The organism is Acinetobacter beijerinckii CIP 110307 (genome assembly GCF_000369005.1).
GTDB classification, from domain to species: domain Bacteria; phylum Pseudomonadota; class Gammaproteobacteria; order Pseudomonadales; family Moraxellaceae; genus Acinetobacter; species Acinetobacter beijerinckii.
In genome coordinates this window covers 156,150-213,820 of record NZ_KB849766.1, presented here as the reverse complement: position 1 = coordinate 213,820, position 57,671 = coordinate 156,150, and the positions used below count along the sequence as shown (strand labels likewise).

Genomic DNA, 57,671 nt, shown 5'->3' with positions numbered 1-57,671 from the left:
CAATATCTTTAAGTTGAGGTTCCATATCGATGGCTGTTGCCAAGTCGACACCGAGTGGTTTGGTTGGAACCATTTTGGAAATACGATCGGCAAGACCGTATGATTTACCTAAGACACGTGCCACATCGCGAATTGCTCCTTTGGCAGCCATCGTACCAAATGTCGCAATCTGTGAAACAGCTTCACGTCCATAATTTTGTGCGACATATTCAATTACTCGATCTCGACCAGCGATACAGAAATCGACGTCGAAGTCGGGCATTGAGACACGTTCAGGGTTTAAGAAACGCTCAAAAAGTAGATCGTAACGTAACGGATCAAGATCGGTAATTTTTAAACTATAAGCAACCAATGAACCTGCGCCTGAACCACGTCCCGGACCTACAGGTACACCATTATTTTTTGCCCATTGAATAAAGTCCATGACGATGAGGAAGTAACCGGGGAAACCCATCTTGAGAATAATATCGACTTCGTATTTGATTCGATCATCATAAGGCTTTCGGATGTCAGCCCAATCTTCATCACGTTCAGAAATTGGATAAAGATGATTGAGTCGCTCCTCTAAACCTGTACGCGATAAATGCTCGAAATAGGTATCAATGGTGTAACCATCAGGGATAGGAAAGTCAGGAAGGAAATACGTTCCTAATTGCAAAGCAACGTTACAACGTTGCGCAATAAAATACGAGTTTTCTATAGCACTTGGAATATCTGAGAAAAGCTCAGACATTTGTTCAGCCGTTTTAAAATATTGTTCAGTACTGTAGTTTTTAGGACGTTTGTCATCTCCTAAAACATAACCATCTGCAATACAGACGCGCGCTTCATGAGCATCATAATCATCTTGTTCAATAAAATGCACGTCATTATGTGCAACAACACCGATTTGATATTTGGCAGCTAATTTTACGGCTTGTTGAATAAAATCTTCTTCGCCAGCACGATCTGTACGGGTTAAAGCCAGATAAACACGATTGCCAAATTTCTCAATCCAAGCTTCTAATAATGGTTCGGCTTTTTGCGGATTTGAGGAGCACAACATTTTGCCAACATCACTGTGTTGTCCGAGCAAAATAATCAAGTCATCAGCTTGTTCAAGTATCCAATCTTTTTGAACACAAGGAATACTGAGTTGCTGACCTTCAATAAAACCGCGAGAAATGATCTCTGTCAAATTTCTCCAGCCCACACTCGTCATGGCGAGTAGCGTGGCTCTATGCTCTGCATCATTCAGGCGAATGACACTGCCTAAAATAGGTTTAATGCCTTTTTTTAAGCAAGCTTCATAAAATTTAACTGCTGCGTGCAGGTTTGATAAATCTGTAAGCGCAAGAGCAGGCATCTCTTCACTTACGGCAGCTTTGACCAAATCAGGTATGCGAACTATCGACTCTGTAATCGAAAACTCTGTGTGTATACCAAGATGAACAAACTGCATAAATCTATCCTAAACGCGACTGCGAAATATTCTAGCACGCTCTGTCTAGGACAGTTGTCTAATATTTTTGCAATAGGGCGGATATCCAGTCTGAGTAATAGAGTAGAAACAAAAAACCGATGTATAAGTGATCAGACTATATACATCGATTATAAAATGGCGCGCTAAAATCAATATTGCCAGAACATTCTTTGAATTTCTTTTGCATCATTGGTTTTGGTCAGCGCAAGTGCTGCTAAGATACGTGCTTTCTGGGGATTAAGGTCATGCGCAGCGATCCAACCATATTTGTCATCTGGCTGTTCAGCATTCCGTAAGACGAAACCTTGTGCCACGCGCGATGAGCGAATGATGTGTATTCCTTGTTCATCATGTAGTTGTTTTAATGTAGGTACAATATAATTAGGCACAGAACCATTACCTGTACCTGCATGGATAATGGCTTTAGTACCCGCTTTTGCATAAGCAAGATAAGCTTCAGGTGTCATTGAGCTAGAACCATATACGATTTGTACCAGTGGTAATTGATCTCCTTTAATATTTTCAATATTAAATTCTGAGCTATTGGTCTGACGTTTAACACTATTTCTAAACCAATATGGTTTGCCTTCAACAATAGTACCTAAAGCACCCCATTGGCTTACAAAAGCATTGGTGTGGATATTAATGCCCTTGGTTGTATCGCGTGCAGCAAAAATTGAATCGTTCATTACAATAAAGACGCCTTTATTCTTTGCTTCGTCAGATGAAGCAACAGCGACTGCACTATACAAATTGAGAGGACCATCTGCGGATAGAGCAGTTGATGGGCGCATAGAGCCAACTAAAACGATCGGTTTATCTGTATGTATAACAAGATTCAAAAAGAAAGCCGTTTCTTCAAGCGTATCTGATCCATGCGTAATCACGACACCATTTACAGATGGTTTCTTGACTAAATCATTCACCTGTCTAGCGAGTGATAAAAGTTCTCTATCGGTAATATTTTCCGATGCAATCTGTAAAGCTTGTATGCCACTGACATTTGCCAAATCTTTAAGTTGAGGCACTGCATTAATTAAACCATCGACAGGAACTTTTGCTGCCGTATAAGTAGCACTGTTGGCTGAGCTCGCGCCCGCGCCCGCAATTGTTCCACCAGTGGCAACAACGACTACATTATTTTTTGCATATAATGAAACAGAAGCAGCAAGCAATGTGAATACTAAACCAACTGTTTTAACCGTTTTATTGATCATCAATAACAATCCTGTATTTTATAATTTCCATCAGAACCATGATGTCTATACAAGACATGACAGCGCGGACATTATTTTTGTTTTTGATCTTTAAATCATTGGCAATATATGCTTTCTTAAATGAGTCGCGTTCTAAAAAAGTGAAGTTATTTTTTGATTGATTTTTAATTCAGTACGTCTGAATGTGATGATTAAAATTAATTATTTTCATTATTTTATTTTTTCCAATAAGACAAAAAATCCTTGTTTTTTAATTTTTTAAATCGCATTAACAATAAGTTTTAGCTTAAATTCAACAGAGACTCTATGGCAAAGTGTCATTGTCACAATATTTTACGCGTTATTTCTTGATGAAAATTACATCATATTTCTTGTGATTTGTTTGATAAATTAAGTCAGAGTAGCAACAATTATCCGTACTGAACATTAATAATTCATTTAGAGTTATCATTTTTTTATAGAATTGAATTTTTATTTTTTGGCTTTCAGTCAATTTAAATTTAGGTTTACATAGAACATTTTGACGCTAGAATATCTTTGATTAAAAAATTATCAAATTGGACTTAATAATGAAATTAAAAAATATCGCATTTTCAATTTTCATGGTTTTTAGCGCATTTAATCTCTCACATGCAGAAGATGTACCTTTTACTCAAGAGCTTGTACAACAAGCCAAAGCGGGTGATGCAGTTGCCCAAAACAATTTGGGTGATGCTTACTATTATGGAAATGAGGTTGAGCAAGATTTTGGTAAAGCATTAGAATGGTTTAAGAAATCAGCTGCTAAAGGTAATGCTGATGCTTTATTTTCCGTAGGTTATATGTATGACTACGGCGAGGGTACTGAAGAAGATAATCCAACAGCTTTGAAATGGTATACGCAGGCGGCACAAAAAGGGCAATTACATGCTCAATATTACTTGGGTTACTTGTATTTATATGGTGATGAAGGTGTATCTGTTAATACTAAGAAAGGTTTGGAGTGGATGACCAAATCTGCTGATGCAGGATTGGATCTTGCCCAAGCGGAGTTGGGGCATTTATATAATGATGGTGGCGATGAAGTTCCTCAAGACTTAAAAAAAGCATTACATTACTATCAGTTAGCAGTAAAGCAAGATGAATCATCTGCAATTAATAATCTTGGTATTTTCTATTTGGAAGGAAAAGCGGGTATAAAACAAGATTACAAAGAAGCTTTGCGTTTATTCACTTTAGCCTCAGAAGCTGAAAATGGTTTGGGTTCTTCAAATATCGCCTATGTATATGAAGAAGCTAAGGGTGTTGAAAAAAATTATAAAAAGGCAGCAGAGTATTATTCACTCGCAGTTGAGCAAGGTGAGAACGAAGCTTTATTAGATTTAGCTCGTTTATATGCGAAAGGTGGTTTTGGTTTAACTAAGAATTTAAAGAAAGCCAAAGAGTATGAAGCTCAATGGGATGAATTACAGTCTGAAGCTAATTAATTAGGAAACTGGTTATGAGTAAAAAAGGAAGCAAATTGCTTCCTTTTTTATTTCGTATTTTATTTAACGCATCTTCGCCAAGAAACGACTTAAACGATTGATTGCTTCACGTAATTCATTTTCAGCAGGTAAGAACACCACACGGAAATGATCAGGTGTAGGCCAATTAAAGCCTGTTCCTTGAACCAGCAAAACTTTTTCAGCTTTAAGTAAATCCAACATTAGTTTTTCATCGTCTTCAACTGGATAGATCTCAGGATCTAGTTTAGGGAAGCAATACATTGCACCTTCAGGCTTCACACAACTTACACCAGGAATCTCATTGAGCATTTCCCATGCAATATTACGCTGTTCGTATAAACGACCGCCAGGACGAATCAAATCATTAATCGATTGGTAGCCACCTAATGCAGTCTGAATGGCATATTGAGCTTGATGATTCGCACACAAACGCATTGAAGCGAGCATATCCAAACCTTCAATGTAATCGGCTGCACGTGATTTATCACCCGTTATTGCCATCCATCCAGCACGATAACCTGCAATACGATATGCTTTTGATAAACCGTTAAAAGATATACAGAGCTGATCACCAGAAAGGGCAGCAACAGCCACATGTTCAATACCGTCATAAACGATTTTGTCGTAGATTTCATCTGCAAATAAAATTAAATCGTATTTTTTAGCCAAAGCGACAATTTGTTCTAATACATGACGAGGATAAACTGAACCTGTTGGATTGTTCGGATTGATCACGACAATACCGCGTGTATTGGAAGTGATTTTGCTTTCCATATCTGCAATATCAGGATACCAATAGTTTTCTTCATCACATTTATAGTGAACAGCTTTACCACCAGATAGATTGACTGCTGCTGTCCATAACGGATAATCAGGCATTGGAACCAGCATTTCATCACCATCATCGAGTAAGCCTTGCATTGCCATGACGATTAGCTCAGAAACACCATTTCCGACATACACATCATTGACGTGCATATCAAAAACACCTTTTTGCTGATAGTACTGGCAAATGGCTTTACGTGCAGGGAAGATTCCTTTTGAATCAGTGTAGCCAATTGCATTCGGAAGATTTAATGCAACATCGTTGATGATTTCTTGTGGTGCTTCAAAACCAAAAGGTGCAGGGTTGCCAATATTGAGCTTAATGATCTTGTGTCCTTGCTCCTCCATTTCATTGGCGGCGCGTAATACTGGTCCACGAATGTCATAACAAACATGCTCAAGTTTAGATGACTTTTTAATTTCTCGACTTGATTGAGTTGACTGGGGTGTAACAGTATTTTTAGACATAGCAGGATTCACTTTTGCATATCGGTATAAATAACTTTTGAATGTTTCGACACTAACCAAATTTAGATCATGTTGATCTTTCAGCAATTCAACAATTTTTTCATGGGTGAAACCCGATTGTTGATATTCTCTGATGGTTGGTAATAGATTTTTAAAAACCACACTTTTTTTCTGTGACATTTTTTTTCCTACACAACCTTGCTGTACAAGAATAACACTATGATTGCTTACTTGAAAGATAATTTATTTAAAAATGCTTACCTTAGTTAATTTATTTTGCTTACTATTTGCTATTTTAAGTTAAGTGCTTAAATTACGATAAATTATACAGTGAAAGACTAGAGTTTTTTTTTTGAATGGCGTAAATATAAAAACATGATCATCAAGAAATTGTTTTCAACAAAATAAAAAGGTGCAGGCTATGGGAAAAGTGAATAAAACAGATCGTGAGTGGCAAAGAGAGCTTTCTCCAGAAGAATACCGAATCACACGTAAGAAAGGCACTGAACCCGCATTTACTGGACAATACTGGAATAATAAACAACACGGAACGTATATTTGTCGTTGTTGCGGAGCTGAGCTATTTTCATCAGAAACAAAGTATGACAGTGGATGTGGTTGGCCAAGTTTTTATAGACCGATTGATAGTGTTGCAATAGAAGAACATGAAGATTTATCTCATGGTATGGTCAGAACCGAAATAGTCTGCCATGATTGCGATGCACATTTGGGGCATGTGTTTGAGGATGGCCCACAGCCGACAGGATTACGTTATTGTGTGAATTCGGCATCATTACAACTTAAAACAGAAGAAAAGAATGACGAGGAAACTTATCCATGAGTAACATTTATCAGTTCGAAGCTGAATTGTTAGAGGGAGAAATAAAGGCGCTCGCTGATTATAAAGGCAAGGTCATGCTAATTGTAAATACTGCAAGTAAATGTGGTTTCACACCGCAATTTGCAGGCTTAGAAAAGTTATATGAAAAATATCAATCGCAAGGCTTAGAAATATTGGGTTTTCCATGCAATCAATTTGGTGGACAAGACCCTGGGACAAATAAGGAGATAGGAAGTTTTTGTCAACGTAACTACGGCGTTAACTTTCCTATGTTTGCTAAGGTTGATGTTAAAGGACCTGAAGCACATGTGATTTTTCGTTACTTAACCCGCGAAGCAAAAGGAATTTTAGGTAGCCGCAATATCAAATGGAACTTTACAAAGTTTTTAGTTGGTCGTAATGGTGAAGTTTTGGGGCGTTATGCGCCGACCACAAAGCCAGAAGCTTTAGAAGCTGATATTGAAAAAGCTTTAGCTAAATAGTTTTTAGAAATTGTGGTCACTCTTTAATTTTGAGGCTGAGATGTTATTAGACTCAACAGTTGAGTTCTGGAATGATCCACTCATGCCTTATGTAGAAATACGTAGGGCATGCCAAAGTCGAATTTGTTATAAATCACATAGCCATCCTACGTTTTCAATTGGTGCGGTGGATGTGGGGCAGAGTCATTTTTCAAGCTATTTTGCTCAAGAGCAAATGCTTGAGTCTGGTAGTGTTGTTGTCATTCCAGCAAATGTTGAGCATTCGTGTAATCCTTTACCTCAACATGCTTGGAGCTATCAAATGATGCACCTTGATGTCGAATGGTTAAAAACGTTGATGAATGAGTTAAGGCTTGATCAAATGCTAAACTCAGATTCAATTGCAGCAAAAATACCAAAGTTAAAACCAAATATATTAAAAAATTCAAAATCTTATTCTGCTTTTACTCATTTAAATAATAGTTTGTTTGATTCAGAAATTTCAATTTTTCAGAAAGAACAGAATTTGGTTGCCACGCTCACAGAAATTTTATTACCAGATTTTGATTTGCAAGAAATCGTACCGTCAAATTACTATCAGCAATATTTACCGCAACTGATCAAATGTTTATCTACAGGCTCAGAAAATTTATCTCTACAGCAATTGGCCGAAAAAATGGAGATTAGTCGATATGCTTTAATTCGGTTATTTAAACATTATTTTGGATTTACGCCACATGCGTATCAACTTAATACTAAAATCAATATCGCTCGTCAACGATTACAACAGCGTTGTGATATTGCGCAGTTAGCTTATGAGTTGAACTTTACAGATCAGAGTCATTTTCAAAGAGTGTTTAAGCAACATACAGGGATTACACCGAAACAATATTCTAAAAAAACTTAGCGCGCGCAATTTTATACAAGAATAAAGCTGATGGCTTTTTTAAGCTTGCTCCATTGACGTGGAGAAAGATGTATGGAGTTTTTTATAACAATTGCAATCACTCATTTTATTGGATTACTCTCACCAGGTGCAGATTTCTTTTTAATCTTAAAAACAGTAATTGAAAAAGGTAAAACATCAGCAAAATATACGTGTTCAGGTATTGCTGTTGGAAATGCAATTATCTTGATGTTGATCTATCTCAGTTTATATCTGCTAGGGCAAGTGGATACTGATCTGATTATTTTTTTGAAATGGTTGGGGGTAATATATTTTGCTTATTTGGCTTTTCAATGTTTACGCTCTGCTGTTTCGGCTCAAACAGTACAAGATATATCTGATGATAAGATTAAAAAAATGCGGAAGTCGAGTGACTTGAGGTATTTCGGGTTGGGTTTGCTTTCCAGTTTGCTTAACGTTAAAAATCTGATGTTTTATACCGTTTTAGTTATCCTGATTTACCCTAAATATAATTTTATTCAAAATATCTTGTTGTGCATTTGGATGGTTGCTTTAGTGCTGATCTGGAATGTAGCAATTGTTAGCTTTCTAAGCTCAAATGTTTACTTATCTTGGTTAAAACGCCATTTTCATCATGTTTATTTTTTAGCTGGAATCAGTTTTATATTTTTTATGATCGTACTGATTATGTCTTAGAAATAAAAAAGACGATCATATGATCGTCTTTTTTTAATTTGAGCGATGAAAATTAATTACTAGATTGAGGCTCAGTTTTTCTAAAGCGTATCTTACGATTTATATCATCAATAAAGGTATATACCACTGGAATAACCAATAATGATAAGAACGTACTGGTAATCAGTCCACCAATCACAGAAATTGCCATCGGCGCACGAAAACTTGGGTCTGTTCCAATACCGAGAGCGATTGGCAGCATACCTGCGCCCATTGCCAATGTAGTCATGATAATGGGACGCGCGCGTTTATGGCATGCATCTAATAATGCATTGAAACGAGAGTAATGCTTTTCGTTTCGGGCAATGATCGCATAGTCAACCAGTAGAATTGAGTTTTTACTGGCAATACCCATCAGCATGATTAGGCCAATTAAACTCGGCATCGAGAAGCTACTTTTAGCTAAAAGTAATAAAACGAATGCGCCACCAAGCGACAAGGGTAAAGCAACCAAAATAGTAATCGGTTGCAAAAAGTCTTTGAATAAAAGAACGAGTACAACGTAAATACAAAGCACACCCGTGAGCATAGCTAAGCCAAAACTTGAGAACAGTTCCTGCATGACTTCTGCATCACCAATATTGGTGCGTTTTACTGTTGGTGGTAAGTTTTTCATGGTAGGTAATTGATCGACTTTGGCTGCCACGTCACCTAAAGGCTGATTATTTAATTCAATATTAAAATTAATATTACGTAAGCGATTGAAGCGATCGATTTGCGATGGACCACTTTCAATATTCACTTCAGCAATCGTGCCTAACATCACGGGGCCACGGCTACCTTTAATCATTAATCTTTTCATTAAATCTTGATCTTGACGCGCTGCAAGCGGAAGTTTAATCACCACAGGTACTTGTCGTTGCGATAAGTTCAATTTGGCAAGGTTTTGATCAAAATCACCCGCAGTTGCGATACGTAAAGTCTCTGCAATATCGTAAGTTGTGACACCAAGATCAGCGGCCTTTGCAAAATCAGGACGAATCACCAATTCAGGACGAATTAATGCCGCACTTGAGGTAATGCTTCCAATGTTAGGAATAGTACGTAGCTCGCGTTCAAGTTTTCGTGCCGTGTCCATAAGGGCTTCGGGATCATCACCAGAGAGTGCTAATTGATACTGGCTATTATTTCCAGCTAATCCAACTTGAATACGTGCACCAGGAAGAGGTGCTAATTTTTGACGAATTTCTTCTTCAATCGTTTGCAAGCTTGCACTACGATCTGAACGTTCAGAGGTTTGGATGGTTAAAGTTGCTTTGCGTGGTTCACTAGATGCCCCACCAGAAAATGGGTCTGTACCCGCAGCACCACCACCGATCGTTGTATAGATACTCTTAATTTCAGGATGATCCTTAATTAAGCTACGTGCGTATTCGGCAGTTTTTAACGTATCAGAAAATTGTGAGCCAGGCGTAAGCTCTAATCGAACTTGAGTTTGCCCTGTATCTGGTGGAGGGACAAAACCAGTGGGTAGTAATGGAATCAGCATTACTGAACCGATAAAAAATGCAATTGCGCCGAATAATGTAATCCAACGATGATTGAGACACCATGTCACCAAACGCATGTAACTGCGCATCACTTTGCCATCGCTCGAACGATCTTTGGCTAAGGAAGAAGTCCCTTGATCATGAATAGCTTGATTTTGAGAGGTTTCATTTTGTGCCTCAACTTTACCCACCCAAGGTTTAAGTATGTAGGCTGACATCATTGGAGTAAGCAAACGTGCAACTAAGAGCGATGCAAAGATTGCCAGTGCAGCTGTCCAACCAAATTGAACAAAGAACTTACCTGCAATCCCACTCATAAAAGCAGTTGGTAAAAATACAGCAATCAGTGTAAAGGTCGTTGCGATAACTGCTAAACCAATTTCATCTGCTGCTTCCATCGCGGCTTCATAGGGCGATTTCCCCATTCTTAAATGCCGAATAATATTTTCAATCTCAACAATAGCATCATCGACTAGAATACCGACCACAAGTGACATTGCTAAAAGTGTGACTGTATTGAGGGTAAAGCCAAAGTAATACATACCAATTAAAGCTGGTAAAATAGATAATGGCAGAGCAGTAGCTGCGATAATCGTTGCTCGCCAATCACGTAAAAATAACCAAACCACTAAGATTGCTAAAATCGCCCCTTCGTAAAGAAGAGACATTGATCCTTTATAATTATCAACGACAGGTTTTACAAAGTTAAATGCTTCTGTGATTTTTATATCAGGATGGGCTGCTTTAAGCTTATCTAAGGCTTCAACCACACCTTTTTCAACATCAACCTCACTTTCACCTTTACTTCTGGTAATTTCAAAGCCAATCACAGGCTGACCATTGAGTAATGCGGCAGAACGTCTTTCAGCAATACCATCACGAATATTCGCGACTTGGTCTAGGCGAATATGGCGACCATCACTTAGAGCGATTTCCATCGCACCAATTTCATTAGCTGTTTTTACAGTTGCGATTGTACGAATTGATTGTTCACTACCGCCAATTTTAGTTTGACCACCTGAAGCATCTTGTTGAACTAAACGAAGTTGACGGGTAATGTCGGTTGCTGTTGCATTAAGTGCTAATAATTTTTCAGGATCGAGTTCGACTTCGACTTGTCGTGTTACACCACCAACACGTGCCACAGCGCCAACGCCCTTTACTTGTAACATGGCGCGAGCAATATCGTAGTCTACAAACCATGACAATGCTTCTTCATCCATTTTTGGTGATTGAATGGTATAGGTCAGAATAGGAGAGCCTGAAAGGTTTATTTTACTTACAATTGGATCTCGTAAATCAGCGGGTAAGTCTGAGCGAACCTGTGATACCGCATTTCGGACATCATCTACGGCTTCTTGCAAAGGTTTTTCAAGCTGAAACTCGGCTGTAACGGTGACTACACCATCTTGAATATTGGTATATTGATTTCTTAATCCTTGTAATGTCGCAATTGAATTCTCAATTTTACGGGCAACCTCAGTTTCCAATTGGGGAGGTGCAGCACCCGGTAAAGCCGCAGTTACAGTGACCATCGGTAATTCAATATCAGGAAACTGTTGTATTTTCATCCAGTGAAAACAGAGTAATCCTGCTAATCCGAGCATAATAAATAATAAAATACCGGGAATAGGATTACGAATAGACCAAGCGGAGAAATTCATTTTATTTCTCCTGTGAGTTTACGAGTTGCTTGCTAAGAGGTGTTTCTGGAATCGCTTTAGCAACAGTCACAAGGTCGCCATCTGTAAGAAAACCCGTACCTGATGAAACGACGTTTACATTAGGATTCAAATCTAAAATTTCAACACGATCGCCCGAACGTCGTCCAACCTGCACTTTTTGCTGACTCACACGATTTTTATTGTCCACAATAAAGACATATGAAAAACCATCGCGTAATAACAAAGCTGTTTGTGGAATAGTGAGCGCAAGTTTTTGACCTAAATCAAATTCACCTTTGACAAACATTCCCATACGTAACGCTTGTGTTGTCGGAATATCAACATACACAAGCCCATAACGTGTTTGTGGATCAATCACAGGTGCAATCATTCGTACTTTACCAGTCACAGCGGGTTGAGTTGGATCAGGTGAAATGATATGCGCTGTCATGCCTTGTTGAAGTTTATACAAATCAGTCGTGGTAACTTCAGCTCGCCATTCCAAACGCTGATCTCTTATAAGGCGAAATAATTCTTGACCTGTTTGCGCCAAAGAACCTACGGTAGCTATACGAGCTGAAATAACACCGTGGTCAGGTGATACGACTTGTGTTTGAGATAAACGTAATTGATTGCTTTCTATTTGTGCTTTAGCTGCATCAAGGCGTGCTTGTGCGGTTGCTTGAGAAGTCTGATATTGAGTCGCTTCTTGTGCAGAAATCGCACCTGTATTTTTTAGCTGTTGAATACGTTTATTATTAGTGATCGCATCAGTAAGTACAGCTTGTGCTTCTGCATAGCTTGCTTTTGCTGCTGCTAGATCTGCACGAATTGTTTCGCTATTAATTTCTGCTAAAACTTGACCGCGTTTAACTTGATCACCGACATTGACATTTACTTTGGTTAAGCGCTGACCTGATAATTCGCTACCAATAACTACTTCTTGCCATGCTGCGATATTACCATTGGCAGTAAAGGTCTGCTGCCAATTTTGCTGTTGAGGTTGAATGACTGTTACCGTTAAAGCGGCTTTCTGCACGGTCTGATCTGTTTTTCGCTGTTTTTCACCCTGATTGGTTTTTTTATCCGATCCAGATTTCCAAATTAAAAGTGCAACAATAAAAACCATAATTACGATTGCTGAAATTAACCAAACCTTGTTCTTTGAATTTTGGGAAGTTTGAGAATTCATCTTTCCATAGTCACTAAATTTTGATGCCTAAGTATAGACGAAGATTTCAACAGATGGTCAATAGTAAACAGACAGATGAATTCATTCAAAAATACATACATAAACAAGTTGATTAACGTTAGGTTGATACAACAATTAAGTATGTAATTTTATAGGGGAAGTAAACGATTGATTACCACATTTTTCATCACAATCGTTGATGTAAGACGCTGAACGTTGGGTAAAGCAGAGAGGCTATCATCATAAAGCTTCTGAAAACTTGCAAGGTCCTTAGCGACTACATGAAGAAGGTAATCAGGATTTCCAAATAAGCGCTGTGCTTGGATCACATTTGGAATCTCAGTAACTTTCTCTTCGAAACTAGATAGGGCGCTCTTATCACCATCTTTTAAAGTAACGAAAATAATTGCTGAAAAATTTAAGCCAATTTTAGAAGCTTCTAAATCTGCATGATAGCCTTTGATCACACCTGATTCTTCCAACGCTTTTACCCGTCGATGACATGGAGATAAACTTAGCCCTACTTTTTCAGCCAGTTCAGTGATAGATAGTCGCCCATTTGCTTGTAGTTCAGCAATTATTTTCTTATCAATCCGATCCATTTAGAAGAATCTCCCTCATGCTTTTAAATTTATAGAAGTATTTGGAATAACATTTTCAGCATTTAAGCATATTCTTTGCAAATAATCTTCACCATTTGGTTGAAAAACTTGAGTTGAAGAAACCGATTAAATGTTGAGAAGGCTTTGATAATGGAACTGAGTGTGATTTTTGCATTTTGGTGTGTGTCGATCTTATTCGTACTGACGCCTGGTGCAGATTGGGCTTATGCTATTCTTGCAGGGATAAAAGGACAGTTTGTATTTACTGCTGTTGGTGGATTAGTGATAGGGCATTTAATTGCTATTCTGTGTGTTGCGGCAGGTGTTGGTGTACTTGTACAACACTATCCGATTTTATTAACTGTGATGACCATTTTGGGAGCCTGTTATTTATTATGGATGGGCATTAATCTTTTTCTACGCCCTGCAACAATTTCAAATGAGACTGATGTTATGCAATCAGTTGATTCTGCTCGCTCTTGGCTCATTAAAGGGGTGGGGATTAGCGGATTAAATCCTAAAGTGTTGCTGTTGTTTTTTGCTCTATTACCATCTTTCATTCATCCAGACATGACATTTTCACCGACTACTCAGATCATTTTATTGGGGATGATTCATTTACTGAGTTGTGCAGTGGTATATGTGTTGGTTGGAATTGCTGCTAAAAAATTGTTAGCGACTCGACCAAGCGCAGTGAAAGTTGTGAGTCGAATTTCTGCTACTTTGATGATGGGAATAGGATTTATTCTATTGATAGGTCAAATGTAGATGCTAATCTTGGAATCTATACAAAATATAGACTCCAAGATGAGATAACATTAAAGAATCGATTTAAGTCGTTTAACGACTTCCTCACATTGCGCTAAGTCAGCAACCAATGCCATTCTGACATGACCTTCGCCCGGATTACCTTGCGCGGTATCACGGGACAAATAACGACCAGGTAAGACTTTGATATTGGCTTTTTCCATCAACATTTTGGCAAAGGTCTCATCATTATCTACTTTTAGCCAATAATAGAAACCTGCATCTGGTTTTTGTAATGGCAATAAATGACCGAGTTCTGATTGAAACAAGTCAAATTTAGCACGGTATTGCTGACGGTTTTCTTCAACATGTGCTTCATCATTCCATGCTGCAATTGAAGCCAATTGATTTTGAACAGGCATTGCAGCGCCGTGGTAAGTACGGTATTGCAGATATGGTTTTAGTAAAGCCGCATCGCCTGCAACAAAACCAGAACGTAAACCCGGTAAGTTTGAGCGTTTAGAGAGTGAATGAAATACGATGCAATTTTTATAATCATCACGTCCTATTTCAGCACAGACTTCTAAAAGACCAATTGGTGCTTGGTCAAACCAAAGTTCTGAATAACATTCATCAGATGCAATCACAAAACCATATTGATCGGAGAGGGCAATCAGTTTTTTAAATTGTTCTTTCGATAGCACGGTTCCAGTTGGATTGCCGGGTGTGCAAACGAATAATAATGCTGTTTTTTCCCATACTTCCGCTGGCACAGCATCGAAATCACCTAAGTAACCATTTTCGGCGGTACAGTTAATGAAATAGGGTTTTGCACCTGCAAGTAGAGTTGCACCTTCATAAATCTGATAAAACGGATTTGGCATAACCACATATGGTGCTTCTTCACGTTTAATCAAAGCTTGTACAAAAGAGAAGATGCCTTCACGTGTACCAGAAACAGGCAGAATATGATCTTCCGCACTAATTTGATTCAGCTTGAAGCGACTGGTGAGCCATTGTGCAATACTTTGGCGCAGCTCAAGTAAGCCTTTACTATTTGGATAGGTAGAAAGGTGAGCGAAATTATCAAAAAGTGCTTGTTTTACAAACTCTGGTGCAGGGTGTTTAGGTTCACCTATTGATAAGGGAATTAACGGTAAATTGGCTGGTTGCACATCTTTAAAAAGTTGATTTAACTTTTCAAAAGGATAGGGATGCAATAAAGACAAGCTAGAGTTCATTTAAACAAGTACCGAAATAAGATTAACAAGTTCCCTGAGATATAAACATAATCATATATTAGGGAACTCAAAAGGTTAGGATGGATTACAAATTTGGTTTGAGGCTTCATCTAAGGCAGATTTTAGCGTTTCAGCGAAAATTTTCACTTCTTCATCTGTCAATAAAATGCCATTTTTCTTGGTAACAAAGAAAATATCTTCTGCGCGCTCACCGAGCGTTGCAATTCTTGCAGAATGAATGTCTAGACCTTGTAGCATAAATAAACCACCGATTCGAGCCAGTAGCCCAGGTTGGTCGAGGGTTGAAATCTCAACCATATGCTGTTGTAAGGTCGGATTCAGTACGATATCAACGGTATTTTGCACATCAAAGTGGCGCAAATGACGTGGAATACGACGCTGCATAATACCTGGATATTGATCTGAATGGCTGAGTGCATCGACTAACGCTGCTTTTACTTTGCGCTCTCGATCTGGGTCGGTAAGTAAAGTTCCAAAACGATCAAGAACTAAATAAGTATCTAAGCTAAAAGCAGTAGATGCGGTAATAATTCTTGCATCTTGCACATCAAGATTCATGCGGTCTAACACAGCAACTGTAGTTGCAAACAAGTTCGGTTGATCGCGTGTATAAATAAAGATCTGAACAGCATCTTCGGCTGCATTTCGGTGCGCACGTAGTAAAACCAAGGGCTCAGGATTATCGCCGTGTTTCAAAATTGCTTGAGTATGCCATGCAATTTCATTCGCAGATTCTTTAACAAAATACTCATCGCCTAGTTCTTGCCAAACTTTTTCAACATCAGCTAACGAGAAATCATTGACCAATAACTCACTCGCTGCAAACTTGGTATCTTCGATTAGCATTTGGTAATCCACAGGACGCCCCAATCCTGAACGAATCACATCACGCGAATATGTATAAAGCTGGCGCATAAGTGAAGCGCGCCAAGTATTCCAAAGCTTTGGATTGGTCGCATTAATATCTGCTACTGTTAGCGTATAGAGATAATCTAAGTGCTCCATATCACCGACTTTTTCAGCAAATTCTTTCACCTCATCAGGATCGGAAATATCTTTTTTCTGTGCTGTGAGAGACATGAGTAGATGATTGTTAATTAACCATGCGACTAATTTGCATTCACGTTCGGTAAATCCATGAGTTCGGCAGAATTCAATCGCATCAAGTGCACCAAGCTCACTATGATCACCACCACGACCTTTGGCAATGTCATGGAAAATTGCTGCAAGAAATACGATGTCATGTCGAGTTATTCGCTGAAACACGGAACTCACAACAGGAAATTCTTTTGCAAACTCAGGTTCTTTAAAACGACTTAAATTACGTAGTAGTAATAGGGTATGTGCATCTACAGTATAAATATGGAATAGATCGTACTGCATCAAGCCTGTGATTTGTCCAAAAGCAGGAATGTAATTACCCAATACACCATAACGTTTCATCGAAACCATTGTGTCATACAAGCGATGCGGCGAACGTATAATCGACATGAACAAAGCTTGATGTTCTGGATTATCTCTAAAACGTTGATCAATACGTTTAGCAGCAAGAACAAGTAAGCGTAAAGTACGTGCGCGAATCCCTGTAATTTCGGCGCGATTTGCCAGTAAATAAAATAACTCTAAAATTGCACTTGGTTCTTCCGCGAACACTTTATGGTGTTGTACGGCTAATTTGCCATCTACAATTTTGAAACGTTCATTAATATCGATAATTTCACGTTCATAATCTGTTAAACGAGGGGTAATTACGGATTCATTGAAATAGGCAAGTAGCATTTCATTCAGCGTTGAAACTTGTTGTGCCGTTCTATAGTAGCGCTTCATGAACTGTTCAACGGCAAAATTAACAGGTTGACCTTCTTCACGGACATAACCAAATTTTGCAGCGATATCTCTTTGATATTCGAAGAGTAGGCGATTCTCATCGCGCTTCGCCAGTCGATGTAAATGGGTTCTGATTTCCCATAGAAAGCTTTCTGCTTCTTCAAGAACACCCAGTTCAAATTCAGTAATAAAGCCTAAATGAACCAAATCATAAATACGATTTACGCGGAAATGACGTTTGGCGATCCAGCCAATTTGATTGATATCACGGATACCACCAGGCGCATTTTTGATATCAGGTTCTAAGTTACTTTCAGTATTGTTGTGTTGAAAATAGCGTTTAGCTTGTTCAGCCATTTTCGCATCGTAGAAGGTTTTATCTGTCCACGTTTGTGCAACAATTCTACGAGGCCATTTTGCAAGCTGCTCATTACCGGTAATTAAACGCGCTTCGATGAGCGTCGTTGCAACGGTAAGATCATTACTTGCCTGTTCGACGCAGTTCTGAATGGTACGAACACTAATTCCGGGTTTGAAATTACCAACATCCCATAATGAAGATATAAAGATTGAAATCTGTTTTTCTTGTTCTTCGCTTATTTCATCTTCAGACAAAATCATAATATCTGTATCGGAATACGGTAGCATTTCACGGCGACCATATCCTCCTACAGCAAATAAACCCAATTGTGTTTTATTTAACTCAGCATGATTCCATAAAAAAATCAGTGCTTCATCAATTGAGTTAGATCGTGCTTTAATGACTTCACGAATAGTTTGCCCATTTTCATAACTCTCTTGCAATTGTTTTTCTACATCAGTACGCCATTGATTAATAGCTTGAATATCATGATGGCTGGTAACGTAGTTCAACAATGGAGATGTATTGATCATGAAAATGGGTCTACTCAATTTAGGTTAAGAGTTAGTTTGTACGCTCACTTGGTCAGCAGCTTGTTGTGCCAACTCACGAGCGAGTTCTGTTGTTTCGGCACGAGCAGTTGCAACACCCATACGACGGCGTTTAAATCCTTCTGGTTTACCAAATAAACGTAAATCTGTATTTGGGTTTGCTAAAGCAAGATTTAAGCCAGTAAAGCTTAAATTATTCGCATCAACACCCGCATAAATCACCGCACTGGCAGCCACACTATGGCGTTGTGTATTGACAGGTAAGCCTAAAATTGCACGAGCGTGTAATTCAAATTCACTTTGGAATTGAGACGCTAAAGTGACTAAGCCAGTATCATGTGGGCGAGGTGATACTTCGCTGAACCACACTTTATCGCCTTTAATAAATAACTCTACACCAAAGATACCACAGCCGCCTAATGCAGTTGTTGCTTTATTTGCAATACGTTTTGCTTCTTGTAACGCCGTTGCTGTCATTGGTTGCGGCTGCCAACTTTCAACATAGTCACCTGCATCTTGACGATGTCCAATCGGGTCACAGAAATGTGTTTCGATTTCACCTGTTTCAGGATTTTTTGCACGCACTGTTAATAACGTAATTTCAAAATCAAAATCAATTTGAGATTCAACAATCACAGTACCTTGATTGACACGACCGCCTTGCATCGCGTATTCCCAAGCGGCATCAACTTCACTAAAGCTTTTTACACGTGATTGACCTTTACCCGAAGATGACATCACAGGTTTTACAAAGTTTGGATAACCAATGTCATCACACGCTGCGCGGAAACTTTCTAAAGTATTTGCAAAGCGATATGCAGAAGTAGGTAGACCAAGTTCTTCGGCAGCTAAACGACGAATTCCTTCGCGGTTCATTGTTAAGTTCACTGCTTTTGCAGATGGGATAACTGTAGCTGTTTGAGCTTGTTCGATTTCAACTAAAACTTCTGTCGCAATTGCTTCAATTTCAGGAACGATAAGATTCGGTTTAATTTTTTCAATGAGTTGTTTTAATTCAACAGGATCAGCCATATTTAATGTATATGAATAATGCGCTACTTGCATTGCAGGCGCATGATCATAACGATCAGCAGCATGAACTTCTACTCCTAAGCGCTGTAAAGAAATCACGACTTCTTTACCAAGTTCTCCAGAACCTAACAGTAAAACCTTAAATGCAGAAGATTGAAGTGGAGTTCCTAGAGTGACGCTCATGCGAATAATCCTATCCTGAGTAATTTGCATTTAAGCATAGCAGAACTTTTTAAGGAATTAAGTCAAAATGAGACAAAAAACATGGTTTTTGTTAGACAAAAAACAGCACTATGCAGCAAGACTTTCTGTTTAGACATTCACCTGATAATTTAATTGTAATTCGTCGGCATTTTTTCCACGGATACCCCAATTGCTTTTAGGTGTCTCAAAAATAGTGATTTCAATGTCTTGTAGTGAAATTCCACATTGCTGTTGAATATTAGAAAATATAGTTTGAATTAGGCGTTTTTTTGCTTCATTTGTTCTTCCTTCAAACATTGAAATTTCAATGATTATGTAATTTTCACTTCTATCCTCAGGATAAATAAAATCATCATGAGCCAAACCAATGAAACGCTGAAATTTCTTTTCTACAGGGTAATTTAAACTTTCAACTAAGGCTTGGTGAATGGCATTTGAAAGGAGATTTCTAAATTCCACAATTGTTTTTTCTAATGCATAAATCTTAATTTGTGACATAAATAAGTTATTCCAAAATTAATATTAAAAATATTTGATATTTAATGATATTTTTATTTCACCACTTTAAATGATATTGATATTAGATCAACTCTTTAGAACGTAGATTACTCTATAAGATAAATAAGTAACAACGATTGAGTATTGTTGCTGAATTGACTAGCATAATCCACAAATGTTCCATTGGCGATTTGATATGTTAAATGTAAGAGTTAATCTTTTAGCAGCACTGATGATTTGTCCTTTTTTAGCTGCATGTGGTAACTCAAACAGTGAAAGCGAGAAAAAGGTTGAAATCAAACCAGCTCCAAAATTAACGAATGACGCAACAACATATGCAAATACAGCATGGAAGTTAATTAATGAGATAGATGTGATTGTATACAACAAGCAAATTACTGATATCGAAGAGAATGTGAGAAAGCCTATTCGTCAGTTGAGTACAGATTGGCGTATTAATGTCAAAATGACTGATTCTGTGACGGAAGGGAAATATGCTTTATGTCGGAAAGCGCTCACAAGTCTAGATAGTTGGGCTAGAGATGTAAAAGACAATACAAATAACTCAGGTCAGAAGCAATCAGATTATGAGCGTGATAAAGCTCAATGTAAGGATGCAATTGATAATCCTGCATTAGGCAATACGTCGCCAAAATGAATCTGATTGGTTAAAATTATAAATTGTAATGAAATAAAGAGGATAATCTGGATAATTGGTTGACACCAATTATCCAGAAAACGTAGGATAAATTTCCTCAATTATGTAAGGTTCTATGGTTAAAAGCCAAGTTCTCATATGGATATTCCCAGTTTAATTTCAGAAACTTTTGGTCAATTTTCTCTAGATTCAGCCCTCACTGGTGACGCTTTACTTTTATTTTTGTATGTTATTTTAGCTTTATTTTTTTCGTTCCTCTGTTCGATTGCCGAGGCCACTTTACTAAGTATTACTCCAAGTTATATTGCGGGTTTAAAAGAAACCAACCCTAAAAAAGCTGAACGATTAAGACGTTTAAAAGAAGATAATATTGATCAGTCTTTAGCAGCAATTCTTACTGTAAATACCATTGCACATACCGTCGGTGCGATTGGAGCTGGTGCCAAAGCAACTTCAGTATTTGGTCATGCATGGTTCGGTGTTTTCTCCGCAGTCATGACACTATTAATCCTATTCCTTTCAGAGATTATTCCCAAAACACTTGGCGCAGTATACTGGCGTCAGTTGGCTTCTTTCACAGGTGTTTACGTAAACTTATTGATTAAGTCGATGTACCCCTTAATTATTGTCTCTGAGAAATTAACTAAACTCATTTCTGGCAATAAAAAAGCACAGCAATTTAGTCGCGATGAGTTTGTAGCGATGGCTGGGATAGGAAAAGAAGAAGGTATGCTAAATGATCGAGAATCTAAAATTATTAGAAATCTGTTTTTGTTCAAGTCTTTTGATGCCAGTACGGTGATGACCCCGAGAATTGTCTTATCTGCCTTGCAAAAAGATATCACAATTGATGAAGCATTATCGACGTCAACGATCTCTAATTTCTCTCGTTTACCTATTTATGCCGATGATCTAGATCATATAGTTGGCTTCGTTTTACGTGAAGATTTACTTGTTGCGAAAAACCAAGGTAAAGGGAGAAATTCGATTAATGATTTCCGAAGAGAGCTCATTACTGTTATGGCTAAAACACCACTTTCTAAATTAATGGAAATATTATTGGAGCAGCGACAGCATATTGCATTGGTGGTTGGCGAATATGGCGATACCAAAGGTGTCGTGACTCTTGAAGATGTTGTTGAAACACTTTTAGGAATTGAAATCCTTGATGAAGGTGACAAAGTTGAAGACATGCAGAAGTTAGCAAGACAACTTTGGGAAAAGCGAGTTGAAAAAATGGGTATTCATTTAGAATCGCCATTCAAATAGTTTTTTTAATCAGTGCTAATACATAGTTGGCATTGTGTTATATCACTTTCGCCTGTGTAATCATCTTTTGAACAATATTTTGATTACACAGGTTTCAATCCATTAAAGTACCTTTTTAGATAATAATTTTAATTTGTTAAAATCAATAACCTGTATTTTTTTAAAACCTAATTGAATGATCCCTTGTTTTTCGAAAGCATTTAATTCTTGATTCACAGTTTGTCTAGAAATTGTCAGCATATTGGCCAATTGATCCTGTGAAATTTGAATATTTAGATCTTGAATAGACGAGCGGTTGCCGTAACCTTCCAATATAAATAACAAGCGTTGAGCAAGACGCTGACTAATACTTTGAGTTTGAATTGCAATTTGCTCTAAAAAGACATAACGAAGTTTTTGACTGGTTAGTAGGGCAAAGTAGTACCAATAGTACGGATTTTTTAATAAGAACTCTTTTAGTGGCTCTGCTGGGATTTGCAAAACAACGCTTTTTTTAAGTGCTATCGCATCATGAGAGCGTGGTTGTTTGTCTATGAGAGAAATCTCGCCAAACCACATGATTGGTTCAGCGATAGCAGCAATTGCTTCATTACCGTTAACGTCTATATAACCCAAACTAATTGATCCATCGAGAACACCATACACACCATCAAATTGATCTTGAGCATTAAACACAGCGGCATTTTTTTCAATGATGAGTTTCTTACCATGATCCAAAATGAACTGCTTGAAAGGCTCAGCAAGATGACTAAACCAAGCATTTTGCTGCAAATGGTGGATATAAATAGAGTCTAACACAGCATTTCCTTTCTCAAATATAAATCCATTTGTCAGCTACATGACAATTTTATTTGCTGATTTGTAATAGATTAATAACATATAGAAATAATATGAGGAATTAAAAATGACAAATTTGGAGCGTCTACTCAGTCAGTATGCTGCATATCATTTGGATCAGAAAAATATTGTGACCCATTTTGTGGGTATTCCACTGATTGTTTTTTCAATTTTATGCTTAACTGCGCGTGGGGGTGTAGAAATATCAGGAGTTTCAGTGACTTTGGCATCGATACTGATTGTATTGAGTGCGATTTACTATATATCACTAGATAAGTTATTTGGCATTCTAATGCTGATTATATTCATCGCAGCATATCCACTTGCAGTCAAAATAGCAGCATTACCGATGTTGAGTTGGCTAGGTATGAGCATCGGTATTTTTGTTGTAGGTTGGGTGTTTCAGTTCGTAGGACATTATTTTGAGAAGAAAAAACCTGCATTTGTTGATGATTTAGTAGGTTTAGCAATCGGTCCTCTATTCGTATTAGCAGAGTTCATCTTCTTACTCGGATTCCGAAAGTCATTGCATCAACGTATTTTAAAAGAAGCACAAATGAAACGTGCGGAAATGGATATGAAAACACAAACAGTGTCTTAATAGATTTATTTCAACTTAATAAAGCCAAGCTCATAATGACTTGGCTTTTTCATTTACTGATTCTAAAAGTGTGATCTAATTGCTAAGCTTAGTTTCAGTTTAGGTTGATGATTAATTATAAAAAAGCAAATGACAGGAATTTATGAATATTTGTACTTACCTGAAAAATTAGAAATTAAATGTCCATGTTGTGTCGGTAAAGCTAATTTCGAATTTGCCAGAATAGCCAAGATAACACTCAAGAAAGATGTCAGGTATTTCCAACAACACGCTGATTTTGAATATGAGCGCTTTCAGGATAGTTGCGGAGCTTATTGGCATGCGGCATTTTATTATCCAAATCTATCAATTCCGATTGAGCAAATTCAATACTTACCTAAAGGCTATGATGCAACAATTTGGCATGCACGGCATTCCAAACTAAGTCATGGAGGAGTCGTTTGTGAATTATGTGATTATCGACGAAAGCATCTATTAAATTGGCCGAATGATGCTTATTACACTGTGACGTATAAACAGCAGATTTTATGGGCATTTCATCATGAGGCTGCTTTAGATTTGTATCATTATCTAAATGAAAAATTGAGAGACCATAAAGAATATCGACATTCATTCTTTTTATTACATATCCCAACTATTTTTAAGCAGAAAAAAGCGAGATTGCATGTCACGCAACAATTGAAAAAGTTATTGTTATAAGTTGTTTTTTTAATTTCAGTGGTAATTAAAAAATAAAAAAACCGCCAATCAGATCAAATTGGCGATTTGGCAATCAAAACTTTGATTTATACGTTGAAGCGGAAGTGAAGAACATCACCGTCTTGAACGACATAGGTTTTACCCTCTAAACGCCATTTTCCTGCTTCTTTAGCGCCGTTTTCACCGTTGTATTGAATAAAGTCATCGTACGCAATACATTCAGCACGGATAAAGCCTTTTTCGAAGTCGGTATGAATCACACCAGCTGCTTGTGGCGCAGTCGCACCTACTTTAACTGTCCAAGCACGAACTTCCTGTACGCCTGCAGTAAAGTACGTTTGTAAGCCAAGTAAGCTATAACCTGCACGAATCACCACGTTTAGACCAGGTTCTTCCATACCCATTGCTTCCAAGAATTCAGCGCGATCTTCATCTTCTAATAATGAAATTTCAGCTTCGATTTGGTTGCAAAGCGGTACAACGATTGCATTTTCTTCAGCAGCAAGTTTTTTTACTGCGTCAAGATGTGGGTTGTTTTCAAAACCATCTTCTGCAACGTTGGCAATATACATGGTTGGTTTAAGTGTCATTAAACCAAAACCGCGAACTGCTTTACGTTCGTCATCAGAAAGGTCAGCGGCACGAGCTGGTTTGCCTTCATCGAGTAAAGGTTGGATTTTTTCTAGTGCTGCTTTGGTTGCGATTGCTTCTTTATCGCCACCTTTTGCTGCTTTAGTTAAGCGTAGTAATGCTTTTGCAACAGTATCAAGATCAGCAAGTGCAAGTTCAGTGTTAATGGTCGCGATGTCATCTAATGGGTCAATTTTACCATTTACATGAATCACATTTTCATCTTCGAAACAACGTACCACATGTGCAATTGCATCTGTTTCACGGATGTTAGCAAGGAATTGGTTACCCAAACCTTCACCTTTAGATGCACCAGCAACCAAACCTGCGATATCAACGAATTCCATTGTAGTTGGAATAACACGTTGTGGTTTAACAATTGCTGTAAGTTTGTCTAAACGTTGATCTGGAACAGGGACAATGCCTGTGTTTGGTTCAATGGTACAGAACGGAAAGTTTTCAGCAGCAATTGCTGCCTTTGTTAATGCATTAAATAATGTAGATTTACCTACGTTTGGCAGACCAACAATACCGCAATTAAAACCCATGAAACCACTCACAAATGTGTTATTTAAAAATTGCTGCTGATTTTACATGAAAGCCATGACAAAGTCAGGTCATGGCGCGTGCGGATTTTTATTTCGGACTTAAACTTTGCGTTTATCGAGTTGTTTGGCAATATTATCGCCTGTGACTTGTACCAACATCACCAAGACAATCAGCACTAAAATTACCGCCAGCATGACTTGCATATCAAAACGTTGATAGCCGTAACGGTAAGCAATATCGCCCAAACCACCTGCACCAATCGCACCTGCGATGGCAGAGGAACTGATCATGGTCACAATGGTCACGGTAAAGCCTGCGACAATCCCAGGTAAGGCTTCAGGAAGTAACACATGCCAAAGAATCTGTTTACGATTACAGCCCATCGCCTGTGCTGCTTCAATCAGACCTTGATCCACTTCACGCAGGCTGACTTCGGCAATACGGGCAAAGAACGGAATAGCGGCGATGGTTAAGGGCACAATCGCAGCCAATACGCCATAGCTGGTGCCAACGATCCAACGGGTAAATGGAATCAATGCCACCATTAAAATCAGAAAGGGCACGGATCGAGTGATGTTAATGACCCAGCCCAAAGGCTGATTAATTTTCTTGGATGGGTAAATCCCAAAATCTGCGGTACTGACCAGAATCAAGGCAATCGGCAGACCAATCAAAAAGGCCAGAATCGCAGAGACACCGACCATGATTAAAGTATCGGTCGTACCTGTGAGTAACAGATCAATGAGTTGATTGTACATAACCGATCACCTCAAGTTGTGTTATTGCAGAATGTTTTTCAAAGTGTGGGTAAGTTAAATCAAATTCTGGAGTGGGAACCCCGATAATCAATGAGCCAATCGTACGTTGTTGAATGTTATTAATTTGGTTGTGGTAGATTTGAACAGGACGACTAAAACCACTAAGCAATTCGTATAAATCAGGCACCGATTTCGATTCACTGACATATTTCAATTTTAAAATCTGATGCGTACTCTGAGGCAGAATGGTTTGGCTCAACTCAAAGGGTAAATTTACCTGTTCAAAGTTAAGTAATTCTTGCGTGATCTGTTGTTGTGGATTGGAAAATACCGACCAGACTTGCCCAGACTCAACGATTTCACCTTGATCAATTACGATGACTTGATCGCAAATTTCTTGGATGACCTGCATTTCATGGGTGATCAAGACAATAGTTAAACCAAGGTCCTGATTGATCTGTTTTAATAAGGACAGAATATTGGCGGTACTTTCAGGGTCCAGTGCTGAGGTGGCTTCATCACAGAGCAGGACCTCGGGCTGAGAAACTAAGGCACGCGCGATACCAACTCGTTGTTTTTGTCCACCAGACAATTGAGCTGGGTAATCATTTCGCTTTGCCTCTAATCCCACCAGCGTCAGTACCTCGGTGACCCGTTGTTCGATCTCAGCCTTGTCATAACCCGCAATACGGAGTGGCAAAGCCACGTTTTCCCACACCGTTTTGGCAGACATTAAATTAAAATGCTGAAAAATCATGCCGATTTTCTGCCGAGTTTTGATCAACTCGGCATGGCTAAATTCTGCAATATTTTGTTGATGAATCAGAATACTACCTGTATCAATCGACTCTAAGCCGTTTAAGGTACGGAGTAGGGATGATTTACCAGCGCCACTTTTCCCGATAATCCCAACAATCTGTGTTTTGGGAATATCAATATTAATGTCTTTTAAAGCATGTAAGCGTTGGCCCTGTACATCATAAAACTTATTTAAACAACGTATTTTCAGATGCGGGAATGAAAAATCGACCTGTGAACCAAAACTCACCATGATTGTTCTCCTTATTTCCAACCTGGGAACCACAACGTTGGACCGAAATCGTTATCCAAGGCTGCTTTAACTTTGGGTGAGTTTTGATAAATTTCGACAAATTTCTGTAGTTTGCTGTCTTTATCCTGATAATCATCACGCACCACAAATAAAATCGCATAACGTTTATTGGTATTGTCATCAAACAATAAGGCACTTTCAGGATCAGCCGTTTTGGCTAAACGTAAGTAATGTGGATAGCCAAAAGCGAGATCAACATCATCAATGGCACGTGCAGTTTGGGGTCCTTCAACTTCGGTAAATTTCAGATTCTTCGGATTCGCGCTAATGTCTTTCAATGCAGAAAGGTGATTGTTACTGTCTTTCAGTTCAATCAACTTGGCTTGTTGGAATAGCAATAAAGCACGCCCTTGATTGACAGGATCATTCGGAATCGCAACAGTTGCACCATTCGGAAGTTCATCAAAACTTTTATATTTTTTTGAATACAGTCCAACATGTGAAGCCGCACCCGCAGCAAATGACTTTAATTTAAAGCCAGTTTCTTTAATGGCATTATCCAAAAAAGGTTGATGCTGGAAAAAGTTTGCATCAATATCACCATGATTCAAAGTGATGTTTGGGGTATTCCAGTCGGAAAACTCGACCAATTTGACATTCAAACCTTGCTGTTTGGCTTCATCCGCTGCAACTTGCAGTGGATGGGCAAAAGAGGGACTAATCCCAATCACCAGTTCACTGCTATGGTTCTGTTTTTGTTTATTCCAAATCAATAAGGCAATAATCGCAACAACGAAGACAAGGCCAATACCGAGCCATTTTTTAGAGGCTGTTTGAGCAATATATTTCTCCAATTCTTTTCTTTAATGTTAAGCACTAATTTCTTCAATTATTTTTAGGGTAGCTGTGTTGTTATGCGGTCTACATCGAAACTGATTAGCAGGATGGCTAGCAGCTAAATGATCGCCTTGGGCAAACAGTTTGTTACGCAGTGAACCTGTGGCATATTCAGTTTTATAACGTCCACGTTGCTGTAACTCAGGAATCACTAGGCGAATGAAGTCATTGTGTGATTCAGGTGCAACCGTACGCGTCAGGTTAAAACCATCAATGCCAGTTTGATCGAGTAGCTCAATCAGATATTCTGCAACTTCCGTAGCACTCCCGACAATCAGTGGATAACGTCCACCCAAAACATGCTGTGCTTTTAAGTCATTTTTACTGATACGCTGTTCTTTAAATTTTTCATTGACGGAGGCAATGCTATTGCTCTTTTGATAAGGAATCGCTTCATCATCAGCAAACTTAGCAAGATCAATACCGACGGAACTGGCATAATGCGCTAAACCTGCTTCTGGGCTGGCATATTGGCGATATTCAGCCAGTCTCTGTTGAGCAAGTTCATGTGTTTCAGCCACAACGACGGTAATGCCGACAAAGATTTTAATCGCATCTTCATCTCGATCTTGCTGTGTTGCTTGTAGTCGTATTTTATTAACTTGCTGACGAATTTTTTCAGGCTGATCACCGCCAATAAAGATACATTCGGCATGACGTGTGGCAAATTGCAGACCTTTCGGTGATGCACCTGCTTGGAAGAGTGTTGGGGTACGCTGTAGTGACGGCGCAACCTGAAACACCCCTTGGCTTTGGTAATATTGGCCTTGATGATTGATCGAGTGGACTTTGTTCGGATCAGTAAAAATGCGTTGTTGCTTATCTTTTCTCAAGGCATCATTTTCCCAAGAGCCTTCCCAATATTGATAGCAAAGCTGTAAAAACTCCTCGGCTTGATCATAACGGGCATCGTGATCTCTTAAATCTTTTTGCCCAATCAAACGTTCGGCACTATCTAGATAGCCTGTCACGATATTCCAGCCCAAACGACCTTGAGTTAAATGATCAAGACTGGCAAAACGCCGTGCAAACTGGTAGGGCTGTTCATAGCTGAGATTGACAGTCACGCCGAAGCTTAAATTCTGCGTCACCAAGGCCATTGCCGAAATCAGGGTCGATGGATCATGGCTCGGTAGTTGAATGGACTCTTTGAGGGTCAGATCAATCCCATTCTGATAGACATCATAGACCCCTGTAATATCGGCGAGGAATAGGCCATCAAACAGACCCTGTTCCAAGGTCTGTGCCAATTCAGTCCAATAACTCAGTTCATTAAAGCGATGTGATTGATCACGCGGATGGGTCCATAAGCCATGATTGATATGACCGACACAGTTCATATCAAAGGCATTTAACAAGATTTTTTTAGCAGTCGTTTGGCTCATTACAAAGTCCCCCGACGTGGAGGCAGAATGCCATTCAACACATAATTACCAATGAAGTAATATTTCCAGCGTGCAGCATCATGCAAGGTGTGTACACGCACATTACGCCAATGACGATCAAGACCATCAGCACGTTGACTGCCACGACTACCCGCCAACTCAATCAGTTTCGATGATGCCTTTAATGCTGTTTCAGTACTATGTGCACGAACTTTGGCGACATCAATAGAGGCTTTGGCTAAGGTCTCAGCATTCAACTCATATTTAGCAGCATCAACAGATCGGGCTGCCTGTTTAAGTAATAATTCACTGGCTTTGACATCGGTTGCCACACGACCGAGTTCAGATAGGGTTAAGGGGTCTTGAGTGGCGGAATCAATATTGGCATCAATCCAAGGGCGGGCGACACGCACACGCTCCAGTGTTTCTTCAAAAGCAGCACGAGCAATCCCGACTTCAATCGCGGCATGCATGATTTGAGCAAAGGGGCCAACCAAAGACAGTTGCTTAAAGGCAGTATCAAAAGGAATCACATCCTCTTTGGCAACAAACACCTGATTAAATTTGACTGTACCGCTGCCCGTAGTCCGTTGCCCAAAACCAGACCAGTCATCAATCAGTTCTAAACTTTGGCTATCTCTTTGTACAAAAGCCAAAAACTCATTGCCCGTTTCATCAACCACTAAAGTAGGAATACTATGTGCAAATAGGCTACCTGTGCAATAAAACTTTTCTCCTTGGATCAGATAACCGTTTTCGTTTGGAATTAAGGTAGTTTGTTTATGTGCAGAGGTGCGGGTTTTAAATTCAGCCAGTGCATTACCAAAACGCGCACCTTGTAATACTTCTTGATAGAGGCGTTTCTTTTGCGCTTCCGTACCAGTATTGCGCAATACTTCCAGCGCATAAAAATGGTTTTGTGGAATCTGACCGATTGAACCATCCGCACCACTAAACAGCGCAATCACTTTAGCGACGGTGAGGCTGGAAACTTCTGCACCACCATACTGCTTAGGTACAGTAATCGCCCATAAACCTGCCTGACTATAGGCTTCGATTTCTGTAAAAGGCAAGTTCCGGTTGGCATCACGTTCAACCGCAGCTTGTTTAAACTGCTGACTCAGTTGCGTAGCAATTTGCAATGCTTCAGCATCGTTTTGAATAATATGCGCTGCTTTAATATGGGTTTTAGCAAAACCTTGTAATTCTTGGTATGAGGTCATGATTTACTCCTTAAATCCAAGCATGGCGGGCAGGGTGAGTACCATTGAGGTAATAGTCACCGATGGCATGAAATTTCCAACGCACAGGATCATGTAATGTATGTACGCGAGCATTGCGCCAATGCTGATCAAGATTGTGTTGGCTTAGGCTGGCACGACTTCCTCCAAGTTCGAGTAATTTTTCTGAGATATGCAGGGCAGCATCATTGGCATAGATCTTTGCTTCCGCCACTAAAATAGAAGCGCGCGCGGCTTGCTCGGCAGAAATCTCAGTAAGTTGATCAAGTTCATCTAGATATTCGGCAGCATTATCCAGTAATAGAATGGTTGCATCGAGCAGGATATTGAGCTTGCCAACTTCTTGTAGGGTGTAATGTTCTTCACTGGCTTTTTCTACGCCGGCATCCACAATTGGACGTGCTTTACGAATACTGGATAAAGTGTCATCAAAAGCAGCTTCAGCAATGCCAACATCAATCGCAACTTGTAGAAGCTGAGAATAAGCACCGCGAACATTTGGGGTATCAGCAATAATGCGCTCATCGAAAAATAGTGCAGGATCAACGACAACGTTGTGTAGTTTTACCGTTCCGCTTGCTGTAGTCCGTTGCCCAAAGCCATTCCAGTCATTAATCACTTCCACGCCTTCAGCATGACGATCAACGATTGCCAATACGGTATAGCCATCTGGATGTAAGGTACGAATCGCTACCCAATCTGCAAAGCTGGTTCCTGTAGAGTAAAATTTTTCTCCATTTAAAAGATATTGACCATTTTCTAACGTTAAAGTGGTTTGGATGGCTTTAGTATCTTTTGAGTTTTTCTCTGGACCACCATTGGCGATGCGTTTACCTGCAAGAATTTCAGCGTAGATAAACTGTTTTTGTGCATCTGAACCTGTGATATTAATAAAATTTAAAAGACCGAATTGGTTTTGTGGAATTTGTCCAACATTCGCGTCTGCCTTACTCAAAATACGAAACACATGGGCCAAAGTTTTATTGGAAACAAAAGCCCCTCCGTATTGTTGTGGTACACGGATTCCACCTAAACCTTTTTGACTAAAATGAATGATTTGTTCGGTAGGTAGAATACGATTTTGATCCCGATCATTTCGATCTTCTAATGCAAAGTCAGCAACTTGATAGGCAGCGTTAATGGCCTGCTGATCATTTGAAATCAGTTGGGTTTTAGCTTGAATCACTGATTGATTACTGGACATGTGAGCACCTCTAATAGATAATAGGAACTTTACAAAAGTTTTACTTTTCCACTAAACCATCAGTTTTGGTTTAGATATCATAATAATTGTTAAGCATTTATTATGAGAAAATTAACGTAAAAATAGATATTGAATAATATTAAAAAACAATAACTTGTGGTTATTTTGAATTTAATGGTGATGTAAAAAAGAATATTTCTATGAAATAAAAGAATAATAACAACCAAAAAACATATAAAGAAATTTAGCCGAAATTAAAAAAGATAGAGCGAAAACGACATTGTAATCATTCACTTTTACTTCTAAAGTAAGGAAAACTTTATGTTTGAATGAATAGAAAAATAAATTTGGAGAATTTATGCGGGTTTTATACCAATTTCCTTTGTCTCACTATTGTGAAAAAGCTCGCTGGTTGTTAGATCATAAAGAATTGGACTATGTGGCACATAATTTAATTCCTGGTGTTCATCGGGCATTTACTTATCTCAAATCTGGGCAATATTTTTTGCCAATGCTAAAAGATGACAAACGATGGGTTGCTGATTCAACCAAGATTGCCCTCTATCTTGATGCGACTTACCCAGAGCATGCATTACTTAGACGTGATGAAAACCTACGCAAACAGGCACTTGAGATTGACGAACTTGCTGGTGAATTAGGTGTTCATGTTCGTCGTTGGACGCTAGCACAAGCACTTTCTATAGGTGATCATCCACTTGAAATTATGATGGGTGAGCAAGGTTATCTACGTCAATTTGAAAAAATATCAAAACCAATTCTAAAGAGTTTAGTTTCTACGAATTACAAACTGAACCCAGAAAAAGTTGAGAAATCTAAAGTAAGAATGACAGCGTTAATTAGGGATTTAAATCAACGTTTGATCGACAATCAAGGACGTTATTTGGTCGGTGATCGTTTAGGTTTAGCTGATATTGCAGTTTGTTCTATTCTCGCACCTTTGCTAGTGATCAAAGGAACGCCTTGGGAATTAGAAAATGATGATATTGAACAATTTTCAGGTGAACTAAAAGCGTATCATGATTATTTACTAGACTTACCAATCGGGCAGTATGTACAGAGAATTTATGCAACCGAACGTAATGCACGTATCGATTGGCGCGGCCTCTAATTGACTCATGTAATCAATAGATACAACCCTGATTTTAAATCAGGGTTTTTTATGGGAAAGAAAATAGGGGAAATGCCAAAAAATTAAAAAATTAATGAACAATAAAAATAATTTTTAAAAGAAAATTCGTTTTTATACTGAAATATTAGAAATTATTGCCAAATTTACTTTAAAAAAACTGAAAAGAGGGAAATAATTATAGAAAGGTTTTGCTATCTTATATTTCAGGGTGTGATGGGGATCGAAACGAGTTGTTCAACTATTGGGAGATCAGTTGAACAGTTGCTCAAAAGGTCTTGTTTCGGCTTTGAGACTAAGATAAATCACAAGTTTATCGGAATCATGTTTGTGTTATCCACGCAACATCGTCAAAAGTTAAACATTTGTTTTCCCTTGACCCTTAAAATTACTGAGTTCAAACAGTTCCGATAAAAACATAAATTTAGAGTGAGAACTGTAAGATGGAATTGGATCGTTTCGATAAACAAATTCTTGAAATTTTGACCCATGAAGATGTCAATTTAAATGAACTATCTGAACGAATTAACCTTTCTGTCAGTTCAGTTCATCGTCGTATTAAAAATCTGATTGAGTCCCAAGTGATGGGGCAACTCAAGCGTGAAATTAATTTTAATAAATTGGGTTTTAGTCTGCATATTCTTTTGCAAGTATCACTCAGTAAACATGATACTGAAACCTTTGATAAGTTTTTAGAAGAAATTGAAGATATTCCTGAAGTGACCAATGCATTTCTAGTGACAGGGCAGAGTGCCGATTTTATTTTAGAGCTGGTTGCGAGAAATATGGATGATTATAGTGAAATCTTACTACGCCGTATTGGTAAGATTGACAGCGTGGTGGCACTACATTCAAGTTTTGTGATTAAAGAATATAACGTATTTAACTGCTATAAACTTTTAAATAAGCTATAAAAAATGCATCTTAAAAGATGCATTTTTTACTGAGCTAAATCAGTTAACCATCAAGCTGAGCTAAAACTTCTTCAGTAAACTCCACGTTTGTATAAACGTTTTGAACATCATCAAGATCTTCGAGCATATCAATCATTTTCATGATTTGTTTAGCTTGATCAATATCATTGATTTCAGCTTTAGTCGATGGGCTCATGACTACTTCAGCATTGTCAGATTTTAATCCTGCTGCTGTAAGTGCATCTTGAACATCACCAAAACTTTCTGGGCTAGTAATGACTAAGATACTATCTTCATCGATCTCGATGTCATCAGCTCCTGCTTCTAAAGCGACTTCCATGATTTTGTCTTCTAAAGACACATCTTCAAAAGAAATTTCACCGCGTTTAGTAAACAAGTAAGCTACAGAACCATTAGTTCCTAAGTTACCATTGGTTTTGCTAAAACAGTGACGTACATCAGGAACGGTACGGTTTAAGTTATCAGTCATTGTTTCAACAATAACAGCAACACCACCTACACCATAACCTTCATAGGTTACTTCTTTTAAATCATCGTTATCATCACCACCAGCACCACGTTGAATCGCACGGTTAATGGTGTCACGCGTCATATTCACTGACAGTGCTTTTTCTACAACCGCACGTAAACGAGGATTACTCGCTGCATCTGGACCGCCCAATCTTGAAGCAGTCACAATTTCACGGATATATTTAGTAAAAACTTTACCGCGACTTGCATCTTGTTTAGCTTTACGATGCTTAATATTGGCCCATTTAGAATGACCCGCCATGGAAGTAACTCCAAAAATTAAAACTCAAAAAAGTGCGTGAATATTAGCATAGCGATAGTTTTGTTGAAAACTCTTGCGCACTACATTCAGAATTTAAAATATTGATCATCTTTCAAAGTTTGATCAAATGAATTATTTAATTTTTACATCGATACCAAACTCGGCATAAAGTTCTTTAATTTTTTCTAGATCTGTTTGCAAATCAGTTGGATAAATCTTGCCTAAAATACCACCTTGTTTTGTGCGTGCATTGGCATACATCAAAATAATAGGTACGTTGGCTGCTTTAGCAATATGCCAAAAACCTGAACGAATCGGTTTGCGTTCCTCTCCATTTTTTGCGCGTGTTGCTTCAGGTGCAATCACGAGGTTAAAACTTTCATTTTGGTTAAATAGTTCAACCATTTGCGTGACAATATCTTTACTTGATTTACGATCAACAGGAATGCCACCTAATTTTTCTAAAATGGGTTTCAGTGGACCCTTAAATAATTCTTTTTTGATAAGTGTATGAACTTTTAATTCTAGGATCTCAAATAAAGCCAGAGATAAAATTGTGTCGAGATTGGAGGTATGCTCAAAACCAATAATGACTTGTTTTTTTTCTAAAATTGTTGGATCAACATTGTATTCCCAACCAGTTGCTTTAAAGATCGATTTTCCTAAAACTTTTCTCATATTTGTCTTCATAGCGAATGAATCAGAGCAGTGTAATACCAGAAATTGAGAAAATATATATCCAAAAAGCTCAAACAAAAACAAAAGTTAGATGTGTATTTTATGTTTAAAATATGCTGCTGATCATTTTATATCTCAATAAAACACTAAGTTCTACAGGAAATTGTTCTTTCTATTTCACTCATTTTTACAATTTATTTGTTTGTAAGATTTTGAATATATTTAAAAAAATTATGAGATATTCTTTAAGTGTAATCGAGTGAATGCTTTTTTTATTGATTGAATTGAAAGCAAATAAAAATGCGAACAGATTTAATATAAAGAAATACTAGAGTAAACATGAAAAACGTGGATAATGTGATGGATTTCACAATAATGAAAAAATGATGTTTAGAATATTGGGTAATTTGATCGTCTGTATGCTTTTCGTGATTGGTGCCATACTTGTGGTGCTGGGTGTTTCATCATTTGATGTGATATTAATTGTCATGGCATTTGCATTGCTGTTTTCATCATATTTATTGGCATCAGAATTTCGGCTTAGCTTATTTAAATGGAATTAGTGATCGATGAATAGTAGTTAAGCTTAGGTTTCAAACTGACAATCTAAGTACACTATACCTAATTCATTCAATGCAAAATTCGATTAAGATATTAGAAATCCAAAAATCATTTGAATTTCTAATGTTGATTTAAATATTTGATTTTCAATGATTAGTAAACTTTAGGCTGACCATCTAGTCTTGTTTTAAAACGACGATGAAACCACATATATTGTGTTGGACACATCTTGATCTGATTTTCCAAAATCAAATTTACTCTAGTCGCATCATCGACTTCATTATCACTTGGAAAATTTTCCAAAGCTGGTTCTAATAAAATTTGATATTGTGGATTTTGTATAGTACCTGTGCGATAGAAAAATATTGGAATAGCAGAAGCCTTAGCAATCTTCATTAACCGTCTGTGTGAGGTTAAAGTCGCAGCTTGTATACCAAAAAATGGTGCCATAACACCTTGTTTTAAACCAAAGTCTTGATCAGGACTGTACCAAACTGCATGACCAGCTCTAAGATTTTGAATTAAACCTTTCATATCGTCTTTGGAAATTTGATTTTTATAAATTGTTTTTCTGCATCGACTGATCATCATATCTAAAAGGGGATTATTCTGTGGTCTATACACAACGTCCATATCAAAGAAACAACTGCTAACGAAACCACCTGCATCTAACAGTGTGGTATGACTACCTAATAATAAAACACCTTTTCTTTCGGCATTTTTTAGGTGTTCAAGTCCTTCAATATGAATTCGATTTTTGAACCATTTTGGACTATACCAAGCATTGAGCGCTTCGAACACGCCTAGAAATGCATTGAAAAATACGTCTTGAGCATCTGTTTGAATTTCTGATGGGCTTTTATCTGGAAAGCATAATTCTAAATTTCTAATTGTGGTTTTTCGTCTAGATTTTAAGGTCTTCCATGCCAGTTTTGATAATTTTTCAGCTAATCGCCATTGCAAAGCCCAAGGCAAAATTGCAAAAAACATTAATATTAAAATAGCGAACCATATTCCCCAATATTTAGGTAATAAAAATGACCAGCGAAACTCACCTGTTGTATATTGAGTTTTTAAATCCATGATGACGAGTTTCATAAGCAAAACTCATCAGCCTAACATAATTAGAAAACGAATATCGGTCTATATTTTGAGATAGTCTAAGCACAGCTTTTATTGATTAGAAATAACTCTTAATCATTTCAATAAATTCAATCATTACAATTATGTGCATCCAATTATTGAGGTTCTTGTCTTGGTGCAGCATTCATTTCATGCCTTACCGTGCTTATATTTTCATATATAACTTTTCGTAATCTATTGATAGCGCCTAAAGGTTTATGATCTGGTAAAGCATGCCATGGTGTAAATGATAGATTTTCACAGAATTTGTTTTGTTCAGGTGTATCAAATACTTGTTGTGGAATACGGATTGTAGCAACAGTATAAAAAGATGCTTTATTCTCTTTCCATTCGGTCATTGAATCTTCAGTTAACATTTTAGGAGAAGTTCTTGGCTGTATTAAAAACTCCATACAAGCATCATGATTGTTGAGTTCATTTCGCAGTGCTTCGCGTAAAAAGTTTTGATTTGGTTTATTTGGAATCGTGTCTGTACCTTGTGAGCATGCTCTAACCGAATACTTAACTGCCTCACGTTCTGCTCCTAATCCGAGTTGATAAGGCACCATCGACCAATATCTTGCTTGTAAAGGATTTGCAATTTTTGAACTTGCTGCTCTTACAGCATTTATGGTGCCTTTCTCTCCAAGTGCGATGGGAATATGCATTTTTTTTAATAAGCTTTCACTATTAACGTCCTGTATAAATGACTGATAACGTTTAGGATCATTCACAAAAAATACGGGATGATTAATCATGATGAAATCTTGAGTATTTGCGTCTGGCTCACTTTCTAAAACTTTTTTGCCTGTAACACCTAAAACTTTGATCGCTATTCCTCTAGCATCCTTTTCATAATCTGGTTTTTTTGCATCTCCAGAGGCATTCGAAAAACGAATCCAAGCGGAGTATGTTTTATTGGGAATAAACATACCTTTAGCAAAACGTTCATTTAGATCACTTTTGACTTGAAACATGGCTCGAACACAGCCATGTGCTTTTGGATGGGCATCTCGAAGTGCATGACCTAATGAATATTCTTGACGTATAGATTGTTCAATAATTGCTGAAATTTGTTCAGCCATCATTTTTTCATTTGGTTGTAATGCTTCACCTAAATCTTTATCAATATTTGGATAAATAATTTTATTACGATTCGCAATCGTAGTTTTTGTTAAAATATCAGTTTCTGCAGGAGAGGTCGCATAGCATCCTGTTACGAGTAATAAAAAAGGAGAGACCACTGCAAACAATTGAAAATATAATATTTTTCTTATCATGTGTGTAATCTCTACTTTGACTTATTCAATTATTCCAACGATTATCAGCCAAACTTTATGCTCTCAGTTAGCTATCTAAATATATTGTTGGCTCACTACTTTATTCTGCTGTTTTTTTAATTTTTTTGCGCTGTATATTTTGTATCTTTCATTAGACTAATTAAAAAGGAATATTGCTGATCAAGATTTTATCGCGAGTGCCAAACAAGATATTCCTTTATTGGTTATGGAAATTTATAGGCTTCAAAATCTTTTAGCTATTGAATAGTTTATAACTATAGTTCACAGCTTAAACAGTATTTGGTTCGAGAAATTCTAATAATCTAATCAGAGATTTGCTGTAGCTGGTGTGCTTGCCAAAAAGGGCTATTACTCCATCTTTGTTCATGTCTGTAAATCGAAAGCCTCCGATTTTCGTATGTTCGAAGTATCTGATTTAATTCGGTTGTATATTTAGTGTCCTTAGTTGCATTTTTACTAGATAAAATGACTTCTGCGGCTTTCATTCCAGTGTAAATTGCATTAAATAAACCTTGGCCTGCGATTGGATCGAAAGCTAATAAAGCATCCCCGCAAGCAACCCAATCTTTTCCAAACGATTTTTCTAGCCAGCAACTTCTTGCATCATGTGAGAAAATATCTTTTCCAAATTCTAGTGCACCAAACAATTCAGAAAGCCCTAAGTTAGTTTGAATCATTTGTTGCCATTGATTGGCATCTTTATGGAATTTTGAAGCAATTTTAGGTGTAGTATGAAATCCCATTACCCATTGCTGATCAGTCATTTTACCCGTATATATCCAGCCATATTTATGGGCTGAAAGGATCGTGCGATTCAGCTGATGATTTTTTTTAGGTAAGCAGGTCCGGTATAAGGCGACTAAGGGAATACCACGATTACGTTGCACGCCAAGCAGCTTTACAATTTTTGCACTACGACCAGTCGCATCAACAATCCATTTAGCTTTGATCTTTTCTCCATTTTCTAATTCTATTTCCCAATTATTTTCTTTTTTTTTCAGATGAGTGATATTCGAGGCATAAAAGTTTGCACCACTGGTGAGTGCTGCTTCTCTTAACTGATGATCAAATGTCTTTCGATTAATTCTAAGTCCTAATCCGTAAGGATCATGAATAAAATCTGTAATAGAACTAAAGTCGCTGCCCCAAAAAGAGATGTTACCGCCAACACGTTCAGAATAAGATGTTTGAAAATTAGATTTAGAGCTTAAATTTTCGATAATGAACTCTAAGCCCAGCTTTTTTAATAAGCGAATAGCTGCGCTAGGTAATGTTTCGCCAAATTTATTAGTATTACTTACGGGTCTATCTATCAACATGACATTTAGACCCGCTAAAGAAAGTTGCCGAGCAACAATACAGCCAGCGGGACCGCTTCCAGCAATACAAACATCAATATTGGACAAGTTCATATCAACGCTTTTGAACGCGGACTGAACGGAATGCTTGTAATTGTTCATGACTTGCCCAGCCTGCTTTTTCAAGATCATTCAGCGGACGAGGTTTGCTTTGAAGCAAATGAGACGCATATTCGGCTGACTCTTTTAATTTCCCAGCAATTAAGGTTTCGACATATAAATATTCAGGAATATCAGGATCGTTTTTTAGACCTGGACGTATTTCAACGATGCCGAGTTCATTAAAATGCTCAATCATTCGCATCATCACATCTGCAACATTGGCATCCATGATTGATCTTAACCAGTTTTGACGTTGATTAAAGGCAGCAATACGCTGTTCTCTTGGAAGTTTGTCATTGATCACTTGTTGATAATCGACTTCAGTCAAGACATGATTTGGAACTCTTGCTGCCCAGAATGTAGGTAAGTAAGGATCATAGTCAGGATCATATCCTGATCGGCAAAATGCAGTATCACCTTGCCATGGGACCGCCATCCAACGGGTAATGCTTCCTGGAATTTGACCATATAAAGGGCCATCTACTTGTTGCACTTTGATTGGAGTCATGGTCGAGCCATAATTTGGTTCCGCATCATTTATTCGTGAGCGAATACGGAAAGGGGAGCTATACAGACTGGCATGACGCATTGGCCAAGTCATTTCACAACCGGGATGGAACGTATCCGCTAAACAATAATGTAACGCTGCTTGATCAAGCACATTCGGTTGTTGTGCGAGTGGAACTTTATCGATTGAGGTCTCAAGTTTGCAGTTTTCAATTGACCAATCATTCAGAAATTTACCTTCAACCCAATGACGGAGTAATGCTTCTTGCAAACCTGTCATGGTGAGCATATTGCCAGTTCCACTTTCAGAAAAGCTACCAAAACCATCGCCATAGATCCAAGGCCAAACATGAGGCCACGCCACAGGCTCAGCGACTACTGGTTTAGATGGTCTGAAACTATGAAAAATTGCGCGACGTAATTCTGTATATGGGTCAGAACCGCCTTGTTTAGGTTTAAAAGACAATTTAGAAAGTAAGTCTGGATTATTGAAATCCATTGGACATCCTTTACCAAAATATGCCGCAAAACCTTTATTTACCCACTGTAAGCCTCCTAACCGTTTGAGTAATGGTAAAATGTCATGAGTGAAAGAAGGGGTTTCTGGCATAGTCATCCAACCAGCATTGACATATACATCACACATTAAGTCATACATTGTCCTCCAACTAACAACGTCAGGAGCGTAATTAGGTGGAGCAACAACAACCCAAGCTGATTCAACTGGAATAGACACACCATTGATAGATACCGTTGCCGTTACTGGCCCATCTGAAGTGTCGTCATACCAATCATCCGCATTATTAAAACTTGGCGGATTATCTGGGTCGTATACAGGAGCATTGGTCGGCGAGGCTGATTTACCATGTCCACCTAAAAACAGTAATCTGCCATTTTCATCCGTTTGGATCTCACCTAATGGCACAATCACTGGTTGTTGTGCCGCAGCTTGAAAAGTTCCTGTATCAAATCGATGCTCGGTACCCCCAATCGTATTTCGACCAGAAATACTACGCGGACCAGGATCAATCGCTAATTTTTTTCTATCTTTGACTTTAGGATTGCGAAGTGTGAAGGCATTATCTGGGGCATTGACTGCTTCAGGTATATCGAGTGCATATTGAAATTGATACCATTGAGATTTTCGGTTTGCAACATGTACTGTCCAAATTATATCTGCATTGTCTGGATTTAGTTCGCGAACGACTTCACCCGCAGCGTTATAACCATAAATTCGGAAGCGGGCAGCTTGGCGTTTTATCGCACCTGTCTCATCTCTAAAGTTATTTGGTTTTTGATTTGGATCTGATAAAGCATCAACAATTTCAGGACCGATAAAAAACTCTGTTTCACTATCGCCAACTCTAGCAATACCGATTGCAGGATGGATCGCTGCTCGAACAATATACGTATCTATTGCTGTAGCAGGTGAAATTAATGGACGAGGAACATCTGGTTCTGAAAGTGGTACACCATTTACATTACGACGTAATTCAGCCGATGCTGCATAAACAACTTTACGTGCTTCTGCAATTGAACCAACAGGCGCATGTTCTTGAGTTACACGCCAAATATTCATTGCTAGATTTTCACCATATTCAGCTTGACCACGTGCAGAAATATCTTGAATAGGAATAACAATATCAGCAACATGAATAGGTGGACTAAGATCCTCAGACCAAACAACTGTTGCCTCATCCAATGGCATTCTTTCCGGGTCAGTTCTAAGCTGAATCATAAAACGAAAATGCGTTTCAGATTGAGATAGACGTTGAACAAGATCTTGACCCAAATAAGAAGGGTCGTTTGGAGAGTGGGTAGGTGGGTCTAAATAGAATGTAGGTTCCAATTTATATTTTACATATTGATTCTCTCCAAAATGGAATGGTAAACCACTCCAATATGGTGAAACTAGAACACTGGCAACTGGTTTTGCCATAGCATCAAGTAATTCTGATGTTTTCGGATGAGCATTTAGATAAGGAGTATAATCACCATCTACCACACCAGCTTTAGTGAACTCACACATATCTTTGGCTGTATCAACAAAAAAAGCATCAAAGTTTTGCATGATAAAATCAAAAGTATCGGCATGAGGATTGCCGAGAAGTTTCTCACCATCAACATCAAATAATTTAATTCCAATTCCTAATGTCGATTTGAAATCGGTACTGGTTGGTGTGGTATCTGAAGAAAAACGAATCCAAGCGGGATATTTTTTCTTTGTCTCCGCGAATAGACCAATGCGTAAATTCTCAGGTAAATCATCTCGAATAATAAACTCAGCCGCCGCTACGCCATGCGCTTTTAAAAAAACCGGTCGCATGGCAGGGCATTGACCTTTTACAATTCGTCCAGCTTGTACCATGTCTACAAACATATTTTTTAATGATGTAATTGGATCTTGTGAGCAGTCGACACAGGAGGTGACATGCGTTGAGGATGGTTTATCCATTATTATATTCCTTATTATTTTTAAAGTATTTTATATTTGCAACGATCAAACTACAGAAAAGATATTCTTTGGTCAATATTTATGCTTAAAAATAGAATATTTATTTAATAATACTTATGCGTTGAATTTTTTCTAAAGATAATGTTAATTTTAAATTAAAATATGCTGCTAATATTAAAAAGATAGTTTAATTAATATTAGCAACATGTGGTAATTGATTGATGCAGGTATCATATATTGAAAAATTTTACAATTTAATTGTTAGTAATAACTAGCAACGATCACAGCACTTTTTTCATCATTTAGTTTTTCAAATGAGATCTCATTTATAGAATTTTTTTGTGAACTGGTATTTAAATCGTTGTTAGATATTGATTGTGTATTGATTTTTTCTTGAAATTTGTTGATTGCTTCACAATCTTTATTGGTGTGATTAGAAAAACAAGTATCTTCAACAATATTTCCATTAAATTGAATTGTGTTTGCAGAATATGTAGTTGCTGAAAATACAGCTACTATCGATATTAATAATGATTTTGATATATTTTTATACATGATTATATTCCTTGGTATCATTTGTTATTATTAATTAACATGGAATTTATTGTTAAGGCAATATTAAAATAACACTTTGATTAAATAAATTTTTAAACCGTGATGGGTTTATTGTTTTTATGGAATTGTACTAAATAATTGAAATTTTTAATTTGTTAACTAGGTCACATATTATTTTTTTATTGAGATTTATTATGTTTTAGGCTTTTTAAAATTTAGGATAAATTTTTCAGCTCAAGTTTTAACCTTTGTTTAAATTGAAGTTTAATTAAAAATTGAGCAATACTAAAAGCTCTTAAATTGAAATGGTCTGCCCTCTAACAATCTAATTATATTTTTAAAAAAATGTGCCAAAAATAAATTTTATTTAAGAAATGGAAGGAAATAATATAAAAAATTATATTATTTCCTTCTTTAGTCACGGCAAGTTGAATCTACTTTTTAAAGGGTAATACTAAGGAATAAGCTTTTCCTACATATGGTAAAGATCGGTACAAGCCATTACTCGGATCCCAATAATCTTGTTGGAAAATAATTTGGTTCGATGTATTAACTTTCATCTCACTTATGCCATATGAAGCCATTGTTTTAGTTCGACCAAACATTTTAAAGTCGTATGACATATACCAATGAATATATGCCGAGTCATTGTGATACGTTGAACTAATTAAGTTTACGGTTACATTACTAACATGCTCGTTCATACCTGCAAAATGTTTAACTAGATCTTGCTTGTTAGAAAATTGTGAGAGGGTGTCGTTAATAAATAATTGATCAGCATACAATTGACCTGCATTTTCTATAAATTTAGGCGTACCCAGCGTGTTAAATGCAGCCACAAATTTTTTCCCAATATCTTCAGCTTTCGCCTGATCTAAACGAACGCCTGAGATTTGATTTTTTGCTTTCGCATAATCATTTGTATAACTTGGTATGCTTTTACAGGAAGCTAAAGAAAACAATGCAAGTGTTGAAACTGCTAAAGTTCTGAGAAATGCCATTTTTTTACACTCATTTCGTTTTATAAACAGCATAAAAGTAAAAGTGTGAATCTGTTGTGAACTGATTATTAAACTTAATACGTTATTCGTAGCCTAAGAAAATAATTTTTTTGCTTTATTCTTATCAAATGACTTGACGCAAGTCGCGAGCAGTTTCAAGAAGTAAAGGTAAAATGTGAGTAATTAAATAGTCTTTTGTGGTACGCATAGTGGGGGATACAATATTCAATGCGGCAACGACAGTAGCATTGGAATCGTAAATTGGAACAGCCACTGCATGTACACCAAGTTCGTGTTCCTCACATGAATAACACCAATCTTGTTCTTTAATCTCATGCAATAATGCTAAAAATATCTCAGTGTCTGTATGCGTATATTTGGTTAAACGTTTAAGAGGATATTGTTCTAACCATTGTTTTTGTGCCTCTGAATCTAAGTGTGCCAATAATATTTTACCCGCAGAAGTTGCATGGGCTGGCAGGCGATTTCCTAAGTGCAATCCGTATGGATTTACTCGATCTGTTTGTTGATGTGCTGCACTTCGAGAAATGGTAATCGCTTCGTATCCATCTAAAACCATAACTGAATAAATTAGAGAAGTTTGGTTGGTTAACAGATTAAGCAAAGGCTGACAAATTTTAGGGAGAGGTGATCCATCTAAATAAGCACCTGAAAATTTTAGTATTTTTGGGGTTAGATAATAATAATGTCCATCAAACTCTAAATAGCCTAAGTACTCCAATGTGAGTAAATGTCGTCTAGCTGCTGCGCGTGTCATCCCTGTTTTTTCTGCGGCAGTACTGATATTTAAACGATGTCGCTCAGGTCCAAAGCATTCCAAAATGCTTAAACCTTTGGCGATTCCAGCGATAAAGTCTTCATGCCGAATGATTTTTTTATTTTCAGTGTGATGAATAAGTCTCAAATTTTTGTCCAAATTATTTTCCATAACTAATAACTCTACTCATAATCCCTTGGGTAAAAATTATTCTAAATGAAATATGACTAATTTACTTGGATTATGTTCGATCATCGAACATTAAAACTAATAATCGAACAAAATAGCTTTCATTCTGTAGAACTAAAATCAAAAGTCATCAAGAATAAATAGAAGAAATCCGAATAAAACACTCAGTTTAATTTCATCGATTTTCTGGATGGAAATTGAGTGATTCTTAATACAGGAAGTGGTCAGATGATTGATAAAAGTACAGCCTCATTGGTTGAGGTTTTATCCCAAATTAAAGATGGATCGACCATCATGATTGGTGGTTTTGGAACTGCAGGACAACCTGCTGAACTCATCGATGGTCTGATTGAACTCGGGATTAAAGACCTTATCATCGTCAATAATAATGCAGGCAATGGCGATTATGGACTTGCCAAACTCCTAAAAACCGGCGCAGTCCGTAAAATCATTTGCTCTTTCCCTCGTCAGTCTGATTCATGGGTGTTCGATGAACTCTACCATGCAGGCAAAATCGAATTAGAACTCGTCCCACAAGGCAATCTCGCTTGCCGTATCCAAGCCGCAGGTATGGGCTTAGGTGCTGTATTCACGCCTACAGGCTTTGGAACATTATTGGCAGAAGACAAAGAAACTCGTCATATCGAGGGTAAAGACTACGTGCTTGAATATCCAATCAAAGCTGACTTTGCCTTGATCAAAGCTCACAAAGGCGATCGTTGGGGCAATTTAGTTTTTAATAAATCGGCACGTAACTTTGGACCGATCATGGCCATGGCTGCGGATGTCACCATTGCTCAAGTCTCAGAAGTGGTTGAACTCGGTCAGCTTGATCCTGAACATATTATTACCCCAGGGATTTTTGTTCAGCATGTGGTTTCTGTTGAAGCAACATCACCTGTCGCTGTGCAATAAGGAGAATAACAATGAGCTATCAAAAACTCAGCCGTGACCAAATTGCAGAACGTGTTGCACAAGATATCCCTGATGGTGCCTATGTCAATCTAGGCATTGGCTTACCCACTAAGATTTCAAATTACTTACCTGCGGATAAAGATGTCTTTCTGCATTCTGAAAATGGTTTATTGGCATTTGGCCCACCACCAGCCAAAGGTGAAGAAGATCCTGAACTGATTAATGCAGGCAAAGAATATGTGACCATGCTCACAGGTGGAAGCTTTTTCCATCATGGGGATTCATTTGCCATGATGCGTGGTGGTCATTTAGATATAGCGGTACTCGGTGCATTCCAAGTCGCAGCTAACGGTGATCTTGCCAATTGGCATACAGGTGCTGCCGATGCGATTCCTGCTGTCGGTGGTGCAATGGACTTAGCAGTAGGTGCAAAAAAAGTCTTTATCACCACCGATCATATCACCAAACAAGGTGAACCTAAGATTGTTGAAGAACTGAGTTATCCAGCCACGGGTTTGAAATGTGTCGATCGTATTTATACCGATCTATGTGTGATTGATGTGACCACAGAAGGTTTAAAAGTGATTGAGAAAGTGGATGGTCTAAGCTTTGAAGAGCTGCAGGCTTTGACGGGTGCTCAATTGATTGATGCGATGTAAGGATTATAAATCTCCCCTAACCCCTCTTTAAAAAGAGGGGAACTCCTCCCTTTATTAAAGGGAGGTTGGGAGGGATTTTAGATAAAGGAAAAAACATGAAAAACGCTTATATCATTGATGCGATTCGCACTCCATTCGGCCGTTATGCAGGTGGTTTAGCGCCTGTACGTGCTGATGACCTTGGGGCAGTTCCGATTCAAGCCTTAATGCAACGTAACCCAACCGTGGATTGGCAACAGGTGGATGATGTGATCTATGGTTGTGCCAATCAGGCAGGTGAAGATAACCGTAATGTCGGCCGTATGTCTGCGCTGTTAGCAGGCTTGCCGTATCAAGTCCCTGCAACCACAGTAAATCGTCTTTGTGGTTCATCTTTAGATGCCATCGCCATGGCAGCACGTGCAATTAAAGCAGGTGAAGCAAATCTCATTATTGCGGGTGGCGTTGAGAGTATGAGCCGTGCACCCTATGTGATGGGTAAATCGGACAGTGCTTTTGGTCGTAGCCAAAAGATTGAAGATACCACCATGGGTTGGCGTTTTATCAATCCAAAGCTCAAAGAAATGTATGGTGTAGATACCATGCCACAAACTGCAGAAAACGTGGCAGAGCAATTTAATATTAATCGTATCGATCAAGACCAGTTTGCCTTGGTGAGCCAACAACGTACAGCAGCAGCGCAAGCCAAAGGCTTTTTTAAACATGAAATTGTGCCTGTGAGCATCCCTCAACGTAAAGGTGATTCGATCGTTGTAGATACGGATGAACATCCACGTGCATCGACCACCATTGAAGCATTGACCAAACTCAAAGGTGTGGTGAAAGCAGAAGGTACAGTCACCGCGGGTAATGCATCAGGTATTAATGATGGTGCAGCGGCGTTATTGATCGCTTCAGATGACGCGGTTGCTCAATACCAACTGAAACCACGTGCAAAAATCATTGCTGCAACTACAGTGGGTATTGAACCACGCATTATGGGTTTCGCACCTGCACCTGCAATCAAAAAGTTACTCAAACAAGCCAATCTGACATTAGCACAAATGGATGTGATTGAGTTGAACGAAGCCTTTGCAGCTCAAGCGTTAGCGGTGACTCGTGATTTAGGTTTGGCAGATGATGATGCGCGTATCAATCCGAATGGTGGTGCGATTGCTTTAGGTCATCCACTCGGTGCCTCAGGTGCGAGATTAATGACAACCGCTCTGAACCAACTTGAGCAGATCCAAGGACAATATGCTTTGTGTTCGATGTGCATCGGCGTGGGTCAAGGCATTGCCTTGGTTATTCAGCGTGTTGAGTGAGGTATGCAATGAGCCAGTTATATGCCAGCTTGTTTTATCAATCAGACGTCACCGCTATTTTTAGTGATCGTTCATTATTGAGTTATATGATCCAAGCCGAGGTGGCTTTGGCAAAAGCACAGGCTCAGATCAATGTCATTCCTCGTGAGATGGCGATGATCATCGAACAAGTTGGGCAATCTGCTTTAACACAGATTGATTTGGATGCTTTGGCGGTGGCAACAGGTTTGGCTGGAAATATTGCTATCCCTTTTGTTAAGCAATTTACAGCTATTGTAAAACAGCAAAATGAAGATGCTGATCGTTATGTGCACTGGGGCGCAACCAGTCAGGATGTCATTGATACGGCAACAATTTTACAGTGCCGTGATGCATTAGCAGTGATTGAAAAACAACTCCAATCTGCATATCAAATTTCTTTGCAACAAGCTGAACGTCACCGTGACCAAGTCATGATTGGACGTACATGGTTGCAGCAAGCTTTGCCTATTACCTTAGGGCATAAGTTTGCGCGTTATGCAGCAGCATTAAAGCGTGATCTCGATCGTTTGCAAGCAATGAAAACCAGAGTGCTCACTGCACAACTGGGTGGTGCAGTAGGTTCATTAGCATCTTTGCAAAATCAAGGTTCTGCAGTAGTTGAAGCTTTCGCTATCGAACTAGGACTTACAAAGCCTGAATGCACTTGGCATGGCGAGCGCGATCGTATTGTAGAAATTGCTAGTCAGCTTGCCATGATTGTAGGCAATGTCGGCAAGATGGCAAAAGATTGGTCATTACTCATGCAGACTGAAATTGCTGAAGTTTTTGAGCCAACAGCTAAAGGGCGTGGTGGTTCATCAACAATGCCTCACAAACGGAATCCTGTTGCAGCCGCTTCAATTCTTGCTGCTGCAAATCGCGTTCCAGCATTGATGGCTAGTGTTTATCAAAGCATGGTTCAAGATCATGAGCGGGCTTTAGGTGCATGGCATGCCGAATGGCTAGCGATTCCTGAGATGTTTCAACTGTGCGCTGGTGCATTAGAGCGTGCAAATGATGTGCTTGAGAATATGCAGGTTAACCCTGAAGCGATGCAACGTAATCTTGAATCTACACAAGGTTTGATCATGGCTGAAGCTGTGATGATGTCACTTGCAGACAAGATTGGACGTTTGACTGCCCATCATTTAGTCGAGCAAGCATGTCAACAAGCAATTTCACAACAAACACATTTAAAAAATATTTTATCGAATCTAGATGAAGTGAAAGAACATTTTTCAGCACAAGCTTTAGATGAGCTTTTTAAGCCTGAATCCTATCTTGGCAATATTCAAGCGCAAATTGATTCTGTTCTCAAAGCAGCTCAAGGAGATTCGCAATGATGATCAATATTCAAAATCGTCAAGGGTATCAACTTGCAGTGCAAGTACAAGGACAGAAAGGGGTGCCTGCCATTATCTTTTCCAATTCACTGGGAACTGATCATGGTATGTGGCAACCACAAGTTGAGGCATTAACAGACCATTATCAAGTCGTAACTTATGATACTCGTGGTCATGGTACGAGCGCTGTCATCGCTGGCAGCACTTTGCAAAATCTTGCTGAAGATGTAGTGGATATCTTAGATGTGCTCGAAATTGAAAAAGCGCATTTTTGTGGCATTTCGATGGGTGGTATTACTGGATTGTATTTAGCGATCCATCATGCTGACCGATTCCTAAGCGTTACGATCGCAAACTCTGCTGCAAAAATTGGAACTGCTGAAGCATGGGGTAGTCGCGCAACTAGTGTGGAACAAAATGGCTTAGCTGAGCTTGTTAAAACCACCCACACACGTTGGTTTAGTGAGCATTTTGATTACGCCCATGATGTATTAGCACAAAAAACCATTCAAAGCTTGTCTATAACGCCATCACAAGGCTATGCAAATGCATGTCGAGCTTTGGCAGATGCAGATTTACGAGATCAACTTCAACACATTCAAATCCCAACTTTAATAATTGCAGGTCAGTTTGACCCTGTAACCACGGTTAAAGATGCAGAGTTTATGCATTTATCAATTTCAAACAGTCAGCTCGAAATTTTGGCAGCTTCGCATCTGTCAAATATTGAGCAACCACAAGTGTTTAACCAAACATTGACCAAGTTTATTCAAAAGATATAACCGAACAGGGTTAGAAAGGAATTCGCCTACAAGGAGGCAACTATGGCACAGGAATTTGCTGCCCAAAAAAGCAGTATGGATGCTCAGTCACTCATCAATGATGCACCGATTAGTAACTATCAATGGATGATTGCAATCATTTGTTTTCTCATTGTATTTGTTGATGGGATCGACACTGCGGCAATGGGTTTTATTGCACCTGCATTGGCACAAGATTGGGGAATTGATCGTTCTCAGCTTGGACCAGTCATGAGTGCTGCACTTGGTGGCATGATTATTGGTGCATTGGTATCAGGTCCTACAGCCGATCGCTTTGGTCGTAAGATCGTTTTAACGATTTCAATGCTGATTTTTGGTGGTTTTACTTTGGCTTCGGCTTATGCAACCAATTTGGATAGCTTAGTTGTATTGCGATTTTTAACAGGCATTGGACTGGGTGCTGCAATGCCAAATGCGACCACATTGTTTTCTGAGTATTGTCCAAATCGGATTCGCTCACTTCTGATCACCTGTATGTTTTGTGGCTATAACTTGGGTATGGCAACAGGTGGTTTTATCAGTAGTTGGTTAATCCCAACCTTTGGATGGCACAGCCTATTTTTATTGGGTGGTTGGTCTCCACTCATTCTAATGTTGTTAGTGATTTTCTTTTTACCTGAGTCTTATCGATTCTTAATTGTAAAAGGGAAAAATCCTGAAAAAGTTCGCAAAATTCTGAGCCGTATTGCTCCTGAAAAAGTACAACAAGCTGAAAGCTTTTATATCCTAGAAGAACAATCGGCGGTTGCTGAAAAGAAAAACGTCTTTGGCATGCTGTTCTCTAAGCAATATGCCAAAGGAACGGTTTTATTATGGTCGACTTATTTCATGGGCTTAGTCGTTATTTATCTCTTGACCAGTTGGTTACCAACCTTAATGCGTGAGACTGGCGCAACGATGGAACGTGCAGCATTTATTGGTGGATTATTCCAATTTGGTGGTGTACTCAGCGCATTATTTATCGGCTGGGCAATGGATCGTTTTAATCCGAATCGCATTATTTCAGCGTTCTATTTTGTGGCAGGTTTATTTGCAGTCGCAGTCGGGCAAAGTCTCAACAACCCAACATTATTAGCATTGCTTGTGCTTTGTGCTGGTATCGCAATTAATGGTGCTCAGTCTTCAATGCCAGCTTTGAGTGCTCGCTTTTATCCAACTCAATGTCGTGCAACTGGTATTTCGTGGATGACAGGTATTGGTCGATTTGGTGCGGTATTTGGAGCTTGGATTGGTGCAGTTTTATTAGGCAATGATTGGTCGTTCACTGCAATTCTAAGCTTACTCATGATTCCAGCAACAGCTGCGGCTGTCGCGATTTTTGTTAAATCTTTAGTTGCGCACACAGATGCAACTTAACTTTCATAATCAGGGACAACGTCAATGAATGATGAACAACGTTATCAACAAGGACTGAAAGTTCGTACTGAAGTACTTGGTGAAAAACATGTCGGGCGTTCTTTAGAGAACCTGAATGACTTTAATCAAGATTTTCAGAACTTTATTAGTCGATTTGCTTGGGGTGAAGTGTGGTCACGCGAAGGTTTACCACGCCATACCCGAAGCTTAGTCACCATTGCCATTTTATTGGCATTGGGGCGAGAAGATGAACTCAGAATGCATTTACGTGCTTGTTTTAATAACGGAGTGACTAAAGATGAACTTAAGGAACTGATTTTACATAGTTCATTGTATGCAGGCTTACCCGCTGCAAATGCTGCAATGCACTTGGCCGAGGAAGTCTTTAAAGAAATTGGAATCGAAGTGCATCCCGTTACGCCACAACCACAGGATTAAGGAGATAGGCATGTTAAATCATACATTAGGTGCGTATCCGCAAAGAAATACAGATGATCATCCGCCAGCATATACACCAGGCTATAAAACTAGTGTATTACGCTCGCCAAAAAATGCGTTGATTTCGATCAATGAAACTTTAACAGAAGTGACTTCACCGCATTTTTCACCGAATCTTTTTGGTCCTAAAGACAATGATTTGATTCTGAACTACGCCAAAGAGGGTTTACCTGTTGGTGAGCGAATCATTGTGCATGGTTATGTGCGTGATCAGTTTGGTCGCCCTGTTAAAAATGCCTTATTAGAAGTATGGCAGGCCAATGCTTCAGGTCGTTATCGTCATCCGAACGATAAGTTTATTGGAGCGATGGATCCAAATTTTGGTGGCTGTGGTCGTACATTAACGGATGAAAATGGTTTCTATATTTTCCGTACCATTAAACCAGGTCCTTATCCGTGGCGTAACCGTATCAATGAATGGCGTCCAGCACATATTCACTTTTCTTTGATCGCTGATGGCTGGGCACAGCGTTTGATTTCGCAATTCTACTTTGAGGGCGATACGTTAATTGATTCTTGTCCAATTTTAAAAACGATTCCATCTGAAGATCAGCGTCGTGCCTTGATTGCATTGGAAGATAAAAACAATTTCATTGAAGCTGATAGCCGTTGTTACCGCTTTGATATTCATCTTCGTGGTCGTCGTGCGACTTATTTTGAAAATGATTTGACTTAAGGGAGTAACACAATGAACGCGTGGAATTTTCATGAATTGAAAGAAACCCCATCACAAACGGGTGGACCATATGTACATATTGGTTTACTACCTCAACAAGCCAATATTGAGGTGTTTGAACACAATTTTAACAATCAGTTGGTTAGCGAAAAAACGCAAGGTCAACGTATTCGCCTTGAAGGACAAGTATTTGATGGACTTGGCTTGCCATTAAGAGATGTATTGTTAGAAATCTGGCAAGCCGATGCCAACGGTGTTTACCCAAGTCAAGCTGATACTCAAGGCAAAACAGTTGATCCAAACTTTCTTGGTTGGGGACGTACAGGGGCAAACTTTGAAACAGGTTTTTGGAGTTTCAACACCATTAAACCAGGTGCTGTAGCAGGTCGTAAAGGTACAACACAAGCGCCGCATATTGCAGTGGTTGTCTTTGCGCGTGGTATCAATCTTGGTTTGCATACTCGTGTTTACTTCGAGGATGAAGTGGAAGCGAACGCAAATGATCCGATTCTAAACAGTATTGAATGGGCGACTCGTCGTCAAACCTTAATTGCCAAACGCACAGAAGTGGATGGTGAAGTGGTGTATCGCTTTGATATTCGTATTCAAGGCGAAGATGAAACTGTGTTTTTTGATATTTAAATTTTAAGTGCATAACGAATGATTGCTTGCTCTTGGGAAAGACAGGCAATCCATTAAGGAAGATGATGATGAAAATGAAAACACTGGCAGCATTAACACTGCTTGTTAGCCCTTTACTTACGGTTCAAATGGTACAAGCCCAAGAAAATGTTCAAAAAAAGATTGAACTTTCAGCCCTAGCGAAACTCCCTGTTAAAACAATTGTACCCATTACTGCAAAAACTAAAGAGCAAGCGATCGCTCAAGCAAAAGTGATTGCTGCCAATCAAGATGCTGATTTAGCAGAGTTTCGGATTGATTTACTCGATTTTGCTGCTGATAGCAAACAAGTGATTGCATTAGGACATGAATTAAAAAAGATTCTAGCTACTAAACCAATGATTGCAACCATTCGTACTCACAACGAAGGTGGAAAACTTACCATCAGTGATGCTGATTATGGCAAGACCTATCAAGCTTATTTAAAACAGCCTTTTATGGACATGCTTGATGTGGAAATGTTCCGAGATCAGCAGGTGGTTAAGAATACAGTCAAATTGGCGCATGACAAAAAAGTATTAATTGTGATGTCGAATCACGATTTTCAGAAGACGCCAAGTGAAGATGAAATTGTGAAGCGTCTTCTTAAACAGGATGAGCTTGGTGCTGATATTTTAAAAATCGCAGTGATGCCACAAAGCAAACAAGATGTTTTCACTTTGATGAATGCGACTTTAAAAGTCAGCCAACAATCTAAAAAACCATTGTTGACCATGTCTATGGGCAAGTTAGGCACAATTTCAAGAATTGCAACTGCAAATATGGGCGGTAGCTTTAGCTTCGGCATGATTGGTGAAGCATCAGCACCGGGTCAAATTGATGTGACCCAACTCAAACAGTTCTTAAAAACAGTTCAACCAACACAATAATTGAAAAGGATTTTATAATGAACATTATTTCTTTACGTTTAAGTGCGCTTGCAATCGGTTTAGCAGTATCAGGTTTGGCAGCAGCTGAAACTTATGTAGTTGATCGTTATCAGGATGATACTGAAAAAGGTTCTCTTCGTTGGGCGATTGAACAAGCCAATACCAAACCAACGGAAGCTAGTGAAATTTTGATTCAAGCAGTTGGTCAAGCACCGTATGCAATCAAGGTCAATAGCCCACTTCCTGAAATTAAAGCACCTGTCAAAATCATCGGTACACAATGGGCAAAAACAGGTGAGTTTGTCGCAGTAGACGGTTCAAATTATATTAAAGGTCGTGGTGTTGAGGCGTGTCCGGGAGCGGTAGAAGGGCAGTTTGGAACCAATGTGCGTACCACGACTTTACCAGGTATCGTTTTACGTGACATTAATGGTGTGACCATTCAAGGTTTAGAAATTCGTCATTTTTGTATCGGTATCTTGATGAATCGTGCCAGCAATAACTTGATTCAACATAACCGCATTATGCACAACTATGGTGGTGCTGGGGTGATGTTGACGGGTGACGATGGCAAAGGCAATCCAACAGCAACGACGACCAATAACAACAAGGTTTTAGATAATTATTTCCAAGACAATGGCGATGGTTTGGAATTAACCCGCGGAGCTGCATTCAATCTCGTTGCCAATAACCATTTTATTTCAACTTCCGCAAATCCAGAACCATCACAAGGTATTGAGATTCTGTGGGGGAATGATAATGCCGTGGTCGGCAACAAATTTGAAAATTATTCAGATGGTTTGCAGATTAACTGGGGCAAACGTAACTATATCGCTTATAACGAACTAACCAATAACTCGAATGGTTTTAATCTAACGGGCGATGGCAATATCTTTGATAGCAATAAAGTGCATGGTAACCGAGTGGGAATCGCCATTCGTTCTGAAAAAGATGCCAACGCTCATATCACCCTAACCAAAAATCAAATTTGGAATAATGGCAAAGACATCAAACGTTGTGAAGCTGGTGGAAGCTGCGTTCCGAACCAACGCTTAGGTGCAATTATTTTTGATATTCCCGGTTTAGAGCATGCGCATTTTGTTGGGTCGCGTGGACATGGTGTCAAAATTGATCCTGCAAACTTACAAAAAACTTGTCTACAACCGAATCAACAAGGTTGCAATCAGCAACCAAATCAAGGCATTCAGGCACCGACATTGAGCCTATCTAAAGGTCAAGTTGTTGTTGAGGTAAAAGGACAACCAAATCAGCGTTATCAAGTTGAATTATTTGGAAACTCATCAGCAAATGCAAATGAAGCCGAATTTTATTTAGGTTCGGTTGTAGCTGTGACCAATGCAGAGGGTATTGCAAAAGTTGCTTATAAGCCAACATCAAAAGTCGCAAGTGTGACCGCAAATGTTACAGATCATTTAGGTGCAACTTCTGAACTCAGCTCAGCAGTAAAATTTAAATAGAAGCATGGAGGCTTTGATATGAATACAAACACTTTACTGATCAAAATGAGTTGTTTGGCGATTGCGATCTGTGCAGCCCAACATAGCTTTGCTGACCAAAATCAAGCTTGGTCACAAGATCGTCAATGGTTACTAGGTGATTGGAATGGGCAACGCCAACAGTTAGAGAAAGAAGGTTATAAATTTACCGCCGCGATCATGAGTCAATCTGCTACCAATTTAGATGGTGGCTATAACGATGACAATGCCTTTAAAAATGCAGCGCAATTATCTTTAGGTGCAAATTTTGACTTAGAAAAAATTGCAGGCTGGAAAGATACCACTGCTAACATCTTAATTACGAAACGAGATGGCAATGCTTTAACTTTGGATCGTATTAAAGATCCACGTTCAAGTGCTTTGGGAAATAGCCAAGAAATCTATGGACGAGGCAAAATATGGCGCTTAACGCAAGCTTGGGTCAAAAAAGGTTTCGCGGATAACACGGTTCAATTCAAGATTGGTCGTATGGGTATGTCTGACGACTTCAATAGTTCCCAATGTGAATTTCAAAACTTATTACTCTGTGGCGGACAGCTCGGAAAATCGATTGGTTCGATTTGGTATAACTTACCTGTAGGTCTATGGGGTACCAATGTCAAATATCAATTTGCACCTGAATGGACACTTGGTGTGGGCGTATATGAAGTCAATCCTGACAATGTTAAAACTGGAAAAAATGATGGTTTTAACTTGGATATGGACAATGTCAAAGGTGCAACAATTCCTGTTGAATTGGCATGGCGACCTAAATTAGCAGCATTTGACGGCTTGGCTGGTGAATATAAGGTAGGAGCATTGTATTCAACAGCAGAAGCGAATGATATTGCCACTGTAGGTAAAGTCCACGACAGCAAACACAGTTTTTGGCTGAATGCACAACAACAATTAAGCCAAAAGGGAAATGATCCTAAACGTGGTTTATATGTCAGCTTTAATGCAGTCGTAAATGATAAAGAAACGACAGCAGTACAAAGTACGCAACAACTTGCACTGTGGTACAAAGGACCATTTAATAGTCGTCTAAACGATTCAATTGGATTTGGTATCGCAAACTATCTAGTCAATGATCGTTATAAAGATCGTCAGGTTGCTCTCAATACCAGTCGAGGTTACGACCAGTATGATGCCTTTGCAGCAGATTATGTTCCAGTGCAGCGTGATGAGCTCAATGTTGAATTGAACTATACCTATCAATGGTCACCTGCGGTAATGCTCAGACCAAACCTACAATATATTCATCAACCGGCGGGTGTTAAAGAGGTCGATGATGCTTGGGTTGCAGGTTTAAGCATGCGCGTGAATTTCTAATAAGGAGTATGACGTATGTCTGAATCTACAAGCTCACATATCATACTGAAAATATGGTGTTTTATTTTAGGACTAGCTTTGCTATTGACAGGACTGTTTTTTACAGTCGGTGGTGTGAAGTTGGTTACAATGGGCGGATCATGGTATTTCATGATCGCAGGTCTTATAACTTTAGTCGCTGCATTTTTTATTTTTAAGAAAAAAGCATTAGGCGTAGGTATTTTCGCTCTTGTATTTATTGGAACTATTATTTGGTCGCTGATTGATGCTGGCTGGGAATTTTGGCCTTTATTTTCTCGACTCATGTTCCCAGCAGGTTTGTTTGCAGCTCTCATGCTGACTTTACCTGCGGTACGTCGTTATCAGTTTCAACCGATATCGGCTACCCCAGCTTATGCAGTGGGTGGTTTGACTGTATTGGGTATGATCTTTGGTTTTTATCAAATGTTTGTACCACATCCGACTGTTGCCGCTTCAGGTGAGCAATTACCATTAGTTCCTGTCAAAACAGACATGAAACAAACCAATTGGCAACATTATGGACAAGATGCTGGTGGTAGCCGTTTCGCAGCTTTAGATCAAATTACCCGTGACAATGTACATCAATTAAAAGAAGTTTGGCGCTTC

General features: G+C 38.6%; 52 protein-coding genes (2 of these 52 cut by a window edge). 25 read left to right on the top strand and 27 right to left on the bottom strand.

Annotated elements, in window-relative coordinates; all coding sequences use genetic code 11:
- Positions 1-1,441, bottom strand: partial view of a DNA polymerase III subunit alpha gene (gene dnaE, locus F933_RS14130; protein ID WP_005062341.1) — the 5' end (the start) only. Its footprint begins 2,123 nt before the window's first position; the window shows 1,441 of its 3,564 coding nt (coding positions 1-1,441); the start codon lies at positions 1,439-1,441; the stop codon falls past the left edge of the window.
- A gap of 170 nt (positions 1,442-1,611) precedes the next feature.
- A complete protein-coding gene (locus tag F933_RS14125) occupies positions 1,612-2,679 on the bottom strand; it encodes an asparaginase (protein WP_005062338.1) in 1,068 nt (355 codons plus the stop codon).
- A 569-nt stretch (positions 2,680-3,248) separates the two neighbouring features.
- On the opposite strand from F933_RS14125, the gene F933_RS14120 reads away from it, so the two are divergent.
- Positions 3,249-4,145, top strand: coding sequence for an SEL1-like repeat protein (locus F933_RS14120; protein WP_005062335.1), 897 nt, complete (start codon positions 3,249-3,251; stop codon positions 4,143-4,145).
- 63 nt (positions 4,146-4,208) lie between these two features.
- Here F933_RS14120 and F933_RS14115 read toward each other — a convergent pair whose 3' ends face one another.
- Complete coding sequence (locus F933_RS14115; protein ID WP_005054590.1) at positions 4,209-5,639, bottom strand: pyridoxal phosphate-dependent aminotransferase; 1,431 nt, start codon at positions 5,637-5,639, stop codon at positions 4,209-4,211.
- 241 nt (positions 5,640-5,880) lie between these two features.
- Here F933_RS14115 and msrB point away from each other — a divergent pair, with 241 nt between their 5' ends.
- From msrB to F933_RS14095, 4 genes are all read left to right on the top strand, one after another.
- Entirely contained in the window at positions 5,881-6,300 is a 420-nt protein-coding gene (msrB, locus tag F933_RS14110; RefSeq protein WP_005054588.1) for a peptide-methionine (R)-S-oxide reductase MsrB, read from the top strand.
- Positions 6,297-6,782, top strand: coding sequence for a glutathione peroxidase (locus tag F933_RS14105; RefSeq protein ID WP_005054587.1), 486 nt, complete (start codon positions 6,297-6,299; stop codon positions 6,780-6,782). The genes msrB and F933_RS14105 overlap by 4 nt, the downstream gene beginning before the upstream one ends.
- 40 nt (positions 6,783-6,822) lie before the next feature.
- Complete coding sequence (locus tag F933_RS14100) at positions 6,823-7,668, top strand: AraC family transcriptional regulator (protein ID WP_005062331.1); 846 nt, start codon at positions 6,823-6,825, stop codon at positions 7,666-7,668.
- Between the two features lie 72 nt (positions 7,669-7,740).
- Positions 7,741-8,364 carry a LysE family translocator gene (locus tag F933_RS14095; protein WP_005062328.1) on the top strand — a complete coding sequence of 208 codons (624 nt, stop codon included), beginning with the start codon at positions 7,741-7,743 and terminating at the stop codon, positions 8,362-8,364.
- Between the two features lie 52 nt (positions 8,365-8,416).
- Here F933_RS14095 and F933_RS14090 read toward each other — a convergent pair whose 3' ends face one another.
- The 3 genes from F933_RS14090 to F933_RS14080 form a co-directional block, all read right to left on the bottom strand.
- Complete coding sequence (locus F933_RS14090) at positions 8,417-11,557, bottom strand: efflux RND transporter permease subunit (protein WP_005062326.1); 3,141 nt, start codon at positions 11,555-11,557, stop codon at positions 8,417-8,419.
- A gap of 1 nt (position 11,558) precedes the next feature.
- The gene (locus F933_RS14085) at positions 11,559-12,749 is read right to left on the bottom strand and encodes an efflux RND transporter periplasmic adaptor subunit (RefSeq protein ID WP_005062323.1); all 1,191 of its coding nucleotides are present in this window, start codon (positions 12,747-12,749) and stop codon (positions 11,559-11,561) included.
- 149 nt (positions 12,750-12,898) lie between these two features.
- A complete protein-coding gene (locus F933_RS14080) occupies positions 12,899-13,351 on the bottom strand; it encodes an Lrp/AsnC family transcriptional regulator (RefSeq protein ID WP_005054584.1) in 453 nt (150 codons plus the stop codon).
- Between the two features lie 150 nt (positions 13,352-13,501).
- On the opposite strand from F933_RS14080, the gene F933_RS14075 reads away from it, so the two are divergent.
- On the top strand, positions 13,502-14,119 hold the full coding sequence (locus tag F933_RS14075; protein WP_005062322.1) for a LysE family translocator: 618 nt from the start codon (positions 13,502-13,504) through the stop codon (positions 14,117-14,119).
- A gap of 50 nt (positions 14,120-14,169) precedes the next feature.
- On the opposite strand, the gene dapC is transcribed toward F933_RS14075, so the two are convergent.
- The 4 genes from dapC to F933_RS14055 form a co-directional block, all read right to left on the bottom strand.
- Complete coding sequence (gene dapC / locus F933_RS14070; protein ID WP_005062320.1) at positions 14,170-15,339, bottom strand: succinyldiaminopimelate transaminase; 1,170 nt, start codon at positions 15,337-15,339, stop codon at positions 14,170-14,172.
- A gap of 75 nt (positions 15,340-15,414) precedes the next feature.
- On the bottom strand, positions 15,415-18,081 hold the full coding sequence (gene glnD / locus F933_RS14065; RefSeq protein ID WP_005062318.1) for a [protein-PII] uridylyltransferase: 2,667 nt from the start codon (positions 18,079-18,081) through the stop codon (positions 15,415-15,417).
- Between the two features lie 24 nt (positions 18,082-18,105).
- Positions 18,106-19,323 (bottom strand): formate-dependent phosphoribosylglycinamide formyltransferase, encoded by a 1,218-nt coding sequence (gene purT / locus F933_RS14060; protein WP_171065969.1) that lies wholly within the window; start codon positions 19,321-19,323, stop codon positions 18,106-18,108.
- A gap of 120 nt (positions 19,324-19,443) precedes the next feature.
- Positions 19,444-19,833 (bottom strand): tautomerase family protein, encoded by a 390-nt coding sequence (locus F933_RS14055; protein ID WP_005062313.1) that lies wholly within the window; start codon positions 19,831-19,833, stop codon positions 19,444-19,446.
- A gap of 196 nt (positions 19,834-20,029) precedes the next feature.
- Between F933_RS14055 and F933_RS14050 the strand changes: the two genes are divergently transcribed.
- On the top strand, positions 20,030-20,491 hold the full coding sequence (locus tag F933_RS14050) for a hypothetical protein (RefSeq protein ID WP_034711114.1): 462 nt from the start codon (positions 20,030-20,032) through the stop codon (positions 20,489-20,491).
- A gap of 138 nt (positions 20,492-20,629) precedes the next feature.
- Positions 20,630-21,760 (top strand): CNNM domain-containing protein, encoded by a 1,131-nt coding sequence (locus tag F933_RS14045; RefSeq protein ID WP_005062310.1) that lies wholly within the window; start codon positions 20,630-20,632, stop codon positions 21,758-21,760.
- Positions 21,761-21,862: 102 nt separating this feature from the next.
- Here F933_RS14045 and F933_RS14040 read toward each other — a convergent pair whose 3' ends face one another.
- Positions 21,863-22,558, bottom strand: a complete 696-nt coding sequence (locus F933_RS14040; protein ID WP_005062308.1) for a Crp/Fnr family transcriptional regulator — start codon at positions 22,556-22,558, stop codon at positions 21,863-21,865.
- Positions 22,559-22,664: 106 nt separating this feature from the next.
- Between F933_RS14040 and F933_RS14035 the strand changes: the two genes are divergently transcribed.
- Entirely contained in the window at positions 22,665-23,198 is a 534-nt protein-coding gene (locus F933_RS14035; RefSeq protein WP_005062307.1) for an Mpo1 family 2-hydroxy fatty acid dioxygenase, read from the top strand.
- A 129-nt stretch (positions 23,199-23,327) separates the two neighbouring features.
- A complete protein-coding gene (locus F933_RS14030; RefSeq protein ID WP_005062304.1) occupies positions 23,328-23,897 on the top strand; it encodes a hypothetical protein in 570 nt (189 codons plus the stop codon).
- 86 nt (positions 23,898-23,983) lie between these two features.
- Here the strand turns inward: F933_RS14030 and ychF are convergent, their stop codons facing one another.
- From ychF to F933_RS13995, 7 genes are all read right to left on the bottom strand, one after another.
- Positions 23,984-25,075: a redox-regulated ATPase YchF gene (gene ychF, locus F933_RS14025; protein ID WP_005054564.1), complete on the bottom strand. Its 1,092-nt coding sequence runs from the start codon at positions 25,073-25,075 to the stop codon at positions 23,984-23,986.
- 99 nt (positions 25,076-25,174) lie between these two features.
- A complete protein-coding gene (locus tag F933_RS14020; protein WP_005062303.1) occupies positions 25,175-25,834 on the bottom strand; it encodes a methionine ABC transporter permease in 660 nt (219 codons plus the stop codon).
- Positions 25,815-26,885 carry a methionine ABC transporter ATP-binding protein gene (locus F933_RS14015; RefSeq protein WP_005062301.1) on the bottom strand — a complete coding sequence of 357 codons (1,071 nt, stop codon included), beginning with the start codon at positions 26,883-26,885 and terminating at the stop codon, positions 25,815-25,817. Before F933_RS14015 ends, F933_RS14020 begins: the two co-directional genes overlap by 20 nt.
- An 11-nt stretch (positions 26,886-26,896) precedes the next feature.
- Positions 26,897-27,727: a MetQ/NlpA family ABC transporter substrate-binding protein gene (locus F933_RS14010; protein ID WP_034711199.1), complete on the bottom strand. Its 831-nt coding sequence runs from the start codon at positions 27,725-27,727 to the stop codon at positions 26,897-26,899.
- A gap of 27 nt (positions 27,728-27,754) precedes the next feature.
- Positions 27,755-29,167 carry an LLM class flavin-dependent oxidoreductase gene (locus F933_RS14005; protein ID WP_005062297.1) on the bottom strand — a complete coding sequence of 471 codons (1,413 nt, stop codon included), beginning with the start codon at positions 29,165-29,167 and terminating at the stop codon, positions 27,755-27,757.
- A complete protein-coding gene (locus tag F933_RS14000; protein WP_005062294.1) occupies positions 29,167-30,390 on the bottom strand; it encodes an SfnB family sulfur acquisition oxidoreductase in 1,224 nt (407 codons plus the stop codon). Before F933_RS14000 ends, F933_RS14005 begins: the two co-directional genes overlap by 1 nt.
- A 10-nt stretch (positions 30,391-30,400) precedes the next feature.
- Positions 30,401-31,612 carry an SfnB family sulfur acquisition oxidoreductase gene (locus F933_RS13995; RefSeq protein ID WP_005062292.1) on the bottom strand — a complete coding sequence of 404 codons (1,212 nt, stop codon included), beginning with the start codon at positions 31,610-31,612 and terminating at the stop codon, positions 30,401-30,403.
- A gap of 358 nt (positions 31,613-31,970) precedes the next feature.
- Here F933_RS13995 and F933_RS13990 point away from each other — a divergent pair, with 358 nt between their 5' ends.
- Positions 31,971-32,741: a glutathione S-transferase family protein gene (locus F933_RS13990; protein ID WP_005062291.1), complete on the top strand. Its 771-nt coding sequence runs from the start codon at positions 31,971-31,973 to the stop codon at positions 32,739-32,741.
- A gap of 461 nt (positions 32,742-33,202) precedes the next feature.
- Positions 33,203-33,673 (top strand): Lrp/AsnC family transcriptional regulator, encoded by a 471-nt coding sequence (locus F933_RS13985; protein WP_005054548.1) that lies wholly within the window; start codon positions 33,203-33,205, stop codon positions 33,671-33,673.
- Between the two features lie 43 nt (positions 33,674-33,716).
- Here the strand turns inward: F933_RS13985 and F933_RS13980 are convergent, their stop codons facing one another.
- The 9 genes from F933_RS13980 to pcaU form a co-directional block, all read right to left on the bottom strand.
- The gene (locus F933_RS13980; RefSeq protein WP_005062289.1) at positions 33,717-34,466 is read right to left on the bottom strand and encodes a YebC/PmpR family DNA-binding transcriptional regulator; all 750 of its coding nucleotides are present in this window, start codon (positions 34,464-34,466) and stop codon (positions 33,717-33,719) included.
- Positions 34,467-34,598: 132 nt separating this feature from the next.
- Positions 34,599-35,156 (bottom strand): 1-acyl-sn-glycerol-3-phosphate acyltransferase, encoded by a 558-nt coding sequence (locus F933_RS13975; protein WP_005062287.1) that lies wholly within the window; start codon positions 35,154-35,156, stop codon positions 34,599-34,601.
- Positions 35,157-35,858: 702 nt separating this feature from the next.
- Positions 35,859-36,788: an LpxL/LpxP family acyltransferase gene (locus tag F933_RS13970; protein WP_034711197.1), complete on the bottom strand. Its 930-nt coding sequence runs from the start codon at positions 36,786-36,788 to the stop codon at positions 35,859-35,861.
- Positions 36,789-36,943: 155 nt separating this feature from the next.
- On the bottom strand, positions 36,944-38,107 hold the full coding sequence (locus F933_RS13965; protein WP_005062282.1) for a catalase family protein: 1,164 nt from the start codon (positions 38,105-38,107) through the stop codon (positions 36,944-36,946).
- 323 nt (positions 38,108-38,430) lie between these two features.
- A complete protein-coding gene (locus F933_RS13960) occupies positions 38,431-39,540 on the bottom strand; it encodes a lycopene cyclase family protein (RefSeq protein ID WP_005062280.1) in 1,110 nt (369 codons plus the stop codon).
- A 1-nt stretch (position 39,541) separates the two neighbouring features.
- Positions 39,542-42,550, bottom strand: coding sequence for a LodA/GoxA family CTQ-dependent oxidase (locus tag F933_RS13955; RefSeq protein WP_005062278.1), 3,009 nt, complete (start codon positions 42,548-42,550; stop codon positions 39,542-39,544).
- A gap of 261 nt (positions 42,551-42,811) precedes the next feature.
- The gene (locus F933_RS13950) at positions 42,812-43,105 is read right to left on the bottom strand and encodes a hypothetical protein (RefSeq protein WP_005062276.1); all 294 of its coding nucleotides are present in this window, start codon (positions 43,103-43,105) and stop codon (positions 42,812-42,814) included.
- Between the two features lie 434 nt (positions 43,106-43,539).
- On the bottom strand, positions 43,540-44,106 hold the full coding sequence (locus tag F933_RS13945; protein WP_005062274.1) for a nuclear transport factor 2 family protein: 567 nt from the start codon (positions 44,104-44,106) through the stop codon (positions 43,540-43,542).
- Between the two features lie 124 nt (positions 44,107-44,230).
- The gene (gene pcaU / locus F933_RS13940) at positions 44,231-45,055 is read right to left on the bottom strand and encodes an IclR family transcriptional regulator PcaU (RefSeq protein ID WP_005062272.1); all 825 of its coding nucleotides are present in this window, start codon (positions 45,053-45,055) and stop codon (positions 44,231-44,233) included.
- Positions 45,056-45,301: 246 nt separating this feature from the next.
- Between pcaU and F933_RS13935 the strand changes: the two genes are divergently transcribed.
- The 13 genes from F933_RS13935 to F933_RS13875 form a co-directional block, all read left to right on the top strand.
- Positions 45,302-45,988, top strand: a complete 687-nt coding sequence (locus F933_RS13935) for a 3-oxoacid CoA-transferase subunit A (protein ID WP_005062269.1) — start codon at positions 45,302-45,304, stop codon at positions 45,986-45,988.
- Between the two features lie 11 nt (positions 45,989-45,999).
- Entirely contained in the window at positions 46,000-46,647 is a 648-nt protein-coding gene (locus F933_RS13930) for a 3-oxoacid CoA-transferase subunit B (RefSeq protein ID WP_005062267.1), read from the top strand.
- Positions 46,648-46,742: 95 nt separating this feature from the next.
- Positions 46,743-47,951: a 3-oxoadipyl-CoA thiolase gene (gene pcaF / locus F933_RS13925; protein WP_005062265.1), complete on the top strand. Its 1,209-nt coding sequence runs from the start codon at positions 46,743-46,745 to the stop codon at positions 47,949-47,951.
- 8 nt (positions 47,952-47,959) lie between these two features.
- Positions 47,960-49,315, top strand: a complete 1,356-nt coding sequence (gene pcaB / locus F933_RS13920) for a 3-carboxy-cis,cis-muconate cycloisomerase (protein ID WP_005062263.1) — start codon at positions 47,960-47,962, stop codon at positions 49,313-49,315.
- Positions 49,312-50,097: a 3-oxoadipate enol-lactonase gene (gene pcaD, locus F933_RS13915; protein WP_005062261.1), complete on the top strand. Its 786-nt coding sequence runs from the start codon at positions 49,312-49,314 to the stop codon at positions 50,095-50,097. Before pcaB ends, pcaD begins: the two co-directional genes overlap by 4 nt.
- Positions 50,098-50,139: 42 nt before the next feature.
- Positions 50,140-51,492, top strand: a complete 1,353-nt coding sequence (gene pcaK / locus F933_RS13910) for a 4-hydroxybenzoate transporter PcaK (RefSeq protein WP_005062251.1) — start codon at positions 50,140-50,142, stop codon at positions 51,490-51,492.
- A 24-nt stretch (positions 51,493-51,516) separates the two neighbouring features.
- Positions 51,517-51,930 (top strand): 4-carboxymuconolactone decarboxylase, encoded by a 414-nt coding sequence (gene pcaC / locus F933_RS13905; RefSeq protein ID WP_005062249.1) that lies wholly within the window; start codon positions 51,517-51,519, stop codon positions 51,928-51,930.
- A gap of 10 nt (positions 51,931-51,940) precedes the next feature.
- Positions 51,941-52,666 (top strand): protocatechuate 3,4-dioxygenase subunit beta, encoded by a 726-nt coding sequence (pcaH, locus tag F933_RS13900; protein WP_005054516.1) that lies wholly within the window; start codon positions 51,941-51,943, stop codon positions 52,664-52,666.
- A 12-nt stretch (positions 52,667-52,678) separates the two neighbouring features.
- Positions 52,679-53,308, top strand: coding sequence for a protocatechuate 3,4-dioxygenase subunit alpha (gene pcaG, locus F933_RS13895; protein WP_005062248.1), 630 nt, complete (start codon positions 52,679-52,681; stop codon positions 53,306-53,308).
- 68 nt (positions 53,309-53,376) lie between these two features.
- Positions 53,377-54,216 carry a type I 3-dehydroquinate dehydratase gene (aroD, locus tag F933_RS13890; protein ID WP_034711110.1) on the top strand — a complete coding sequence of 280 codons (840 nt, stop codon included), beginning with the start codon at positions 53,377-53,379 and terminating at the stop codon, positions 54,214-54,216.
- Positions 54,217-54,233: 17 nt separating this feature from the next.
- Entirely contained in the window at positions 54,234-55,694 is a 1,461-nt protein-coding gene (locus F933_RS13885; RefSeq protein WP_005062246.1) for a right-handed parallel beta-helix repeat-containing protein, read from the top strand.
- Between the two features lie 18 nt (positions 55,695-55,712).
- Complete coding sequence (locus F933_RS13880; RefSeq protein ID WP_005062245.1) at positions 55,713-57,044, top strand: carbohydrate porin; 1,332 nt, start codon at positions 55,713-55,715, stop codon at positions 57,042-57,044.
- A gap of 15 nt (positions 57,045-57,059) precedes the next feature.
- Positions 57,060-57,671, top strand: the 5' portion of a protein-coding gene (locus tag F933_RS13875; protein WP_005062244.1) for a glucose/quinate/shikimate family membrane-bound PQQ-dependent dehydrogenase. The gene runs 1,812 nt beyond the window's last position; only the first 612 of its 2,424 coding nucleotides appear in the window; it begins with the start codon at positions 57,060-57,062; its stop codon lies beyond the right edge, outside the window.

What these genes read in the sequence shown, in the direction of transcription:
- F933_RS14125 (WP_005062338.1), bottom strand. Translation starts at nt 2,679, where the DNA reads ATGATCAATAAAACGGTTAAAACAGTTGGTTTAGTATTCACATTGCTT.
- F933_RS14120 (WP_005062335.1), top strand. Translation starts at nt 3,249, where the DNA reads ATGAAATTAAAAAATATCGCATTTTCAATTTTCATGGTTTTTAGCGCA.
- F933_RS14115 (WP_005054590.1), bottom strand. Translation starts at nt 5,639, where the DNA reads ATGTCACAGAAAAAAAGTGTGGTTTTTAAAAATCTATTACCAACCATC.
- msrB (WP_005054588.1), top strand. Translation starts at nt 5,881, where the DNA reads ATGGGAAAAGTGAATAAAACAGATCGTGAGTGGCAAAGAGAGCTTTCT.
- F933_RS14105 (WP_005054587.1), top strand. Translation starts at nt 6,297, where the DNA reads ATGAGTAACATTTATCAGTTCGAAGCTGAATTGTTAGAGGGAGAAATA.
- F933_RS14100 (WP_005062331.1), top strand. Translation starts at nt 6,823, where the DNA reads ATGTTATTAGACTCAACAGTTGAGTTCTGGAATGATCCACTCATGCCT.
- F933_RS14095 (WP_005062328.1), top strand. Translation starts at nt 7,741, where the DNA reads ATGGAGTTTTTTATAACAATTGCAATCACTCATTTTATTGGATTACTC.
- F933_RS14090 (WP_005062326.1), bottom strand. Translation starts at nt 11,557, where the DNA reads ATGAATTTCTCCGCTTGGTCTATTCGTAATCCTATTCCCGGTATTTTA.
- F933_RS14085 (WP_005062323.1), bottom strand. Translation starts at nt 12,749, where the DNA reads ATGAATTCTCAAACTTCCCAAAATTCAAAGAACAAGGTTTGGTTAATT.
- F933_RS14080 (WP_005054584.1), bottom strand. Translation starts at nt 13,351, where the DNA reads ATGGATCGGATTGATAAGAAAATAATTGCTGAACTACAAGCAAATGGG.
- F933_RS14075 (WP_005062322.1), top strand. Translation starts at nt 13,502, where the DNA reads ATGGAACTGAGTGTGATTTTTGCATTTTGGTGTGTGTCGATCTTATTC.
- dapC (WP_005062320.1), bottom strand. Translation starts at nt 15,339, where the DNA reads ATGAACTCTAGCTTGTCTTTATTGCATCCCTATCCTTTTGAAAAGTTA.
- glnD (WP_005062318.1), bottom strand. Translation starts at nt 18,081, where the DNA reads ATGATCAATACATCTCCATTGTTGAACTACGTTACCAGCCATCATGAT.
- F933_RS14055 (WP_005062313.1), bottom strand. Translation starts at nt 19,833, where the DNA reads ATGTCACAAATTAAGATTTATGCATTAGAAAAAACAATTGTGGAATTT.
- F933_RS14050 (WP_034711114.1), top strand. Translation starts at nt 20,030, where the DNA reads ATGTTAAATGTAAGAGTTAATCTTTTAGCAGCACTGATGATTTGTCCT.
- F933_RS14045 (WP_005062310.1), top strand. Translation starts at nt 20,630, where the DNA reads ATGGATATTCCCAGTTTAATTTCAGAAACTTTTGGTCAATTTTCTCTA.
- F933_RS14035 (WP_005062307.1), top strand. Translation starts at nt 22,665, where the DNA reads ATGACAAATTTGGAGCGTCTACTCAGTCAGTATGCTGCATATCATTTG.
- F933_RS14030 (WP_005062304.1), top strand. Translation starts at nt 23,328, where the DNA reads ATGACAGGAATTTATGAATATTTGTACTTACCTGAAAAATTAGAAATT.
- ychF (WP_005054564.1), bottom strand. Translation starts at nt 25,075, where the DNA reads ATGGGTTTTAATTGCGGTATTGTTGGTCTGCCAAACGTAGGTAAATCT.
- F933_RS14020 (WP_005062303.1), bottom strand. Translation starts at nt 25,834, where the DNA reads ATGTACAATCAACTCATTGATCTGTTACTCACAGGTACGACCGATACT.
- F933_RS14015 (WP_005062301.1), bottom strand. Translation starts at nt 26,885, where the DNA reads ATGGTGAGTTTTGGTTCACAGGTCGATTTTTCATTCCCGCATCTGAAA.
- F933_RS14005 (WP_005062297.1), bottom strand. Translation starts at nt 29,167, where the DNA reads ATGAGCCAAACGACTGCTAAAAAAATCTTGTTAAATGCCTTTGATATG.
- F933_RS14000 (WP_005062294.1), bottom strand. Translation starts at nt 30,390, where the DNA reads ATGACCTCATACCAAGAATTACAAGGTTTTGCTAAAACCCATATTAAA.
- F933_RS13995 (WP_005062292.1), bottom strand. Translation starts at nt 31,612, where the DNA reads ATGTCCAGTAATCAATCAGTGATTCAAGCTAAAACCCAACTGATTTCA.
- F933_RS13990 (WP_005062291.1), top strand. Translation starts at nt 31,971, where the DNA reads ATGCGGGTTTTATACCAATTTCCTTTGTCTCACTATTGTGAAAAAGCT.
- F933_RS13985 (WP_005054548.1), top strand. Translation starts at nt 33,203, where the DNA reads ATGGAATTGGATCGTTTCGATAAACAAATTCTTGAAATTTTGACCCAT.
- F933_RS13980 (WP_005062289.1), bottom strand. Translation starts at nt 34,466, where the DNA reads ATGGCGGGTCATTCTAAATGGGCCAATATTAAGCATCGTAAAGCTAAA.
- F933_RS13975 (WP_005062287.1), bottom strand. Translation starts at nt 35,156, where the DNA reads ATGAAGACAAATATGAGAAAAGTTTTAGGAAAATCGATCTTTAAAGCA.
- F933_RS13970 (WP_034711197.1), bottom strand. Translation starts at nt 36,788, where the DNA reads ATGGATTTAAAAACTCAATATACAACAGGTGAGTTTCGCTGGTCATTT.
- F933_RS13965 (WP_005062282.1), bottom strand. Translation starts at nt 38,107, where the DNA reads ATGATAAGAAAAATATTATATTTTCAATTGTTTGCAGTGGTCTCTCCT.
- F933_RS13960 (WP_005062280.1), bottom strand. Translation starts at nt 39,540, where the DNA reads ATGAACTTGTCCAATATTGATGTTTGTATTGCTGGAAGCGGTCCCGCT.
- F933_RS13955 (WP_005062278.1), bottom strand. Translation starts at nt 42,550, where the DNA reads ATGGATAAACCATCCTCAACGCATGTCACCTCCTGTGTCGACTGCTCA.
- F933_RS13950 (WP_005062276.1), bottom strand. Translation starts at nt 43,105, where the DNA reads ATGTATAAAAATATATCAAAATCATTATTAATATCGATAGTAGCTGTA.
- F933_RS13945 (WP_005062274.1), bottom strand. Translation starts at nt 44,106, where the DNA reads ATGGCATTTCTCAGAACTTTAGCAGTTTCAACACTTGCATTGTTTTCT.
- pcaU (WP_005062272.1), bottom strand. Translation starts at nt 45,055, where the DNA reads ATGGAAAATAATTTGGACAAAAATTTGAGACTTATTCATCACACTGAA.
- F933_RS13935 (WP_005062269.1), top strand. Translation starts at nt 45,302, where the DNA reads ATGATTGATAAAAGTACAGCCTCATTGGTTGAGGTTTTATCCCAAATT.
- F933_RS13930 (WP_005062267.1), top strand. Translation starts at nt 46,000, where the DNA reads ATGAGCTATCAAAAACTCAGCCGTGACCAAATTGCAGAACGTGTTGCA.
- pcaF (WP_005062265.1), top strand. Translation starts at nt 46,743, where the DNA reads ATGAAAAACGCTTATATCATTGATGCGATTCGCACTCCATTCGGCCGT.
- pcaB (WP_005062263.1), top strand. Translation starts at nt 47,960, where the DNA reads ATGAGCCAGTTATATGCCAGCTTGTTTTATCAATCAGACGTCACCGCT.
- pcaD (WP_005062261.1), top strand. Translation starts at nt 49,312, where the DNA reads ATGATGATCAATATTCAAAATCGTCAAGGGTATCAACTTGCAGTGCAA.
- pcaK (WP_005062251.1), top strand. Translation starts at nt 50,140, where the DNA reads ATGGCACAGGAATTTGCTGCCCAAAAAAGCAGTATGGATGCTCAGTCA.
- pcaC (WP_005062249.1), top strand. Translation starts at nt 51,517, where the DNA reads ATGAATGATGAACAACGTTATCAACAAGGACTGAAAGTTCGTACTGAA.
- pcaH (WP_005054516.1), top strand. Translation starts at nt 51,941, where the DNA reads ATGTTAAATCATACATTAGGTGCGTATCCGCAAAGAAATACAGATGAT.
- pcaG (WP_005062248.1), top strand. Translation starts at nt 52,679, where the DNA reads ATGAACGCGTGGAATTTTCATGAATTGAAAGAAACCCCATCACAAACG.
- aroD (WP_034711110.1), top strand. Translation starts at nt 53,377, where the DNA reads ATGAAAATGAAAACACTGGCAGCATTAACACTGCTTGTTAGCCCTTTA.
- F933_RS13885 (WP_005062246.1), top strand. Translation starts at nt 54,234, where the DNA reads ATGAACATTATTTCTTTACGTTTAAGTGCGCTTGCAATCGGTTTAGCA.
- F933_RS13880 (WP_005062245.1), top strand. Translation starts at nt 55,713, where the DNA reads ATGAATACAAACACTTTACTGATCAAAATGAGTTGTTTGGCGATTGCG.